Below are 57,671 nucleotides of genomic sequence, written 5' to 3' on the forward strand. Positions count from 1 at the left end.
ACCCAGCGATTGTCGGCCTTAAGTTTACCTTCAAATGGGAGTATGAATTCTTCGAGATAGTATTGCTTTTCCAATTTACGGAACATATTTTACCTCCAGGTGCAAGGTTTTTGCATTATTTGACGCATTTTCCATGCATATTAATTCGACAAATATGCTCCCAAATCCTTGAGATTATTGGATTTTTTTTTCGTTCAGCAAGCCCTAATATAGCTTTTGGAATATATGAAAAATAATAAGCTATTACCTATAAAGAAGTTACAATCTCTGACTCGAGTTAAGCGCAAGGTATTGGAAAGAGGGCGTAAATATTTGATTGCCCTGGCATTGATACTCTCGGATGAAAGATTCCGTCCTTTGAAGGAATTTATGCTGAAGCAAAGGGTATTTTGGGAAAAGAAGAAAACGTAATCATGGTCAGCGTAGTGCCAATGGGAAGTGGTGAAGGGGACGAGGTAAACCCGGAAAAGCTCAGGGGCATTGTCAAAGAAGAGATGGTCAGGCAAAACGCTTCAGGTGTAATTCTGGTTAACCGGGTAAACGATGAAATCATACAAAACGCGCAAAATCTCGGACAGGAACAACAAAATGCCGGGCGCACTACAAACAATGAAATCAAGCATGACCCTACGGTTGAACCGGAACACCGCCAGAATGGCAGCGGCCAGATGATGCCCGCTGGCGAAGCCGGTCATATGAGCCAGGGAAATACACACAGTGAGATTGAATCTGGTGGAGAAATCTATAACATGAATTCACCCGGCATGACCTCCTCACCGGCCCGCATTTATTTTTTCAAAAGGAAATATGGGCTGTTTCATTATATGTAAATATGTAGGTATTGATCGGTCTTATATTTTTTCATTTTACTTTTGAGTGGTAATTGCCTTTTCCATAACCGGCCTGACCCGGTTATCCCCGGCCATGTCCCTGATTGCCGGCTGCATCTGAGGCAAGGCCATCATCTCAACAAAGTATTTTCGCGCCTTGGGATCGGACATAATTTGCGACATGGCCTGCTGCATCCTGGCATCTTGCATCATGTCGATCATGGACTGCCTCATTGCTCGCTGCTGCATCGCGTCTATCATAGTCTGGCGCATTTGCGGCGAGCTCATTATGTTTACCATAGCCTTACGGTTTTCCGGTGAGCCCATGATATCAGCCATATTGTCCCAGTTTGCGGAATTGTGCATATAATCCATCATGTAACCACGCCCCTGCCCGTATCCAGGGTCTGCGTCTTGTCCAGGAACAGGCTTAGCGTAGCCGCCCCCCATCAAATACCTGGGGCCGGCAAAAGAGCCAATAATAAACCCCAGCACGAGTGTACCCAGTGCCGCTGCCCACCACCACTTTTTCATTTCAAGCCCCCATTCACTTTATTGTGCATACCGGTTATACCACACCGGTTATATAATCTATTTTTTCTTCTTTGCTGCTTATCTATGTACGGCTTTTTTAGCTTTGCTGCGGTACATGGTTTCATCGGCCCTGCACAATAGCACGTCCGCGGTCCGGCCATCTTCCGGGTACACTGAAATGCCCGCCGAGACACTCAAAGGATATTCCCTTGCTTGATGCGCAACAGCTTTTTTGATCCGCTGAACCAGGTCGGCGCTTTTAGCTTTGGATAAGCCCGGACACAGAATCACAAACTCGTCCCCGCCAATACGGCCGACCACGTCGGTCGATCGCACATTGGCTTCAATTGTTCTGGTAATAATCTGCAGAGCAAGGTCCCCTTGATCATGCCCGTACCGGTCATTTATTTGCTTGAACTTGTCCACATCAATATATATTATTGACAGAATTGCACCGTTTTTATCGGCGTGCGTTAGGTGCTTGTGCAGCATCTGAATCAGCATTCTGCGATTGGCCGCACCAGTCAAGGAATCAAAACTGGCCAGGTGGTTGATCCGGTCGTAAGTACACCCAATCCACATCCCAATTGGAATATACAGTAAAGATAATACATAAATGGGCCACATTTGCGGTAAAAGGTAACAGTAAGTGATGCATAGAACAGCCGCAGATAATCCGATAACCGTACCGTACAATTTACCTTTATTCTTTCGTTTAACCTTCATCACGAACCCCCACAAGCTTTATCTGCCACGATTTGTTATTTAGCAGTAGCGATTTACTCATTAAGCGTATTCTGCTTAATTAGACAATTTCCTGCAGCCACGAGCCGGCAAAAGGGAAAGGGGATAACTGATTAATTGAACATTAAAGGCTTAAGCGCATATTTAAATCAAAAAGGGGACGCACTTGCTCAAAAGTCGTGGTTATATAATTGGGGAAATGTCTTCAATATTGATGCTTTATGGTAGATTGCGGATACGGATGTCACAATGGCTAATACCGGTGCAATGACAATTAAAGAGATAGATAGGTCTATGGTAGTGCGCGCTAAATTGCACGGCATGGTGTGACTTTATTTGATACGTGGATTAAAAGCCGGTAAAAAGTAAAAAATATCTATAGTTTGAGGAAATGGGACATAGCTACTGTTATAACAGAAAGTGGACACACAACACAGTGGAAAGAGGACACACCTCCTGCGGAGGAATGTCCCAAATGGTATGTTTCCAATAATGGGGCTTTAGGTCAGAGGTATTGTCCCCGGTAAATTCTACAAAAGGAGTTATATTTATGGCTATATCACGTATACGCAGAAAAACACCAACTAAACAGCGCAATGCCAATATAACGGAAAGTTATAATTTGTGGGAAATTATCAAATATAATCTTACCGCACAAGAACGTTTAAGTTTTTTGGAGGACTATATTCAAGACCCGGATTTAAGATTGTTAATTAAGGGATATGACGATTTTTTAGTTAAAAATATAGAAGCTATAGAAAAAGAAATGGCCAGGCGCGGTTTGCAAGGGCCGGACCGCCATGCCGTAGATGCACAATCTCCAATAAACCCTCAAATGTTGAACGACAGACAAATAGCCTGCGAGAGCCTCTTGCTGGTACAAGGGAACGTAGATTTGCTGACACGCACACTGGAGCCGGTAAGCCATGACGAGCAATTGCGTTCCATTTTGATCGAAGACGTAACCCAGGTAATGGATTACAGGGATGAAATAGTAAAGTACCTTAAAATGAACGGGTTGCTGGAAACTCCAACCTTATTCCCGCCGGTGCCTACGGTTAATATTAAGCACCGGGCCGGTGAAAAAAATTCAGCGGGCAGCCCGGCTAATGCAGGGTTACTTCAAAAATTAAAGCAAGATACCCTGGCCATAGGCACACTGGCCGGGATAACCGGAACAGTTGTCATGCATGGTTTCTCTATTCTATGGAATTATTTGGGGTTGACCAAGGTAACAACCTTGCAAGTATCGGGGGCAATACTCGTTGCCCAGGAACAGCTTAATACCCCTTTGGGTCTCATCATCAGCATCATAGTCCACCTAATGGTTGGCTCGGTAGGAGGGGTGCTGCTCGCGTATTATATTAAATATGCGGGGAAGGATTTATACTGGTTAAAAGGGCTGGCCTTATCCGGTTTTATGCTGCTGGCGGGCATGGGTTTTATCGTGCATGTAATGCAAATCATGCCGCAGATGTATAAAGATGCTCTAACAGTTTTTTTTCATATTATAAATTATCTTATCTACGGTCAGGTTGTGGCGTATACAGTTACCAGGTATTGGGAACTGCGCAGGCAGAGTTAAATTAAACAGGCGACCTTTAACATATCCAAAATAATTTTAAGAAAGAGCCGGAACCGCCCAGGTTTCGCTTTTACGCGTTAAGGGAACTAAAAAGATAAAAATCGGGAGGATTATTACCCGTCAATTGTGATAAAAACTTTAACCTTTTGTGACAGAAGCATGATATTTTTTTTATAACATAAAGACAGTCGGACAAATCCGCCGTTAACCTGGGAGAGGTTTTACAAGGTGGATAAATCCAGCGCCAGAACAGGTGGCGGCACCGGTTTGGGACTGGCTATAGCCAAGAATATAATCGAAGTCCCACGGCGGCTTAATAGTGGTAAGCAGCAAGCCGGGGCAGGGAAGTATTTTTTATTTTGTCATCCCCAAGTAATAACTTTATTTTTAATGATAGACTGCCTGTTGTTCACCCTCATTCGGCGCGGCAATGATCAGCTTGACTATTTTGCTGGCGCTCATGTCTTGGACTTCTTTTAATTTAAGACCCGCATTGCTAACGTTTTGCACAGTGCGCCGGTTGATATTGGAGCCCACCATATGCAAGAAAACCGGGTTCAATACGTCCATTATTTTACCCCATACCGGGTTTTCACTGCGGACGTGTTCCAGCAATATCACCTGTCCTCCGGGTTTGCACACCCGCTTGATTTCACGCAGGCCCTGCACGGCATCGGGCACCGAGCAGAACACACAGGTGGCCACTACCGTGTCGAAGGTGTGGTCGGCAAAATCCATGTGCTGGGCGTCCATTTCCAGCAGCATAACCGTTAGGTTCAGCTTTTCCGCCCTTCTTTTGGCCCGCTCCAGCATGGCCGGGCTGAAATCAATCCCTGTGACTGTGCATCCCGGCGGGTAAAAGGGCAGGTTTTTACCGGTCCCCACTCCCACTTCCAACACCTGGCCCCGGGCCATCCCGATTACCTTTTTTCTTAACTTGTCACTGATCATAAAATCCATCCAGTCGTAAAACAGCGCAGTACGGTTATACCTGCGTTTAATAGTTTCAGTTTCAGTAACCTGATCCATCCAGTCACGCTCCGTTTTTTTTAAGATAATGATTCCCTGGCTATAACTAAATTATTAACGTTATAAGTACTGAAATAATAGACCTGAGTGCCAGCACACGCGGTCTTAATAGAAAATCATACCTCTCGACAAAGCTCTTGAGCCCATGTTCTCGCCAGAAAGCGAGAACATGGGCTTTATTAACCTGTGGTGTATTGGACAGTCGCCAGCAACTTTTTCGGGAATTGCTAACGAAAGATGCCGAATCTGGCAGTATATCCCTCTATTTTAATGAGGTAAAAGAATGCTTTAAGTTTCATAATAATTATGATATTGAAAGCATGAAATGCTGGGAGAAAATAAAAGAACTACGGCTTTTAGTTAATGTAATTAAGCATGCTGAAGGTAAATCGGCAGATAGACTAAGAAAGATTCGTCCAGACTATTTTAAGTGGGATAAACGGGGAGTATGGGCGGAAACGCCCATGCTTACTAAAGGAAAGGGATCCAGTTGAATTTCTGCCATAATTATGCACCTTGCTTGGTTTTGGGTGATTTTGTCGAGATTATTACCTATTTCGCCAGGTGAAGGTGCATTTCCTATTTATGCTAGCTAAGTTCTAAACTTTTCGAACAGACTCTATAATCAATAAGTAATAGGTGTTTTGCCAATATTACCTGTAAACCTTAGAGTTCATTGTCTGATATTGCTTTTGTAATACTATCGTCAGTTTCATTCAAGTACCATAAAAGTACTGCAACTCTGCCCTTCACCATTTTATCAACCGGGAGCTTGTCGACGAAGTGCAACACATACAAAAAAGTTATACTCCGAGATGGGCACATCAAGGGTGCCATTTTACAGGTAGATATAACCTGCGCCGGTTTGCTGGCCGCCCTGATCAAAGAAGGAATAGATGTAACAAATTATCAGGAACGGGTTTTCAATCTTACCTACGCAGATTTCTTTGCCCATAAATAAATATGGAACCTATTACTTTGCCTTTTGACATATTAAAAAAAACTTACGCCAAGCAAGACCTTCCGTCATTGCCGGGCGGGCTTGTTTGGCGATTTAAAGGTGACGATCGACTTCGGTCTAATATGCGAGTTTTAAGTTTTAATCCCTCCACTCAGGTTCCCTTTTTTCCAGAAAAGCTCCAATGCCTTCCCGTGCATCCCGGGTAGTGCTGTTCAAGCTGATAACTTCACTGGCATAATTCAACGCCTGAAAATCTTCCATATTAATTTGTTGGTAAAATGCTCTTTTCCCCACGGCAATAGCGCTGGCGCTTAACCCGGCAATCTTCTCCGCCATGCTCAATGTTTCACTGTCCAGGTTTTCCATAGGTACCACCTTGTTTACAAGACCATGTAAAAGCGCCTCGCCGGCGGAAATAAATTCACCGGTTAAAAGCATTTCCATAGCCTTTTTCCTGCCCACGTTCCTGCTTAAAAATACCGCCGGAGTGGTACAAAAAATACCTATTTTAACCCCTGGAGTTCCAAATAAAGCATCTTCTGAAGCTACTGCAAGGTCACAGGCTGCAACTAACTGGCATCCCGCAGCCGTCGCAACACCGTGTACCTGTGCAATAACGGGCTTGGGAATTTCCCGTATGGCTTGCATTGTTTTGTAGCAAGTTTGAAACAATTTTAAAACTTCCTGTGGATCGGACTCATAAATTTCTTTTAGGTCGTGTCCTGCAGAAAAAATTTTTCCCAAACCTTTAATAATTACTACATTAACCTTTTTATTCAGGGCTAATTCATTAAAAAAGCTCGTCAATTCCATAAGTAACCCGGTGGAAAGCGCGTTACGTTTTTCAGGACGATTTAAGCTAATAATGCCTACTTTACCCTTTTGCTCATATAATAGGTTTTCTAATTCCATAACATTTACCGGTATTCTTTTTTGAAATATCAAAATTTACCGACATTTTAACAGATACCGGATACCCACCTCCTTAAAGTTTTAAATTAAACATGCCTTAAAAAAGTCCTGCTCCCAATTATAAATACTATTTTGATGGCACCCCGACAGCTAATGCAGGCTTGATATTGCAGTTATTCCTGGTATAATTATGATAATTTTGGAAATGCTTTCATCAGCCAAGACTGTATACACGGGATTTCTTAAGGAGGATTTTATAATGAGTAAAAAAACCATGGATAATTTAATGGCTTCTTTTGCCGGAGAATCTCAAGCCAACCGAAAATACCTGGCCTTTGCCCAAAAAGCGGAAAAGGAAGGAAATGAAAAAATCGCTCAACTGTTCAGAACCATAGCAGAAGCAGAAACGATCCATGCTTTAAAACATCTTCAAACAGCCGGCAAAGTAGGTACAACAATTGATAATTTAAAGGCAGCCATTGACGGGGAAACCTACGAATTTGATACTATGTACCCGGATTTTATCATTACGGCACAAGAAGAGGGCGAGAAAGCCGCTGCCAAGAGCTTCGAACTTGCCAATGAAGCTGAAAAAGTTCATGCCGAGCTGTACAAAAAGGCGCTGGAAGCGCTGGAGGCAGGCGGTGACCTGCAGGCAGAATCCTTCCACCTGTGCCCCGTGTGCGGCTATGTGGCAATTGATCATGCACCCGAGCGCTGCCCCATATGTAACGCCCCGGCAAGTTCCTTTAAAAAATACTAACTAAACCAAACCTCTTGTCCAACAAGAGGTTTGTGCGTATTTACAATAGTTTTACAGACATTAAATGCGCCGGGAAGGACTTATTCCATGTGGTATCTCATGTATATGAGGACAGACAGCTTATTTTACTTTGTTATTATTGCCGGTGTCAGGAAGGGAATGTCAATATCCAGGCCAGGGACTGCCATGATTATAAGTGGGTAAGCATTGATGAAATTGATACTGGATATGATTTTTCACCTGCAGACATACCTGTGGTTCAAAAGCTTAAATCCCAATTTCAATTTTCTTAAACTTCAATTCTTATTGTAATTGCCACTAAGATTTAGCGCAAAACTTCACATAATTATTAAAAAAAATTTATCTTCATTTCAGCCTGATTTAATGTTTTTTTGCCAAAATATAACCAGGCAATAAAAAATTTCAGGAGGCTGATTAACATGTTCAAGGATAATTCCCGCAGAACTCTGATACTGGCTGTCTTAGCCGCTGTGGTTATTGAGGTTGCACTTCTGGGAGGTATATTTAGTTACTTCAATAACGGCCGGCCGGCAATAGCCGCTGAATCGACAAGCTCATCACAAGCCCAAACCATTTCTTCACCAATTGGCACAAATGTTGTTGCAGATGTGGTAGAACGTACCAGTAAATCCGTAGTAAAGATTGAAACAACTCAACAAGTTCAAAGCCAAAGGATCGACCCTTTTTTTAACGACCCGTTCTTCAGGCAGTTTTTCGGTAACCAGGGTCCCATGTATTCGCAGCCCAATATTCAAAAAGGTATGGGGTCAGGCTTTATTATCAGCGATGACGGTTATATTCTAACTAACGAGCACGTTATAGACGGTGCCAATGACATTAAAGTATATCTTTCGGACAGCAATAAGCCCATCAAGGCCAAAGTAATCGGTTCCGACTTCGAACTGGATCTGGCCGTGTTGAAAATTGATGCCGGCAAAAAATTACCTTATATTTCATTAGGCAACTCTGATGCATCCCGGGTGGGCGAGTGGGTTATCGCAATAGGCAATCCTTACGGCTTGGATCACACAGTAACGACCGGCGTTATCAGTGCAAAGGGCAGGCCGGTACAGGTAGAAGGCAGACAATACAAAAACCTGCTGCAAACAGACGCATCCATTAACCCGGGCAACAGCGGGGGACCACTGTTAAATTTAGCCGGCCAGGTAATTGGAATTAACACAGCGGTTAATGCACAGGCCCAGGGTATTGGTTTTGCCATTCCGTCCAGCACTGTGAAGTCAGTATTAGATACACTTATTCAAAAAGGTAAAATTTCCAGGCCGTATATGGGTGTGTATATACAAACTTTAACCGCCGATTTAGCCAACCAGTTAAATCTAAGCAGCAAGCAGGGAGCTATCATAGCCGGGGTGGTTCCTGATTCACCGGCGGATAAAGCAGGATTAAAGCAAGGTGACGTTATCCTGGAAATCAACAAACAAAATGTCACTGATGCCGCCAATGTTACCGACCTAATTCAAAAAAGCAAAGTTGGAAGCAAAATCACTTTACTGGTTGAATCAAACGGTTCCGACAGGTATGTAACTGTCACCTTGGAGGAAAAATAAATAAGACTTCCCCTTACCCGCTTATAAAGCGGGTGTTTTTTTATTCAAAAAAAATAGTGGGATGATGTTTATAATAAATCAATAGGATTTATTATGTTAAGGAAGAAATATGTCATTAATCTGCAATTTATCAAGGAGTGTTAGGATTGCGCATATTGTTTATAGATGATGACGAAAAAATTTCATCCATGATGCACAGGGTACTTACCTTTGAAGGATATGAGGTTTTTCTGGCCTCGAACGGGCGCAAGGGATTGCAAGTAGCCGAAAGAATTAAACCCGACCTGGTTATTTTAGATATCATGATGCCTGGTATGAGCGGGTGGGAAGTATGTGGAAAACTCAGGCTGATCAGTGATGTACCCATTCTTATGCTTACAGCCAGAGATGAAGTTGCGGATAAAGTACGGGGATTGGACGTTGGGGCTGACGATTACTTAGTAAAACCGTTTGCCCTGGAAGAGCTCTTAGCCAGGGTGAGGGCTTTACTGCGCAGGACGGCAAGAGCTAAAGATAATGATAAACGAATTTTGAGCTTTGGCAATCTGACACTTGATGTTGAAAAAAGAGAAGCCAGGCGCGATAACCATGTGATACCATTAACCACAAAGGAATTTGAACTGCTCAAAATATTTTTAGAACACCCTCGTCAGGTTTTGACCCGTGACTCGTTAATGGAACAAGTTTGGGGTTTGGATTTTTCCGGGGAATCAAATGTATTAGAAGTTTTTATAGGGAACCTGCGCCACAAACTTGAGTACGGCGGCATGAGCAGATTAATTCACACCGTACGTGGGGTTGGTTATACTTTAAAGGAGTGAATAAGAATGTCACTACGGGTAAAGCTGATTTTGCTTTATTCCGGTGTACTAAGCGTGGCACTTTTAATTGTGACCTCAATTATTTTTATTTCTACTTCTCATTTCATTTACAAAGAAATCGACCAGGGAATAGCTGCCAAAGCATCCTCAGTAATTAAATCCATAAAAATTGAGAATTCCACTTTGTTTCTGCGGGAAATTGTCCTTCCTGACATTGACGTATTTGCATCGCCAGATACCTATTTGCAAATAGTGGATGTTAGAGGAAAAGTAATTTCAAAGTCAGGCAACCTGGGGAAGCAATACCTTCCTCTTAGTGAATTCACTCTTCGTTCCGCTTTTAGGGGGGATAGGTTTTACGAAACAGTCCGCTCTGGTAATCAGGATATCAGGGTCTATAATGTGCCATTGATTTTTGCCGGGCAAGTGGTTGGATTATTGCAAGTTGGCAGAACTTTATCAACTATACACTCTCTCTTAATAAAACTACGTTTTTTTGTAACTATTGGATCAATTGCCGCAGTTATTCTTGCAGGTATTATGGGATGGCTTTTGGCCAGAACAGCTTTAAAGCCGGTCGAACGGATTATCAGAACAGCAGCTTCCATTGAAAGCAGCGGTGACCTGAGTAAACGCATTGATTATTACCGGCCAGGAGATGAACTTGGCAGGCTTGCAGATACGCTTAATGCTATGTTTGAACGCCTGGAAAACACCTACCACCGCTTGCATGAAAGTTATGAAATGCAGCGTAGATTTGTATCAGATGCCTCGCATGAGCTTCGTACACCGCTTACCACTATCAGAGGCAATGCAGAATTACTTTCGAAACTTGTCCAGGGGCCAACTCCGGCCCGGGCGGCCATAAATGATATTGTTGACGAAGCTCGCCGGCTTACCCGGCTGCTGGAGGATTTGCTGGCCCTTGCCCGCGCCGATGCCGGCTATGAATTCGAAAAAGAGGATGTTATTTTAGAAGAGCTGATTCAGTCTGTTACCAGGAAGGCTCGTTTTATTACCAGCGATAAATCATTAAACGTTAAAAATGATTGTCCTTCGGAAATTCACATCTGGGGTAATTATGTTTATCTTAGCCAGCTCTTTTTTATTTTGTTAGAAAATGCCTTTAAGTATTCACCCGCCGAGTCAGAAGTAACGCTAACTTTTACCCAAAAGGAAAACCAATTCTTACAAATTGATGTCGCAGACACTGGACCCGGTCTACCACCAGGTGAAGAAGACAGGATTTTCGACAGGTTTTACCGGGGAGAGCACACCAGAGGTAAAGAAGGTTCCGGACTTGGCCTCGCCATTGCCCGCTGGGTGGTGGAGCAGCACAACGGTACAATTACAGCCGCGAACAGACAGGGCGGCGGCTGTATATTTACCGTCCAATTGCCCATACGTCAATAAATCAGCGGGTTACGTACTATCCCTTGGAAATGAGGTTAATTTAATGGCAGATAAATACAATTCGTTTGAAGAATTGAAAAACAATGAAGTTTTAGGCTTAGATTATGAGATTATTTGTGGTCAGGCAGAATCACCAATTTTAGTGTTAGCGCCGCATGGAGGCATGATTGAACCTGGAACCACGGAGCTCGCTGTAGCCATTGCGGGCAGAACCTGGGGCTACTATAGTTTTTGTGGCTTAAAGGATAACGCTTACCAGGATCTGCATATCACCAGCACCAAATTTGATGAACCAATAGCACTAAAATTAGTAACCAATTCAAAGAGAACCATCGCCATACATGGCTGTAAGGATATGATCAGAAAGAAAATATATATTGGCGGCTTGGATTCAGAACTCAAGCAACTCATCGGGACTACTTTAACATCGGCAGGGTTTGACGTTTCTGAGAACCCCAAATTTCCCGGTGTAAGCAGAGCTAATATTTGCAATAAGAACTACCAAGGCAAAGGGGTGCAGCTTGAACTAACCGGCGGGCTCAGGTTAATGTTATTTCCCGATTTTCCATTGAGAAATCGCACAACTCATTGTTTTGAAACTTTTGTGGCAGCTGTGCAAAGTGTCTTACATTCATGCAACACAAGGTAAAAATAGATTTTTTTATTTCTCTTAGAGGAGTCAAATGAAATTGATTGAATTTTTATACAAGAGGGGGAATTTAAATGAAAGCTGTGGCAGTTTACGGTTTTACTACGGGTTCTGGAAAAACCACCACTGCCAAAGAACTGGCAGGTTACCGGCAGCGTCAGGGATATAATACCCTTCTTGTTGATATGGACCTGAGTCAAGGTAAATTAACCGAAATTTTGGGACTCAAAAAAACACCTAATATAGGAGATTGGCTTAACGACATATTTAATAGACTTGAAACGACCCCCTGTTGGAAAAAAATCTACCAACCAGATGAAATAAGTAAATTTTATCAATCCCACTCTTCCGGCTTAAAAGTTATAACAACCAATTTTGACCACAACCATTGTAATTCACCTTTACTGCTAAATGGTATAGATATTATTGTGCGCAGCCTTAAAACAACTGCTTTTGACACTGTGATATTCGATACCAATAATGCTATGAGGGATTATACTTTGGATCTAATGTTTCGTATGGATAAGGTATTAATGATTGCTGATTTTCTCAATTTTAACCGGCAAAATGCTGAGATACTTTTACGTTTGCTAATTGATGAAGGTTTTAGTAAGGACTGTTTCGGATTTGTTTTAAATCGCTTTCCAACCTTTGCTGATGAAAGCCCGGAACAAATTAGCAATGCACTGGGAATACCGCTATATGGTGTATTGCCAAATTGCCCCGACCTGACAGGCAAGAAAAAGCAGGGTAAAATTTTTAGCACTTGCCGCAGCACACGTTTTACTGAAGAGATAGGCCGTATTGCCCAACGGCTGGTATAACTTTTCCAATAACCCGTTCTACGGGGTTTTTTTATTTAAAAATGTAAATCAGGAACATATTATTGTTTTGCCGGCGCAAAATAGTATCAGTTAGATCAAGGAGGCATGGCCATGCAATTAAAAACAGGTGAACGCGCATTATTAGCTTATTTCCCAACTTCTAATGACGCCCAAAAAGCAGCGGCAGAATTAAAAAAAGCTGGTATTGAGGAAGTTCAGGTTGACCGTATTAGCAGGTTTGGAGTTAACAATGACGCCGAGATTAATAATCCAATAGCCGGGCGGGCTGAGACCATAACCGGCCTTGCGCTGTATTCAACAGGCACCGACAGTTTGATCAACGATGATACCAGAGTGCTTAAGGCGGCAGATCCATCGGTGAGCGGTTACGGCAACCACGACTACGGAGTAGCGGGCGGGGCGCCCTTCATGGTTAGCGCAGTTACCAGTGATGATTTGTTTAACAGCGCAGAGGCAATAATTAAAAAATGCGGCGGTAAAATGTAACTCTTTTGAAGGTGGGATTACTTATGGCAGGTAACAATTATAAAAGTAACAATCAAGATGTAAACTTATCCGTACTCTCAAAGCCTGAGATTAACGTATTAAAATCAGATTATGTTAACGCATTTGATGAAGCGCTGGTAATACTTGAGCGAGCCCAACAGATAAATTCTGAAAACATTATTGATAACAGCTAAATAGCTGCCCTTACTTTTGTCATTGCGAGCGCAGCGAAGCATTATTGGGGGACATTCCTCCGACCCTAAGGACCCGACCCTAAAGAGGAGGTGTGTCCCCTTTCCTTGCACTCCTCGTAATGAAAAAATGGACTTACAATTCATATTGCATAGTAATTAATTATCTAACCGGCTCATGGCGTTACCCAGCTTGTATTTTTAGTGTATTTTGGTTACAATGGTAAAGGATTGTTGAGGTTATTTTGAATGGAGGTCTATGTTTTGAAGCGCGTGGTCAGTGTTAGTTTAGGCACATCCCGGCGTGATCACAAGGTAATTGTTGAACTACTGGGTGAGCAATTTGAAATAAGCCGTATTGGAATGGACGGAGACTTTGATCGCGCTCTGGCCAAGCTCCGGGAACTTGATGGACAGGTTGACGCCATTGGTCTTGGTGGTATAGATGTTTATGTTTATGCCGGTAACAAGAGATATGCTTTTGATGACGGCCTAAAAATGATGGAGGCTGTCAAAACCACTCCGGTGGTGGATGGAAGCGGCCTGAAGAACACCCTGGAAAGGGAAACAGTTAAATATTTACTAAAGGAAACTGATTTAATTAAAAAAGGAACCAGGGTACTTATGGTCAGCGCAGTTGATCGATTCGGTATGGCTGAGGCATTTGTTGAAGCTGAATGTGACATAACATTCGGTGATTTAATTTTTGCTGCGGGTATACCATATCCCATTAAAACTTTGGAGGAACTCGAAGAAATTGCCCAAAAGATCTTGCCGGAAATGACCAAGCTTCCCTTTCACATGCTTTATCCCACAGGGAAAAAACAAGAGGCACGTGATGACGAAAAAACCAAAAAATTCGCCAAGTATTATCAGGAAGCCGAAATCATTGCAGGTGATTTTCACTTTATCAAGCGTTATTTGCCCGACGAACTGGACGGTCAAATCATTATAACCAATACAACCACGGCTGACGATATCGAATACCTCAAAGGTAAAGGGATCAGTAAGATCGTTACCACAACCCCGGTATTTGAAGGACGATCCTTCGGCACCAATGTAATAGAAGGGGTATTGGTTGCACTGCTTGGTAAGCGATGGGAGGACATTTCAACAGAAGAATATCTTGATCTTCTAGGTAAGCTTCAATTTAAACCCAGGATAATTGAATTAATGAGCTAAGGCTAAACCCCAGACAGATAAGTGGAGGATATTATGGCGACACATCATGAAATTACAGAAAGCTTAAAAGCATTTCAGGAGGGTTACAACAACAATAAGAAGCTAAAAATTATGAACCGTGATTGGAATAGGATCATCCTGATTGAGGCGACTGATGTGGATTCGAAGCATACCATTATATTGCAGGACGGAGAAATATCTATCACCGAAGGGATATCTAAAACCCCAAATCTGGTTGTTACATCAGACAGCGAAACTCTGGCCGACCTGTTTTATGGGGATATTACGCCAACCGAGCCATACATGAACGGTACTTTGGTTCTAAAAGGTTCTGAAGATGACATAGTTAGATTGGATTTTATATCTTTAATGATTTGGGGTGAGTAGCTTTGGAACTTAAAAAAGTACTCACCTTACGTACCGTAGTAGCCACAAGCGCGGGATTAACCCTTTCCAGCTCTACTTTTGTAGCAGCAGTGCAGGTAGCCGGTTTCCTTGCCGGTGAATCCGCGTGGCTGGCCATACTCACTGGCGGGCTGCTGTGCATTACAGCTGCCTTTTGTTTTAATGAGCTAAACGGGATGATGCCGACGGCGGCAGGTATACGTCTTTATTTTAGCAGAGCCTTCAACGACCGCCTGGCACTTATCGTTTCTTTGCTCTATATGGCCGTAATTATAGGAGTCATTGGCGCAGAAAGCTATGTTTTATCTGAAATTTTACATGAGGCTTTTCCTGTATTACCATCCATGTTTTGGATTATGGCTATGTTTACCCTGGTAACCGGAATGAACCTTATAGGTATTAAAATAGCCGGAGGATTTCAAGATGCAATTACCTATGGATTGATTGTATCCCTGATTGTGCTGGCGCTAGTGGCTTTAAACCAAATTAATTTCCATATTAATGCACCCTTCAATACTGGAGGCGGCTTAAATTTTTTAAACGCGGTAGCGGTAGGTGTATTTCTTTTTGTCGGGTTCGAATGGGTTACACCCCTTGCAGAAGAGGTAACCCACAGCCGTTTGATTTCCCGCGGCATGCTGCTGGCCATTGGTATCCTAAGTGTTACCTACGCATTGTTTACTGTAGCTATGACGGCAACAGTACCCAAAGATGTCCTTGTTAATTCGCCCATTCCGCATCTGATATTTGCCCGAACCATACTTGGTAATTCAGGTGTTGCCATAATGGTACTGATTACATTAGCCGCATCTATCACCACCTTTAATGCCGGCTTAATCAGCGTTTCGCGATTTGTTTATGCTTCAGCCCGGGAAAATGTGTTGCCAGCTATGTTCAGCAAAATAAGCATGCGTTTTTTCACCCCCTGGGTGGCTATTATCAGTGTTTTTATTACCGGTGTTATTGTTTCATCTATTGTTTTAATCACCAAACGATACCTGACCCTGGTCAATATGGCGGCGGCTATGGAAAGCATTATTTATGTGCTGGCGGGAGTATCTGTAATCACCCTGCGTAAAAAGTTGCCCGGTATGCAACGTCCATACCAAATTCCAGGAGGATATTGGATTCCCGGAATTTGTGCCGCTGTATTTTCCCTTTTGACCCTGGCCATATTTTTTTCATTTCCCAGCGTGTTTATCTATCTTTGTATCGGTGCCTTTATTAGCGTAATTTATGTTAACCAGGTCGTTCCGGAGTTAAAACGCCGCAGCCGGGCTAAAAAGTCGGCCAACCGCCGCAGACGCCCCGTTGCGCAGGCAGAAAAAGCCGGGGAATAACCTGAGGGAGCCGGGAACTAAAGGTTAGGTCCCGGCTCTTTGTGTTTTACAGGCCCAGTTCAGTATATACTTTTGAGTCCACCGAGTTATCGAAGGGTAATCCCCGTGCCTTACGGAATTCAATTACTGCTTTTTCCATCCCACCACCCCAAATACCGTCAATTGGCCCGTCATAAAACCCAAGCCTTTTTAGCCTTAACTGAACCTCAAGCACGTCTCCACCCCGCGCATCCCGCCTCATTGTACGATACTCACTTGGTTGATAATGCAAAGGATTACCCAAGATAACCACCCTTGTATTCGGCTTAACCCAGGGATAAATTTCCTCCACATTTATGTTATTCATTCGAATACACCCGTGACTGGCATAGCTCCCTATGGAATAAGGCTTATTAGTGCCATGTATTCCGTATATCCCCCAGGGTACCGTAAGGCCAATCCAGCGAGTGCCAAAACCTGTTCCCCAGTTCATTGCCTTGCGTAACACTTTAAAATTACCGATTGGAGTAGGGGTATCATGTTTACCTACAGCTACTGCATATTGTTTATATGGTTCCCCGTCAGATAGAATTGTCAGCTTGCGCTGGTTGGTGTCAATCAAAATGCTAACCTCTCCCGGTGGTGGAGGAACATCACTTTTGGAATTAGCCAGGCAATAAGCATCATCCAAAGCTTGACGAGTTTTTTCGGTGAAAATACCATCAGGATTTATTCCCCATGCTTCCTGAAAATGATTAACCGCCAGGGCAGTGTCTTTTTCATATTTACCATTGATTGGCCCGTGGTAATAATCCAGTTCCTTTAGCATACGCTGCAATAATTCAATATCCGGCCCCTGCATGCACGGTTGCTGAATTTTAAATACCCGGTTATATTCTTGGATTTGACGGTATAATTCGCATTCCGGCACCGCTTCCGCCAGTTCCGTAAAGAAAAACGCCAGGCAAAAAATAAATACTGCTGTTAAAATACAAGTGTTTTTTATTATATGCATTTACTATCCCCCTGTATTGGCGCCTAAAAATATTTTTCCCGCACTCATGGTATGTATTCAAAAGGACTTAATATCATAAACCGTCACCGCCACTCATAACATTATTGTAAAAACATGGACAACCATAAGGGGGAATTAATGTGAAAGCTGTTGTAAAATTTTTTATCTATATGGGATTAATTATCATTGCCTTATACACATCTGGCTGTTTAGCTAACCCTGAGCCAGATCAAAAACCTATTGATAAAGATGTCACAGTATTACAACAACCTGTTATTCAACCAATGCTTGCAAATGAAGATAAGAGTACAGCTGACACTACCGAAGTAATTCTTTATTTTACTGACGGTAATGGTAAACTGGTGCCAGAGCGGCGAAATATAAGGAAAGTTCCCGGCATTGCCAGAGAAACCATCAATGAATTGTGCCGGGGTCCGCAAATAAATGGTTTGATGCCAACTATTCCACCAAATACAAGACTGTTGGACATTAATATCAAAGATGGTTTATGTACCATCAACCTGAGCGGGGAATTGATAACCAGCCACAGCGGAGGATCCACTGCGGAAAATATGACAGTTTATTCGCTGGTTAACACCTTATCTCAGTTTCAGTCCATTGAAGCTGTTCAAATAATGGTTGACGGCAAAAAAGTACCTACCATTGCAGGGCACCTGGATATCAGCTGCCCGCTGATAAGAGATCAAGAACTTGTCAGTTCCATATAAATAAACCCCCTGTTATGCACAGGGGTTTATTTATATCGCATAAGCACTTGATTAGTGCCAGCCGCTTTGATGAAACTCAAATTGCGCTGCTTCATTCCCGTATTGGTATGAGGGAATATAGTTCTCAGTCATATCAACAGACACGATTTTGTTTTCCCAAATGGACCTTAGCATATCCAGAATAGTTTTAGCATCACCGTATTCCATTTCCGGAGTAACAGATATAGGTTCCTTACCAATCATCGCATTATACAGGTTCAACAACTCATTATAATAGCCTCTCTGTGGCCGGTAAGGTATCTGCTCTCTATTACCATCATTGTGCACCACATTTATTACACCGCAGTCCCTCTCCTCCAGATAAATCATCCCGCCTGTGCAAAAAATTCGCGTTCCAACCAGCGGCCGCTGCATTTCTTTGCCGGCACAGTAAAATGAAAACTGACCAATAATCCCGCTCTTGAACTGCATGTTAACGGTAATTACAGCATAAGGTGCAAAATCATCATTTTGTGGTACTCCAAACGCTTGCAATTTATCAATAGCACCGAAAATATGCCTTATTCCGGCAACGTCATGCACACCTGTATCCATAATTGCTCCGCCATAAAAAGCCGGATGCTGGCGCCATTCGGTTCTGGCAAATTTGTTTTTTAACATGTCATGTGGAAAGTCAACCACCTTGTTGTGAATAAAATAAACGACATTGCCGACTTTTTTCTGCCTTACCAAGTCCCTGATAATATTGATTTCATCATTATAACGATAATTTTCCGCAATCATGATTGGTATACCGTATCTACGGGGCAATTCAGCATGGGCCCGGGCCTGCTCGTAATTTGACGCCAGTGGTTTTTCACAGACTATAGCTTTACCTGGCTGATGCACCAATGCTCTGGCAATATCCTCGGTAACACGAAAATTGTGTTCAATAGGAACCATAATATCGAAGATATTAATGTCATTTCGCCATAACATCGGCCTGTAATCGGAATAAATACTGTCACCCCTGATGCCAAGCCGGTCAGCCCACTGCCTTGTTTTATCAGGCTCAGGATCGCAAAGCGCTACGATCTCAAATTTATCCGACAATTCCTGATAAGCAGGATAATGAAGCCGCTCAAATGCCAAACCTGTTCCAATGATACCAACTTTTAGCTTTTCCAAGACCCATCCCTCCAAATGTTGAATAATGGTTACTAATCAGGTACTCAGAATCAGTAGTCGGAATTCAGAATATTCCGAGACGATAAACCCTTCTCTAATTCTGACTCCTGACTCAAGAGTAGTTTCTAATAATGTTTTATTATGTAACTAAAAAAGACATTGTATCCATTAAAGTGACTATTGGGGTACATTTATATTGTTGGGACACATACCATGATAAGATGAATCCCCTTTCCTTTTGTGGGAACTTTATGCTGCCCTAATACGTCACAAATATAGATTATAAAGTTTTATATTAGCATTTTTTAGCAATTAAGAAATATAGCAGGCTTTTAAGTTAAAATGTCGAATTATTTCCAGAAATAATATCAAGAATGAAAGGAAATAAGAGGAATGGAAAGAAATGAGGGAATAGGCCCATGACCCCCTGTTGGAAAAAAAGCATCAAAAAGGCAATAGCGGGTTTTGCATTGTTTACGGCAACTTGTTTAGTTTTACCTGGAAATGTATTAGCGGCAACACGTTTAACCGTTACCGGCAGCGATGTAAACGTACGAAGCGGACCTGACACTGGGTCCGCCATCGTTACGAAAGTTCATCAGAATGAACAATACAACGTAGTGGACAAGCGTGGGGATTGGTTTAAAATCAATGCCAACGGAGTAAATGGCTGGATTGCCGGCTGGCTGGTCAAAACTGAATCCATACCGGATAAGTCAGTAAGTTATGCTGTTGTTAAAAACGATACGCTAAATGTTAGAAATGGACCTGGTACAACATATAATATTGTCAAACAGGTAAAAGCAGGTGACAAGCTGGAAGTAGTCTCAAACTCCAACAACTGGTACAAAGTTAAACTGCCGGACGGTAATACGGGATGGGTGGCAGGTTGGCTGGTAACCATTAATAATACGGTAACTCAAGCACCAGCGCAGCAACCAGCTCAACAAACGGTGCAGCAAAACCCAAAGCAGCAGCCAACAATAATCAAGCAGGCCACTTTGACTGCTTCTAACGTAAATGTCCGGGAAGGACCCGGCACCAGCTATAAAGCTATTGCCAAGCTTAATAACGGAGGAAAATATAATGTATTAGGTATAAATGGACAATGGCTAAAAATAAGCTTACCAGGAGGAAAGTCCGGGTGGATTGCCGGCTGGCTGGCCAGCGTCACCGTTATACCGGCGAACCCGCCTGCAACAACTCAACAACCACAGCAACCACAAAAGCCGCAGCAAAAGTCTATGTTGGCTGTGGTTAACGGCAACATGGTAAACGTGCGTGGCGGGCCTGGCACAGCGCACGACGTGGTGAGTCAGGTAAGCCGGGGCCAGAGGCTTGGCGTATTAGAAAGATCCGGCGACTGGTATAAAGTAAAACTTGACGGAGGCATCGTTGGTTGGATAGCCGGCTGGTTGGTTAATGTGGAAAATGCCGAAGCATCACCAGCGCCGGGCGATCCCCCCGTCGTTACAGATGATACGGATCAAAGCAATAATACAGATAGTTCAAAACGGGATAACAACGGGCAGCCAGCAGAGGCTTCCAAACTGGAGAAAATTGAAGCTAATGAAGATGATGGCCATACCATTGTATCAATAAGCGCAAAAGGGCCATTAAATTATGATATGTTTTTAATTAAAAACCCCGACCGCCTGGTGTTGGATTTAAAAAACATAGAGCCGGGTGACCTGCCGGGAAAAATAACAGTTGGCACTGAGGTAGTTTCTCAAATAAGAACAGGCTGGTTCAGTAATGGGTCGCCGGTGTTCCGGGTGGTATTTGATTTAAGCGGCGACGTAGTATGCCTGGACAAGCTGTCGGAAAACCGTAAACAATTACATCTCGATATTTTTATCCCTAAAGCAGGCAATTACCTGCAGGGAAGAGTTATTGCCATTGACCCCGGGCACGGAGGAAAAGAACCCGGTGCCAAAGGGCCGACAGGCTTACTGGAAAAAGACGTTAATCTTGATATAGGATTAAAGCTTGCCAATATATTGAAAGAAAAAGGCGCTAATGTTGTGCTGACAAGATCTGACGACTCATATGTGGATTTGTACGAAAGAACAGCAATTGCACAACGTAACGGCGCAGAAGTATTTTTAAGCATTCATTGCAACGCTAACGAAAATCACAGTGTAAACGGAACAAGTACCTATTATCGCAGGGATACGGGAGATTTAGCGCCCGGCGTTAATCAAGCCGATAACCGGCGGCTGGCGGGAGCAATCCAGTCTGAGCTGCTCAGATCACTGGAAAGACGCAGTCTCGGTGTTCTTCAGGCCAATTTCGTGGTTTTGCGCACGTCTCCGGTGCCGGCGGCGCTGGCGGAGGTAGCATTCATTTCAAACAATCAGGAAGAACAAATGCTACAGCAGGAATCAACTAGACAAAAAATTGCTGAAGCACTGGCAAACGCATTAAATAATTACTTTTCTCCAACAACGCAATAAAAAAATTTGAGTTGAGCATTTTTATCATTGCAAGTTGAATTTTGTCATTGCGAGCGTTGCGAAGCATTATTTGGGGACATTCCTTGAAGAGGTATGTCCCCTTTTCTTTAAAATTAACATTTTAAATGATACAATATTCCAAGATTAAAACGGTTTGAAAGGATTAACAGCACATGAAAATTGGCATAACAACAACTGTCCCTGTTGAAATAATACTTGCCGCCGGTCATATTCCTGTAGATCTCAATAATGTTTTTATTACCGGAAACAATCCAGGTCATCTGGTGGAGGAAGCCGAAATTGCCGGTTACCCGCGCAATGTCTGCTCTTGGATCAAAGGGCTTTACAGCACAGTGCTAAAGAATAAAGACATCCGCACCGTGATAGCCGTTACCCAAGGTGATTGCAGTAACACCCACGCACTCATGGAAACTCTTGAACTGGCCGGCATAGAGGTTATTCCTTTTGCTTTTCCTTTTGACCGTGATCCCGATTTACTTCGCCTGCAGATGGAAAAACTGATGCAGCATTTAGGTACTGATTATGAAACAGTGCAAGCTACTAAAACAAAGCTTGATCAAATTCGCCGGCGGGTATGGCATATTGATTTAATGACCTGGCGTGAAAACGTGGTGCACGGGGTGGAGAACCACCTGTTTCAGGTAAATTGCAGTGACTTTAAGGGTGACCCCGATACCTTTGCCGGGGAGGTGGATGAATTTATTGCCGAAGCAAAAACAAGAGAGCCTGACCGAAAAAACCTTCGTATAGGCTATATCGGTGTTCCGCCTATTATGGGCGATCTATATGACTACCTGGAATCAAGAGGGGGACGGGTCGTCTTTAATGAAACGCAGCGTCAATTTTCAATGCCTTATCACACTGAAGACATGGTGGAACAATACAGGCTTTACACATACCCTTACGGCATTTTTTTTCGCCTCAATGATATTAACAAAGAAATAGATCGCCGAAAAATTGATGGCATCATCCATTACGCCCAAAGTTTTTGCTACCGGCAGATAGAAGACCTGATCATCAGACAAAAAATTAAAATACCTGTATTAACTATCGAGGGAGATAAGCCCAATAAACTTGATGCCAGAACAAAAATGAGAATTGATTCGTTTCTTGAAATGCTGAGGTGATTTAATTGTGGTGTGGGATAGATTTGGGCAGCCGTAACGTAAAGGTTGCCCTCATGGATGAAGAAGGTGTAATCAATTATTATATTTTTGATACCATAATATTTTACCGGGAACACGGTAAGCTTACGCAAGGCAAATTGCAGGTCCACCTGGATAAACTATTAAAAGTAAGTCATATTAATAATGTTGTTGCCACCGGGTACGGCAGGCAAACCATAAATCTAGCCAATGCTTTGATCATACCGGAAATAAAGGCTCATGTTACTGGAGCCATATATTCCACAGGCCTGCAGGATTTTACCTTACTGGACCTTGGAGGCCAGGACAGCAAGGTGGCGCTGGTTCGGGGCGGCCGGATGGTTGATTTCCAGACCAATGATAAATGTGCAGCCAGCACCGGTCGTTACCTGGAAAATATGGCCGGGGTGCTCGACATGACGTTGTCCGAACTATCAAAACACCACGCAGACCCCGTTGATCTCACCTCAACCTGTGCCATTTTCGGGGAGACCGAACTCATAGGCCGTATCGTAGAAGGTTATGACCCCAAAAATCTTGCCGCCGGGGTCAACCATTCAATTTTCAAGCGAATAAGGCCTATGCTGCAGCAGCTATTAAGCCCGGTAATAGTATTTACAGGCGGTGTTGCCGCCAGCCCTGCTTTAACAGAAATCATCGGTAATGAACTCGGGGTTAAAGTGCTTGTCCCATCAATGCACCAGTATGCCGGCGCAATTGGTTGTAGTGTAATTGCCCGCGCTAATTTTTTGAAAAACGGGGAATGATTCGTGAAATTAACGGTTTTAGGATGCTGGGCGCCTTATCCGCGCCCCGGGGAAGCCTGCTCAGGATATTTGCTTCAAAGTAATACCACCAATTTGATGCTGGAAGCAGGCAACGGCAGTTTTGCCGAGCTTACCCGGCACATACATTATACTTCTTTGTCAGGCCAGATTATTACGCACTTTCATCCAGATCATTACGCCGACATTTACTGCCTGCGGCATGCGGTAGAAGGAGCAAGGCGCGAGGGAAGGATAAACGCAAAAATAAGCTTGTTTATCCCGCGCGACCCCGTAGAAATTTCATCAAAAATAGCAGATTATACAGAGGCATTTAACATAAATATCATCGATGATATACCTGTTGGGGAAGAAATCAACGGCCTTAAACTAAGAACAGCTTCCGCCGGTGATTTAAAGCTGTATTTTATACCAACTATGCACTCTTTACCAGGTTATGCGGTGTTGGTTAAAAGCCAGGGCAAAAGCTTTTTCTTTTCCGGCGATACCGGCGCTTCAGAGATGATTAAAAAAACAGCCCGGGATGCTGATCTCTTTCTTTGCGAGGCCAGTGGTCTGGATCAAGATGCTGATTACCTAAAAAATTTTCATTTAACGGCCCGGCAGGCCGGTGAACTGGCTAAAGCAGCAAATGCCAGAAGGTTATTAATCACTCATTTTTGGCCTGAATATGAACCACATGAACTTGTTAATCAAGCCCGGTCGGGCTTTGGCGGAGGAGTGGAAGCCGCCGTTCAGGGAAACATATATACTATCTAAAAATCCAAGTAACGACCAGGAGGAAAACATGACCAGAGTTGATGGCAGAAATAATCACGAGATGAGGCCGGTTAAAATCACACGGGGAATAAATAAGCATGCTGAGGGCTCGGTGCTAATCGAAGTTGGCGATACCAAAGTAATTTGTACAGCTACCGTAGAAGACAGACTACCGAATTGGCGTAAAATTGAAGGCGGAGGCGGCTGGGTTACTGCAGAATACGGCATGCTGCCCAGGAGCACAGGTACCAGAATGATCAGGGATTCCGTCAGGGGCAAGCCCAACGGGCGCAACCTGGAAATTCAAAGACTAATCGGCCGCGCGCTGCGGTCTGTAACAGACCTTGCAGCACTGGGCGAAAGGTCAATAACCCTGGATTGTGATGTCATCCAGGCGGATGGAGGCACCCGTACGGCATCAATAACAGGCGCATTTGTTGCACTTGTTGATGCTTTGCAATGGCTGGTCGAGAATAAACGACTTGACCATATACCGCTCCAGGACTTTGTTGCTGCCACAAGCGTTGGCAGGGTAAACGGTGAAATTGTGCTTGACCTAAACTATACAGAAGATTCCCAGGCGGAAGTCGACATGAATATAGTAATGACCGGCAACGGCAAATTCGTGGAAATACAGGGCACCGGGGAGGAAGCATCTTTCTCCAGGGATGAAACCAACAGTATGCTGGACCTGGCGCAGAAAGGCATTTTAGATTTAATTGAATATCAAAAGCAAGTGCTGGGACAAATAGCCCAAAATGTTGGGAGGTAGGCAAATGAAAATTGTACTGGCCACCCACAATGAGGGAAAAGTACGGGAACTGCGCCAATTGCTGTCCGGATCAGGTTTTGAAGTAGTTTCCCTTGCCAATTATCCGGACGTTCCAGAAGTTGTTGAAGACGGGGGTACTTTCGAAGCCAATGCGATTAAAAAAGCAGTAGAAACTGCCGCTGCTGTAGGCGAAATTTCCCTGGCTGATGACTCGGGACTGGAAGTCGACTATCTCGATAAAGCACCCGGGGTTCATTCCGCCCGTTTCGCCGGCCCGGAACGAGATGACAATGCCAACAATCAAAAATTATTGCAGTTATTGAAGGGCGTACCCCGGGAAAAGAGAACAGCGAGATTTAGGTGCGTTATTGCGGTTGCCACCCCAGGTGGCAAAGTCGCCACAGTTGAAGGTTCATGCGAAGGTATAATTGAAACGCAACCCAGCGGCAACGGAGGCTTTGGCTACGACCCTTTGTTCTTGGTACCGGAATACGGAAAAACATTTGCAGAATTGGATGCTGAAACAAAAAACGCTATCAGCCACCGCGGCCGTGCATTAAAAAAAGTACACTCTATTCTTAAGGATTTAAAAGAAGCTGGGGGAATTTTTTTTGAAAATTGGAGTGCTTAGTGACACACATGGCTTAACCAGTGCAGCAGTTCAGGCTGTAAACCAACTGGGCGCAATTGATGCACTGGTTCACACTGGAGATCATTATAGCGACGCCTTACTATTAGGATCATTATTTAAAATACCGGTTTACGCCGTACGAGGCAATTGCGATCCTCACAGCAACGGGCAAGAGGATTTAACAATAACCATTGGCGGATATAAAATTTTTATCACCCACGGCCATTTATACCAGGTCAAGAGCACACTGCAGCCTTTGTTTTACCGCGCCCAGGAGCTTGGAGCAAATATAGTTATTTTTGGCCATACTCATATCCCTTTGGTAACCAGTGAAAACAATATTTTATTGTTTAACCCCGGCAGTACAACCAGACCCCAACCAGGTTATAAAGCAACTTTTGGTCTGATTAACATAACCCCCCAGGGCGTAACAGGAGAAACCTTTGGGTTGTAGTTAATGCTAAATTCGTTTCTCCTATTTCTCTTTTATCCCACTGATGGTGCGGTTATAATTAATTTAGCCACTTAGGGGGGAGTTATCGGTGCTAAAAGGACTTGCTGCCCAGTTTGACTGCATATACAATTAATTGTACAAGTAGTAACCTTAATTCAAGTTTGTCATTCTTTAAACGTAAAATGTCTAATCTTATTAATTATTCAATTACATCTCCGGTGATAACAATGAGGCCAATCAATAATGAGTGAACTTGAAAAAATGCTACGAAAAGTTCTGACTGAAGAACTTCAGCCAATTAATGACATACTTGACCGCATAGAAAACAATGTCCAGAGGATAGAAAGTATGTTCAACGCTTAGAAAGCAATGTCCAACATTTAGAAAGTAATGTTCAACTCATAGAAAACAATGTCCCAAAGCTACAAAAGGATGTTACCACGATTAAAACTGAAGTCCGTGCAGCCTGGTCTGATATACTCAAACTGGATGAACGATTAACAAAACAAGAAGAAAAAATTATTGCAAGATAAAAGGTGAATTTTTGTAAAATGAGTGGCAAATAAAAGACCTTCCTAATAAATCGGAAGGTCTTTTTACATATGGTGCGGGCGAGAGGATTTGAACCTCCACGGGTGTGCCCCACTGGATCCTAAGTCCAGCGCGTCTGCCGTTCCGCCACGCCCGCATTTATATTTATGGTTTTATTATGTTTTACATTTTAGCATGCCTTATTTGAGCTGGTCAAGAAAAAAAACCCGCAAATACTTGGGGTTACTGGCCTCCCGGGAGGGATTCGAACCCCCGACCCACGGATTAGAAGTCCGTTGCTCTGTCCAGCTGAGCTACCGGGAGATAAATATGGAGCGGGTGATGGGAATCGAACCCACGCGACTGGCTTGGAAGGCCAGGGCTCTACCATTGAGCTACACCCGCCCGGCAACTGAACAATATTAATTTGGAGCGAACGATATTATTATACAAGAAAAATTCGCTTGAGTCAAAAAAAATTTTTTGATATTGCGCGTTATTGATGTTTCTAAGACAAAAGCGGTTATTAGTATAACATTTTATGATAAAAATCAATCCTTTGTAAGCTTAACAATAAATTAACAAAACCCTGAAAGCATTTAATTACGCTAAAAAGCCTGCTAATTAGCCTATTTGAATATCATTTATTGATTTTGTAGGAATATTTTTGCTTTATTTTTTGGGTTTTATCCGCTATAATGAACTTATTACGCTATTGATAATTATACTAACTAAGAATTGTAGCGTAACTAACATTTAGTATTTGCGAAATCAGTTGGTCTTTTTTAACCTTTACAAAATCTATAAAGTGCATTATCTTTATTATCATATGTATTGTTTTATAAAGATATTATGAAATATTGTCAATTATATTTTACGCTTATGCTATATTTTTTACAAGGGAGGGTAAACGGGTGCAATTTATTGATTCCGAAAAGAAAAACTTTTTCAATGAAGTTAGAGAAAAAAGCGGCCAGCCCATTGAACTGTGTTACCAGTGCCAAAAATGCGCTTCCGGTTGTATAGCGACGGAATACGCCGATTATTTTCCCAACGAAATATTACGTCTGGTGCAATTTGGCCAAAAGGACAGGGTTTTAGGTTGCTCCAGCATTTGGATATGCTCCAGTTGTGAGACCTGTGGCGCGCGGTGCCCGAACGGCATCAACATTGCAGAAGTGATGGATGCTTTAAAGGAAATGTCAATCCGCGAAGGCAAAGTCAAAGAAAAGAATATCAATTTATTTCACAATGTTTTTTTGGGCTCGGTTAAGACTTTCGGACGTGTGCACGAAAGCAGTATGATGGCAATTTACAAGCTGAAAAGCGGTGACCTGATGTCAGATCTTGATGTAGGCTTGGAGATGTTTAAAAAAGGTAAAATGCCTTTACTGCCTCACAGAATTAAAGCCAAAGGTAAACTTAAACATATATTTTTCAGCACCAATGGCCACGGGCCCCTCAACAAAAATGAAAAACATTGATTTAACTGATTACTTATAATTAACCAAAATGGAAAGGAGTACTCAAATTGAAACTTTCCTATTTTCCCGGATGCTCCTTAAGCTCCACCGCCAAGGAATACGATATGTCCGCAAAGGCGGTCTGCAATGCTCTTGGCGTTGAGCTGGTGGAACTTAAAGATTGGGTGTGCTGCGGGGCCACTTCGGCCCACAGCACCAACCATAAGCTTTCTATAGCCCTACCTTCACGCAATCTGGCGCTGGCCCAGGAATCCGGAATGGATTTGGCAGTTCCCTGTTCAGCCTGTTACAGCCGGGTAAAAAAGGCTGATTATACAATGCGTAATAATGAAAAAATGCGCGGTGAAATTGAGCGCATTGTGGAATTTAAATATAACGGCAGCATTAATGTTTATTCTCTAATTGAAGCCATGGTCAGTAAAATTGGTGTGGATGCCATAGCCAAAAGCGTAAATAAGCCCTTAAAAGGTTTAAAACTTGTATGTTACTATGGTTGCCTTTTAGTAAGGCCACCCGAGGTCACCTGCTTTGACGATACGGAAAACCCGGTCTCCCTTGATAACGTAATGAAAGCAGTTGGTGCCGAGGTAATACCATGGTCTTATAAGACTGACTGCTGCGGCGCAAACCTGGGCTTAACTTCCAGCAGTGTTGTTCAAGGAATGGTCGGACGTTTACTGGATGCTGCCAAAGAAGCAGGCGCAATGGCTATTGTAACAGCATGCCCGCTTTGCCAATCCAACCTGGAAATGCGGAGAAAAGAGCGCAATACTGAATTACCTGCGTTTTATTTCACAGAGCTGGTAGGTATGGCCCTGGATTTGCCGGATTGCAACAAATGGTTTAATCTGCATCTGGTAAACCCAAAGCCGTTGCTGCAGTCACTGTCACTGGCGGGCTAATTTAGGAAGATGGAGGTCTGGCGTACATTGAAAAATAACAATTCCAATAAAAACATCGTTGGTTCCGTATTAATTGTTGGAGCTGGTATAAGCGGTATGCAGTCCGCCCTGGACCTTGCCGAAGTGGGGTACAAGGTTTATATTGTCGAAAAGTCGCCGGCAATAGGCGGGCGTATGCCCATGCTGGACAAAACTTTCCCCACCAATGACTGTTCCATGTGTATTCTCTCCCCCAAATTAGTTGAATGCGGCCGCCACCGTAATATTGAGATTCTAACGTGTTCTCAAATTACGGGCCTTGACGGTAAGGCGGGCAATTATACTGTAACAGTCAACAAGAAGCCACGTTATGTTGACCCGGAGAAATGTTTGGGTTGCGGTTCTTGCGCAGAAGCATGCCCGGTTAAAGTTCCCAATGAATTCAACCAGCTATTAAGTAAACGTAAAGCTATCTATAAACTATACCCGCAAGCCTACCCCAATGCTTACATCATTGACGTTAGAAACTGCTTAAGGCACAAGAACCCCAAGGCCTGTGGTAAATGTATCAAAGCCTGCCCGGTGGATGCCATTGATCACAACATGCAGCCGGAAACAACAACTTTAAACGTGGGCGCCATCATTCTTTGCCCCGGTTATGAATTGTTTGACGCCGAGTTGCGTGGTGAATACGGCTACGGCGTTTATGACAACGTGATTACCAGTTTGCAGTTTGAGCGGATGCTCAGCGCATCAGGCCCCTATGAGGGACATGTGCAGAAAGCTGATGGCACTGAACCTAAAAAAATAGCCTTCATCCAGTGCGTCGGCTCACGTGACGTTTCGCTTTGCCGCGGTTATTGTTCTTCGGTATGCTGCATGTATGCCACCAAGGAAGCAGTTATTGCGAAGGAACATGTCCATGGTTTGGAAACCACCATTTTCAATATGGATATCCGGGCCTTCGGCAAAGACTATGAGAAATATTACAACCGTGCCAAAGACGAGTACGGAGTGCGTTATGTTAAATGCATGATTTCCTCCGTGAAGGAATTACAGCAAACCAAGGAACTTCGCGTCAGGTATCGCACCCCCGACGGAAAGGTTACTGAAGAAGATTTTGACATGGTTGTGTTGTCCGTGGGTTTAAAACCCACCGATGAAACTTTGGAACTGGCCGGCATTTTGGGAATAGAATTGAATCAATATAATTTTTGCCAGTTGAAAGACTTAACCGGGGTTCAGACATCCCGTGAAGGAATCTATGTGGCCGGCGTTTTCAGCGGCCCCAAAGACATCCCGGAAACCGTCATGCAGGCCAGTGCCGCCGCAGGGGACACTGCTGCGTTTTTAGCGCCTGCCCGTAACACACTGGTAACAGAAAGAGAATTTCCGGAAGAAAAAGATGTCAGCGAAGAGGAACCCAGGCTGGGGGTTTTTGTATGCCATTGCGGCATCAACATAGCCAGCGTTGTGGATGTCCCCTCGACCGTCGAATATGTTAAAACCTTGCCCAATGTCGTATACGCGACTAACAACCTGTATGCCTGCTCCCAAGACAGCCAGGCGGCCATGAAGGAGTTAATTGAAAAGCATAAACTTAACCGCATTGTCGTAGCTTCATGCAGTCCACGCACTCACAAGCCTTTATTCCAGGAAACCATGCGCGAAGCCGGTCTTAATCCAAGCCTGTTTGAAATGGCCAATATCAGGGATCAATGCTCCTGGGTGCATATGAAAGAGCCGGAAAAAGCCACACAAAAGGCAAAAGACCTGATTAGCGCGGCTGTGGCCAAGTCTGCAACTTTAAAACCCGTGCACAGCGTTAAAGTTGGGGTTACCAACAACGCACTGGTAATTGGCGGCGGCATCTCCGGCATGGTTGCAGCAACCAGTCTTTCCAAACAAGGTTACAAAGTTAGCTTATTGGAGAAAAGCGACCAACTCGGGGGCACAGCCCTTCGAATTAAAGAAGGCTTTAACGGAGAAGACATTCAAGGTTACGTTAAAGCATTGATCAGCGAGGTCAATAATGACCCGTCAATTGATATATATATGGGAAGTGAAATTGAAGAAGTATCCGGGTATATCGGTAATTTTAAGACCAAGCTGGCTTCCGGTTTGGAAATCAAGCACGGCGTCACCATTATCGCTACCGGGGCTGAAGAGGCCAAGCCCGATGAATATCTTTACGGACAGGACCCGCGGGTTTTAACCCAGTTGGAACTTGATGAAGCTATTGCCAACCTGGATGCCAGAATAAAAAAGGCCAACAATATCGTCATGATTCAATGTGTTGGCTCAAGGGAGGAAGGCAGGCCTTATTGCAGCCGTATTTGTTGCACCAAAACGATGAAGCTTGCGACAAAAGTTAAAGAAATCAACCCCGACGCCTCTCTCGTAGTTTTATACCGGGATATTAGAACCTATAGCTTCAACGAGGATTACTATCGTGAAGCCAGGGCCAACGGGGTAATTTTTGTCCGCTACGAAGTAGAGAACAAGCCGCAGGTGCAACTGGCGGGCGGCAACGGCAACAGCACCTTGCAAGTATCCTTTAAGGATCATATTTTAGGTGAAAATATTACTTTGGATACAGATCTGTTAATCTTGGCTGCTCCAATTAATCCTGCCGTATCCAACCCGCGTATTTCACAGTTATTTAAAGTCCCGCTTAATCCGGACAAGTTTTTCCAGGAAGCACACATGAAACTGCGTCCTGTTGATTTTGCTTCCGAAGGCGTGTATATGTGCGGTTTGGCCCACGGTCCCAAAAATATAGAAGAAAGCATCGCCCAGGCCAAGGCGGCTGCAGGTCGCGCAACCAGCATCTTAAGTCACGCAACGCTGGAATCCAAAGGTGTGGTGGCGGTTGTTGATCCTGATAAATGCGCGGCATGCCTTACCTGTGTACGGCTTTGCCCCTTTAAAGCCCCAAGAATTAACGATAAGCATGTGGCCGAGATAGAAGCAGTAATTTGCCAGGGCTGCGGCACCTGCGCCGGTGAATGTCCCAATAAGGCAATTACCTTGCAAAGTTATAGCGATAAGCAATTGTCTGCCGCAGTGGACGGGCTGTTTCAGGTGGCTCAGAACGATTAAAAAGAACCGGGGTTAATAACCCGGTTCTTTTTTGCACTTTACCAGGAAAGTATAACTGGCCATATTTATGGCCGGAGCTAAGGATAAAAGGTAACGTTTGATTTATATGTTTGATCGAAGATTTTGTTCCCAGGTTTTCTGGTAAATTCGCAGGTCTCTGTCATTAAACAAAACAAATCTTATCTCTTCAGGTATTCTTTTCTCAACTACAAAATCCAACACCGTTTTTACCGCTATTTGAGCAGCCTCAACAATTGGAAACCTATAGGCTCCCGTACTAATGGAAGGGAAAGCTATGCTGCGAATACCTTTTTCATTGGCCAGATTAAGGCTATTCCAATAAGCATTTCGCAGCAACCTGGCTTCATCATTACTCCCTCCGCGCCATACCGGCCCAACAGTGTGGATTACATATTTGGCAGCTAAATTTCCGCCTGAGGTAATAACAGCTTCTCCCGTAGGGCACCCTCCTTGTTTGGCCCTGATTTGCTTGCACTCTGCAAGTATTTGAGGACCGCCGGTCCTGTGGATGGCCCCGTCCACGCCCCCTCCACCCAGCAGACTGGAATTTGCGGCATTTACAATGGCCTCAGTATCCTGTTTAGTGATATCTCCCTGCAAAACCACAATGCAGGTTCCATTAATCGTAAATTCCAACCAAAACACCTCCAAATCATGGGTATATAATCTAAAAACTTGTCATTGCGAGGATTGAAACAACATGGAAGGGATGCCTCCTATAATGGGTACTTGACTTAAGCAGATACTCAGTTGTATTAATAAAGAAAATAACGCAAAAGCAGGTGTTTAAATATGGCAGAAATTAAAGGAGTATTATATCATCCAGATACCGGTGAAGTTCACGTTTCGAGCCACTTTAATATTCCCATTTTGGTGAAGGAGTGGGCCTGAATCTGCAACACCAAGAAGGCCCAGGGTTGGGCTTTTTATCCTGTAGCAGATGTCAATAAAGACCTGAGAAAAGTGAACGGCAAGTGGTATGTGCCGGGCGAAGTCCTGGAAAAGAACAATCAACGCTAGTTTTGGTTGCTGTCATTATGTTTCCTGTCTGAAATTCTTTTCAATATGCCGCTGCATAATATGGCCACTAAAACTCCGGCGGCCATGCTCTTATTTTCAGACAAGCTTGTCCAAGTTGACAGGAGATAATAAGTAAATACAGATAAAAATACGGTAATAGACATGGGCAAAAGAGTTTGACTTCTCATATTGGGCACACCCCTTAGAGAGGTTTTTACGGCAAACACTAGCCGGTGGGAAAAACTACCGGCTTTGACCCACCGGCAATAATAAACTTTTCAATGTCTTTTTATTTACTTTTTTATAAATGATAGGACTGCCTGCTTCATATTATTCTTTTCTACAACCTCACTATGAAGCACTGGCCGCAGGTCAAGATCTTTAAGTCCGGCGGGAACCGGCATTTGACTAAATTCGGACAGCATCTCCAGTAAATCGAACTCGCTTTTACCGTGAGTCTTTTCTTCATCAAGCAGCGCACGGGCAACACTGGCATTAAACTTAAACGGGCTGGCGGTGGATACAATTACCGTATAACTGGGATCGCTACTTTCAGCCAGATATTTTTCGTAAACATTAAGTCCCACAGCTGTATGAGTATCCATAACGTAATTATAGCATTGATAGGCACCACGTATGGTTTGCATCGTTTCTTTATCCGTGGCAAAACTTGACCAGAAAATGCCCAGTATCTTTTCCCTAATTTCTTCCTCGACTTGATAACTTCCGGATTGCTTTAATTGTGACATCCATTTGCGCACAGGTTCTGGATTATGGCCTGTTAATTCAAACAATAGCCGCTCCAGGTTACTGGATATTAATATGTCCATGGAAGGAGAGAGGGTTTTCTTAAATTCACGCATCCGGTTATATACACCTGTTTTAATGAATTCATCCAGCACATCATTGGCATTGGAGGCACAAATCAACTTATTAACCGGCAACCCCATCTCCCGCGCGTAAAATCCCGCCAGGATATTGCCAAAGTTTCCAGTGGGAACAACGTAGTTAACTTTTTCTCCCAATTGTATCCTGCCTTGTTTAATTAATTCTGCATAAGCTGAAAAATAGTACGCTATCTGCGGAACTAATCTTCCCCAATTGATGGAGTTGGCAGATGAAAACTTGTAATTATATTTCGAAATAATCTGAGCTGTTGCTGTATCGCCAAATATCTCTTTGACCCCGCTTTGCGCGTCATCAAAGTTGCCCCGCACCGCAAAAACTCCAACGTTATTACCCTCCTGGGTAATCATCTGTAACTTTTGAACCTCACTTACCCCTTGTTCTGGATAAAACACTACAATAGCGGTATGCGGTACATCCTTAAACCCTTCAAGCGCCGCTTTACCCGTATCTCCGGAAGTAGCCACCAGGATTAAGATATTTCCTGCTTCACCGGTTTTCTCCATGGACTTAACCAACAGGCGTGGTAAAATCTGCAACGCCATATCCTTAAAAGCGCAAGTAGGGCCGTGCCACAATTCAAGGACACTCAATCCCCGGTCCAGGTTTGCAACTGGTGCTATGTCCGGGTGATCAAAGTTACTGTTATTATATGCATCATTAACACATTGAGTAATTTCATCGCTGGTGAAATCCGATAAGTAAGGTTTTAGTATCTCTGCACATCTTTCGCCATAGGATTTTTGTACCAGTGAAAATATTTCATCCAGCTTAATTATTGGTTTCGATTCGGGAATAAATAGTCCGCCGTCAGGGGATATGCCCTGTTGAATAGCTTCAGCCGAGGTAATTAACTTACCGTCACCCCTGGTGCTTTCGTAAAACATTTTAATTCCTCCCAATATATATGCTTATTACATTAAACAACAGCTTCTTTATGCAGTCAATAAACTAAAAAAAAACACAGCCTTGCAGCTTAATTTATAAATATAACTCCCACTTTCCAAAAACGGCTCCGCACTTGCAGCCATAAGTCACAAAATGTTTCTTGGGGAACTCTTCTATGCCCAGTATGCGAACAGTACTTTTAAAGGTATATATACTGATCCCACACCCGGGGCAATCCTGGCCCTCAATTGTTTTCTTAGCCCTGATCATCGACCATTTAGGCTCGTATGTGGCATACACATAATAATCGGCAAAGCCAAATTTTGTAATTCTATAACGGTCAAGAACCGCCCTGATTGTTTTTAGCATTAATTCCCTGGTTCTTCCGGTTTGAGTTAATAGAAATGTTTGTACTGCAGCCTGAATAACTTGTTGGTCCTCCGCTGAAGGGAAGTCTAGGACGATTGCCGTCTGCATAGTGATTGCCCCCGTATAAATTATTAGGTTCTATTATAATTGACATTTTATTAAATTTTGATACCAAAAGTATTTTTTTGAAAGGCAATGCTATAATTAATTCATACAGATTTTTAGAAAACAGATCTTAACGGAGGTTGCTATGGAAAACAATAAGCTGCGCACAATGGACCAGGTAATTTTATATGATTTGATTCGCACTGCGAGAGGTGAAATAAACTGTGACACTTATATTCAAGGTGGAACAATTATTAACGTATATTCAGGTGAATACATCAAAGCCAACATTGCGATAAAAGGTATGCATATTGCCTATGTTGGAGATTCAGATGCCATGGTAGGTGCAAAGACAAAAACAATACAGGCAGATGATTTCTACCTTTGCCCTGGTTATATTGAGCCTCATGCGCATCCTTTTCAAACCTATAACCCGGTAACCCTTGTCGAAAAAGTAATGACGCTGGGTACAACCACTTTGATTTGTGATAATTTATTTTTCTTCATGAGCATGAAAGTTGAAGACCTTTTGGAACTATGGAAGGAATTATTTAAGCTGCCGGTTAAACTCCTCTGGAGCGTACGGCTGGACCCCCAAACCCAGTCTGAAAAACGGGCTGCCCTCTTTGCGCCGGATCAAATAAAAGCGTTATTGAACACTCCACTGGCCAGGCAAGTAGGTGAACTTACTGACTGGCCCTCCCTGATAGCAGGTAAAGAGCAAATGCTGGAAAATATATTGCTGGCTCTCAGATTGGGCAAAAGAATAGAAGGTCATGCGCCCGGGGCCTCTTTACAAACTTTAAACGCCCTTGCCGCCGGTGGAGTTTCGGACTGCCATGAAAGCATCACCGGAGAGGAAGCGTTAAACCGGCTGAGGCTGGGCATGTATGCAACGCTAAGACATAGCTCATTACGCCCGGACCTGCCCACTTTACTAAAAGAGTTAATTAATTTAAATATTGATCTGCGCCGGTGCATGATTACTACAGATGGTGTTACTCCTCCAAGCATGAAGAACGGTTTTACCGATTATATTTTACGCCTGGCAATTGAATCAGGCGTTCCTGCCATCGAAGCATATAGAATGGCTACCATAACCCCGGCGACATATTATGGTTTAGATCATGAATTAGGCGGAATCGCTCCCTGCAGGCTGGCCGATATTTTATTCCTGGAGCAGCCATCGAATCCTACACCGGTAAAAGTAATGGCCGAGGGACAAATTGTGGCTGAAAATAACAGGCCGCTGGTGAATCTGCCTGAACCAAGCTGGCCCAGATACGGAATTTTAGCAATGAACTCGCTAACTCCGGCAATGAAACCGGAATATATGGTCCCACTGGCAACGGATAGTAAATACCCGGTCATATCGCTGGTTAATCCTGTCATAACCAGGAGAAGGGACTGTAAGCTACCCGCTCAAAACGGATTTATAGATATTTCGCAGGAAAAAGGTTTGATTTACGCCACCTTATTGAACAAAGATGGAAACTGGGCCTGTAATGGTATATTACAGGGATTTGCCGATAATTTAGCCGGAATGGCCTGTTCTAATACCATTACGGGAGATATCATTGTACTTGGCCGTCAGCCCTTGGAGATGCTCCATGCAGTCAAACGAATGTTTGAGATAGGGGGCGGGGTAGTCTTAACGGAAAACAACAGCGTTATATATGAACTGCCCCTTCCGTTAAGCGGTATAATGAGCAGCAGGCCGGTTGACGAATTAATAGTCCAGTGTTCAAAATTATATGAATTGTTGGCGGAACGCGGCCACCCGCACTACGACCTGTTATACACAATTTTATTCCTGTCGGCAACCCATTTACCTGAACTCCGGCTATCACCCGGCGGAATACTCTCAGTAAAAGATAGAAAGATTATCATTCCGGTCCGGCAAATTTAATTTTGAAATATTTTAAAATACTGTTATACTACCGGGTAACGTATTGGATAAATCCTTCAGGAGGATTCGCAGTTGTTTGCAGAAGAAGACAAATGTTTTTATAGTAATTATGAAACTAATATAGAGGTTGGGAATCCGGTTAATTTTCCGGGCGGTTCCCTTATACCTATCATTTCTGTAACCAGTGTCTATGGCGGGACAACCAAACATTCCTGTGTCGGAGGCGGTGGTATCATTCTGGACCCGCTGGCGATAGTTGTTGTTAACAAGAATAAACTGGAAATATGTTTAATAAAGCCAAAAAAACTATACTGCTAACTTATCTTATCTAATCAGCCTGACATCATTACCAATTGGCGGTGGAATAATATAAACATAAACAAAGGAGAGTGCAAATTATGTCAAGTATTATGGAACCAGAGGAACTGTACCTGGAGAAAATTTTACGTGAACTTTACCATGCCCAAAAGTGTACATTTTTTCTAGAAGATGCAATGGGTAAGGTTATTGACAACCTGGGGTTATCGGAGCAACAAGCTATTGATATTACAAAGCTACTAATAGAAAAAAGGCTAATTACTACCAATTCTTTTTTACCTAATACTTTTCTCAGACCTAAGTATATTCGTATGTTTCCAGTGGTTCTTAGCACTAAAGCTATTAACATGATCAAGGATAACGACAATAAAAACCAAGGTGAGTGCTATAATTAACGGCAACTCACCTTGCAATTAACAATTTATATTCCATTACATTACTTTTTCTTTGGCTCACAAGCATTCAAATCATTATTTACATACACTTCGGCAGGTTTGATTTTATACGGTTTGGAATACTTTTTATGTTTTTTACCAGCCATGTTTTGTTTTACTCCTTTCTTATTTGCTTCGGGACAGGTGAAAATGATTATGCTGGATTTTAACTGAGTGTTTCACCCCACATTCCGGGCATACTTTGTTCTGGCCATCTTCAAATCTAATTTCTCCAATATGTTTACCGCAGCAAGTTATCTCAACGCTAAGAATTTTGCCGTTCTCGCGAAAGTTTACCCTGTAATCAGCTACTTTATGATCGCTCATTATATCACCTCAATTTACCGTATTTTACCTCATAAGAAAAATTTTAAACCAAATAACGTTTGTTAAATTATTCCACCCCCGCCTCAACAATTTGCATAGATACCACTCCATCGTAAGCCATATCAATTAAGTGAACGCAGCCACTACCCAAACCCATTAATTTGGCAATTTGTTTTTTACTAAGTTTGGCAATGAATTGTCCTGCCAGATTCTTAATCAATTGTGTCGTCTCAAAACAAATAGGGTCCGGAGCCCTTAGAATAGACCCTGTCGTTTTAACTATCTTATACTGCAAGTCCAACTCCAGATCAAGATTCATTTCATGAAATGAATCACTTAACTTTACATTAACCTCATAACCTTTACCGTTTATAAAGTCAACTGACTGTTGTTTAAATCGATTAAATAGATTTGTGGAGCGAGAATATGACACATACTCATCCCATTTTTGAGTAATTTTATCAAGGTTGCTATAGTAGCGGCAGGAACCTAAATAAAACTTTTCCCAAAAATCATTGTAAGCTGATGTTGAAGAATACCCTCGTTTTTCCCAAATAAAAGTTTCTGCTTGAATAATTCCACGCACTGTTTCAGCAAGCAGCGACAGTGGAAATGCTCCCAAGCTGCCGGCTGCTTTTTTTAATACAGGACCACAGTTGAAATATGCCTCTTCCCCTAACAAGCCATCTATTCTGGACACTTTAACAGGAGGAGAATAACTTTCAAGTATGGCATCTATAATCTTAAAGCTTTGTGCCTCAACTTTTAAAATAACACCGGCTTCACAATCGGTCCCGCAATAAACGGTTTGCGCTTCCAGCACGTCACCGGTCAATTGCCTGACGCTGGTATGCCAGTGACGCTGTAGGATGTTTGACATGTCTTTCCCCCCTTTGACCTATTATACTTGAAAAAGTCTTATTTTTTGTGAAAAATATTCATAAATATAATCTAGTGCGAAGGGTTTTAGATAATTTCGCTGAATTAATTACTTTTAAGCGGAGGTGATTTAAATGTCATTTATTCAAAAAATTGCCGAAAGTGCCAAACAATTTGGAAGCAAAGCCAAGGATTTAAGCGGTAAAGCAGGAGACAGGGCCAGGGATTTAACTAAAAAATCATCTGAGTTGATAGAAGTAACTAAAATGAAACACGAGTTGAGAAAAATGGAAAAAGAAATGGAAAATAACCTTGCGGGTATTGGGGCATTGTATTACCAACAGCAAACCGGACGGGATAGTGTAGAAGAAGAACTTAAACGCTTAATTGATTCTACCAAAGAACTTGAAATCGAAATGAAAGATCTGGAAGATCAGATTAAATCTATGCAACCGGCACCGCCAATGTGTTCCGATTGCGGTAAAGAACTCCCTGAGGGTGGAAAATATTGTAGTTACTGCGGCAAAAAGATCATAGAATAAAGAAACCTATCAAAGCGATAATTTTTCTGGAAAGGAAAACCTATGAGCCAAGACAGAGAATTTGAACTTAATTTTTCTGAAAATGTTATGAATATGATCGAGCAATTTTCAGCCAAAACCGGCTGGAGCGAAGAACAGGTTGTAGAACATATAATTCATGAGTATCTTATGAACCAGATCAGGATAATTGAAAAAAGAGCAGCTGAAACAAAATCAGATGTAAATGAATTAGTAAATTTGCAATTTGAAAGATTATTGGAATTTCTGCTTAGTAAATATAGGTAAAGAGGTCCGGTCTAACCGGACCTCTTGTTTTCAGATTTGCAACTCCGGTATATTTTTATATAGTTCAAGTGCCTCGGGATTGGCCAGGGCATCTCTATTCTCAACAGGTTCATTGTGGATAATATTACGTACAGCAAGTTCCACTTTTTTACCGCTAATGGTGTATGGAATATCATCAATAGGGATGATTTTTGCGGGAACATGTCTGGGTGTCGCGTTTTCCCGAATTACCCTCTTAATTTTGGCAACGAGGTCATTGTTAAATTCCACGCCATCGCTTAGTTTAATAAATAGCACCACCCTGACGTCATTATCCCAGTTTTGGCCTACTACCAGGCTGTCTTTTATCTCTTCGAGCGATTCCACCTGCCGGTAGATTTCCGCAGTGCCTATACGCACACCGCCAGGATTTAAAGTGGCGTCAGATCGGCCATAAATGATAACCCCACCTGTATCAGTTATCTCAATATAATCTCCGTGGTGCCAGACATTTTCAAAAACGCTGAAATACGCTTTTTTATATTTTTTGTCTCCCTCATCATTCCAGAAATATATAGGCATGGAAGGAAAAGCCGCTTTACAAACAAGTTCACCCTTTTTATTGAGTAATGAATTGCCTTGATGATCAAAAGCATCAACAGCCATTCCCAAGCCCCGGCACTGAAGTTCTCCCGCGTAAACAGGGCCAATGGGGTTGCCCAGGGCAAAGCAGGATATAATGTCGGTTCCTCCGGAAATCGATGAAAGACAGACGTCTTGCTTAATATCACGATAGACATACTTAAAACTTTCTACCGAAAGTGGTGATCCTGTTGATAAAATTGCTTTTAATGCAGACAAATCAAATAACTGCGCTGGTTTTACTCCTTCCTTTTCAATAGCCGCCAGGAATTTGGCACTTGTACCAAACACACTGACTTTTTCATCTTGAGCCATTTTAAACAGCGTTTCCGGACCGGGATAAAAAGGGGACCCGTCATAAAGCAGCACCGTTGCTCCTACAGCCAACGAACTGACCAGCCAATTCCACATCATCCAACCGCAGGTAGTAAAGTAGAATATCGTGTCTTCACGTTTTAGGTCCGTATGCAAAATAAGTTCCTTTAAATGTTGGATCAGCGTCCCACCGGCGCCGTGAACGATACATTTTGGAACACCTGTGGTGCCGGAGGAATACATGATATACAGGGGGTGATCAAAGGGAAGCTGCTCAAATTCAATTTCCAGGTTATCCAGTGGTGATAGAAAATCAGAAAAAATTACAGCACCAGGCAGGCCGGAAAGGTCCGGGGCAGTCTCTGTGTAGGGAACTACAACAACTTTTTCAATAGAAGGAATTTCTTTAACAATGCTGGCAACTCTGCCTAAGGAATCAATTTTTTTACCGTTGTAAAAATATCCATTTGCGGTAAACAAAATTTTGGGCTGGATCTGACCAAAACGGTCCAAAACTCCCTTGATTCCAAAGTCCGGGGAACATGAAGACCATATGGCCCCTATGCTGGTTGCAGCAAGCATGGCCATAACCGTTTCAATCATGTTGGGCATAAACCCAGCTACGCGATCGCCAGCTACAATACCCGTTTCGCGCATTGCCGCTGCCAACCGGGCCACTTGGTCATAAAGCCCGGCGTAAGTAATCCGCCTCGGTTCTTGTCCCTCGCCTTGAAAAACCAGGGCAATCTTATCATCACGATAGCGTAATAAATTTTGGGCAAAATTGAGCCTCGCCCCCTGGAACCAGCGAGACCCCATCATATCATCCTGGTTGATAACAACACTTTCCCATTTACTTGAAGATATTATTCCACAGAATTCCCAAACGGCTGACCAAAAATCGGCCAGGTTATCGATTGACCACTTGTACAATTGATTATAATCCAAGATATTATTTCCTAATGAACTGTTTACAAAAGCAATAAATTTTGTCATATTCGCATTGTTAACTCTTTCCTGCGAAGGAACCCATAATGGCTGCTTCATTTCTTTATTTCCACCTCCGGCATTGATAAATTCAATAGCGTAAAAAACTAATATCTTTATAAATGCAATATATATGCCAATATGCGCAAACTTTATAAAATGTTTTAATTTTCAAACAAAAAACCCAATCCGGTTTGATCATAAAATAGTAAATGTAATAATAATTTACACTTTTATATCCCCCATGATAAGCATGGCGACATATTAACACAACCGTAATTGACATAAAAAAACTATTTAAGATAATATAATTAAAATTACAATATTATTGGAGGTAGCCAGTGCAATATAGTGAGAAGATCAGTTTAATTGCGCGGCTGATAAAAGAATCTACAAAAACAATCGCACTTACAGGCGCCGGCATTAGTACGGAAAGCGGCATTCCCGATTATCGCAGCCCGGGCACAGGCCTCTGGGAAAAACACGACCCTGCAAAAACCGCCAGCCTATCTGCTTTACGCAGAGACCCGGCCGGTTTTTATTCAACTAACTTAAAACGGTGGATCGAATTTAACAGCGCTAAACCCAATATAGCACACTATGCGCTGGCACATCTAGAGAAAATTAATTTGTTGCTCGGTGTAATCACCCAAAATATTGACAGCCTGCATGTACGCGCCGGATCAACCAGGGTATGGGAAGTTCATGGCCATTTGCGCACGTGTCAGTGTTCAGAGTGCAGAGAACGGTACCCGTTCGAAGAGCTTACAAAGCGTTTTAATGAAGGTGAAAACCCACCATTATGCTCATTGTGTTCCGGGGTTTTACGACCGGATGTGGTGCTTTTTGAGGATAAAATGAGTGAAGCGTTTTACCAGGCGTCACAAGTAATCTCCGGATGTCAGCTAATGCTCGTCGTAGGCAGCAGCCTAACAGTTTACCCTGTTGCCGGGCTTCCGGGCGTGGCAAGACAATTGGTTATTATTAACCGGACACCGACCCAGTGGGATGAAGAAGCAACTGTGTTGGTTAATGAAAGCGCCGGAAAAGTCATGCGAGACGTTTTGGCTGAACTTGGTGCAGAAATACCCGAGTTGAATAAATTTTAATAGTTTAGTTCAAATTCAGCCCCCAAGGGCAAATGATCAGAAGCCTGGCTATTAATTAACAATGGCTTAATCAACTTCCAGTGAGCAGAATAAAATATATAATCTATTTTATGCTCCGGCTTGTTGGCGGGAAAAGTAGGCCAAAGTCCTTCCGGGTCCACCGGTTGGAACAAGGTCTTTATTTTTTTAATTTCATCGGACTCAGGTTTGGCATTAAAATCTCCGGCTAAAATTAAGGGTCCGGTTTCATTGCCGATATATTCTATTATCTTTTTTACTTGTTTTATCCTTTCTAACTGGTTAAGGCCAAGATGAACGCAAAAAAAGGATATATCCCTGATATCCGTTTTAATTTTAACTTTTAATAAACATCTTTTTTCCCACTTGCTGGGCAGCGGGTAATTAACGCATTCACTAATAGGAAATATAGAAAGAACCGCATTTCCAAATCGCGGTAAACCGAGGCATGTTATTGTCGGGCCGAAAGCGGATTGCATACTCAGCATTTGACCAAGTTTGCGGTATTGTATTTTAAACCCGCTTCTTGGACGCAAATAATCAACCTCTTGCAATCCGGCAATAACAGCTCCTGTACTTGCAATGGTAGAAGCTATAGCTGGTAGTGAAACCTCGCCGTTAATACCCATACCGTTTTTAATATTATAGGTAACAACAGTTAACTTCATAATTGCTCCTCCATAAACAATAATCATTATTAGACCTTCATGCCACTAGCGTGGCACCAGCAGATAATGAAAAAGTATGACAGAGGGCTGGTAGCTCCCCGCAAGCGATATACGAAAGCGACGGTAACAGCACCCGGCGAAGCCTCGTTAGCGAAACCGGACGAGCGGGCGTGATGCCCGCGAAAGCCAGAACTGAGCTAGGACGGCGAATTGAGGGCGGTCCGGTTTCGCAAGGGGCGAGCCGTTGGTGCTGTCGGCGCTGGAGTTCTGAGCGCAGCGGGGTACACCGGCCCTCAGGTAAAAGTTTTTTCTGGATAGTTTTATGCCAAGTTTTGGGGTTATAATAAATATAATAAAAGCCCAGATATCAATTGAGGAGCCTTGACTAATGTGCATTACCATTTTAGGAATTGAAACTTCCTGCGATGAAACATCAGTTGCCGTGGTGGAAAATGGAACTATAGTTAAATCTAATATTATTTCATCACAAATCGAAGTACATCAAAAATTCGGTGGGGTAGTACCTGAAATTGCTTCCCGAAAACACCTTGAATTAATCAACGTTGTTGTTAAACAAGCTTTGGATAAAGCAGCTACCGGTTTTGGCCAGATCAACGCTGTAGCCGTAACTTACGGGCCAGGGCTGGTTGGTGCGCTCCTGGTTGGTGTGGCGGCCGCAAAAGCAATCGCCTTTGGCCTGGATATACCCCTCATAGGGATAAACCATATGGAAGGTCATGTTTATGCCAATATGCTGGCCCATCCCGATCCCGAATTTCCAATTATTTGCCTGGTGGTTTCCGGAGGACATACTGATTTAGTTTTAATACAAAGCCATGGTAGTTACCAATTAGTCGGCAGCACCAGAGACGATGCAGCGGGTGAAGCCTTTGACAAAGTGGCCAGGGTGCTTGGTTTAGGTTATCCGGGCGGGCCGCAAATTGACACGCTGGCAGCTATGGGTGACGATAAAGCAATTGCTTTTCCCCGCGCATATCTGGAAGAAAACAGCCTGGATTTCAGTTTCAGCGGCGTTAAAACAGCAGTTATCAATTACCTTAACCAGTGCAAGCAAAAAGGGATTCCGGTAAACAAACCTGACGTCGCGGCAAGTTTTCGCCGGGCTGTAGTTGATGTATTAGTAGATAAAACTATACAAGCTGCTAAATCATTTGATACCAAAACCATTATGCTGGCAGGCGGGGTAGCTGCAAATAAACTGTTAAGAGATGAATTAAGTAACCGTACCGCTAGCATGGGGCTGGATTTACTAGCCCCTCCGCCGATTCTTTGTACAGATAATGCCGCAATGATTGCTTGTGCCGCTTACTTCAAGTATTTACGTCATGATTTTGCTCCGCTGACATTAAACGCAGTACCCGGTCTTAAACTTGGAGAGGATAGATATTAAATCAATGGATTTTTCCACAAAATAAACAGCAGTTTACACTACATTTTATGAAATTATGATTTACACATATCACAAGCTGATCAAAATCCCCGTCATTCAACGTTTATTATTTTATCCTAATATAGGTATTTTGCTAAGCAAAGTAATATTTTCACATAAAATAGCCTGCTGCTGCTGTGGATAATGTGGATAAGTCTGTTAATAACTTGATAAATCAGTGGTTAACTTGTGGGTGATCTATTGAAAAATAACTTGCCGAATAATGTCGAAAGGCTTATTTACTGGGCTGCCGGTCATAGCAATATTCTGCCGTTAACTTCTCAGTGTAATGTGAAATGTGTATTTTGCAGCAACTTGCAAAATCCACCCGGTGTTGAAGCATTCAATCTCAAACCGCTAAAAACTGAACAATTATCCAACATCATAACGCTTCTGGACCCCCGAAAACCAGTCGTAATTGGAGAGTCGGCAACAAGAATTAATGAAGGTGAACCTTTTACCCACCCTAAAATCAAAGAATTTTTATCCACAATACGCCAAGCCCTGCCACATACTACCATCCAGATAACCACCAACGGTTCACTGCTGGATGCCGGGCAGTTGGAGTTTTTACATTCTATCTCACCGGTAACCATTTATCTTTCGCTCAATAGCCTCAACCTGCGCCGGCAGATAATGGGCGATTTGCGTTCTGAAAACGCGGTCGCGGCAGCGGCCTTGCTCGGCCAATACGGATTAAACTGGCACGGCAGTGTTGTGGCCATGCCGCACCTGACAGGTTGGGAAGATTTAAAGGAAACTATATCTTATCTTGATAGCTGCGGGGCACAAACCATTCGGATATTCATACCTGGTTTTACCCGCCTGGCGCAAGCACAATTGCGATATCCCGGCACTATGCCTGAACAACTTAGACAAACAGTTGCCGAACTCGCCTCAAAAACCAAAGCACCGCTAACTGTAGAGCCACCTTTGATAACCGATTTGCAACCGGAGGTAGCCGGTGTTATACCAAATTCACCTGCTTTTACAGCAGGAATCAGGCGGGGGAATATAATCCAAACTGTTAATGGGAAAGAGGCTTTTTCCCGGGTTCATGCTTTTTACATGGTAAAAAAGACGGCAAATCCAATTCTGCTGGCAAGAAACGGAGCCAAGGCCAATAAAGTTGTTATCAATAAGGCCGCCGGGGAAAGCTCCGGCCTGGTAATGGAGTACGATATAGATTTATCCTTGATTGAGGATATCACCCAAATCTCGTTAAGGAGGTCGGCAGCCAATACCGTGTTGCTTGCCTCGGAAATGGCAGCAAAAGTTTTAACCATGGCCCTTAATAAATATAATAATGATCAGTTATTTACGGTTATTCCTGTTCCCAATCTTTTTTTCGGAGGTTCTATAAAAACGGCGGGATTATTGGTGATGGACGATATAATCAATACTTTGGGGGATTATTTAAAAAATAAATACTCCACCCCGGATCTTGTTATTTTACCGCAGATTGCCTTTGATCCCGGCGGACGGGACCTTTTAGGCAGGCACTGGTCCGAAATAGAGTCAATTTTTTCCATACCGGTAGAAGTTTTGTAGAGTTAAATTGTCCCTCAAAAAATATTAATACTCTTTTTTTTGGTTTAAAGTTATGCTATCTTTTTAATAATCGGTGAAGGGAGGTTTAAAGTTGTACTGGCAAAAGGAATATGAAACCATGCCGCGGGAACAGTTAAAGGATCTACAAGTTGAACGGTTGAAGCAGACAGTTCAGCGTGTCTATGATTATGTTCCTTTTTATCGCAATAGTTTCGATAATGCAGGCATAAAACCAGGTGATATTAATTCTTTAGATGACCTACAGAAATTACCTTTTACAACAAAGCAAGATTTAAGGGATAATTATCCTTTTGGATTGTTTGCCGTACCCATGGACAAGGTAGTCAGAATCCATGCTTCCTCAGGCACCACCGGCAAACCTACTGTGGTGGGCTACACTCAGGAAGATATTACCAACTGGTCTGATTTAATGGCGCGGGCACTGGTTATGGCTGGCGGTACTACCAGCGACGTAGTGCAAAACGCTTACGGCTATGGTTTGTTTACGGGTGGTATGGGAGTCCATTACGGTGCGGAGCGACTTGGAGCCACGGTGGTTCCTATTTCAGGCGGCAATACTTCCAGACAGATCATGTTAATGCGGGACTTCGGTACCACAATTCTTACCTGCACACCATCTTACGCCTTGTTCCTGGGCGAGGAAATTATCAACGCAGGGATAGATCCGAGGGACCTGAAGTTAAAAGCCGGCATCTTTGGCGCTGAACCATGGAGCGAACGCATGCGGGCCCAGCTGGAAGCAAAGCTTAACATAATGGCGCTGGATATATACGGGTTAAGCGAGGTCATGGGTCCCGGCGTTTCAATGGAATGCCCCGAAAAAAATGGCATGCATATATTTGAAGATCATTTTATTGCTGAAATTATCGACCCGGAAACAGCTAAACCACTACCATACGGAGAACCGGGCGAACTTGTGCTAACATCCTTAACCAAGCAAGCGCTGCCCATCATTCGCTACCGCACCAGGGATATAACAGTTCTCCGGGAGGATAAATGCGGCTGTGGGCGAACCTTTGTACGCATGCAGCGCGTTACCGGGCGCACTGATGATATGCTGATTATCAGGGGAGTTAACGTTTTTCCGTCTCAGATTGAAAGCGTATTGCTTGAGTTTGGCGACACAGAGCCACATTACCTGCTTGTGGTCGACCGTAAGGGTACGTTGGATGACCTTGAAATTTGGGTGGAAATAAGTGACAAGTTCTTCTCAGATAAAGTAAGGGCATTAGAGGACCTGGAAAAAAGGCTTAAAGCCCGGATTCTTAGCGTGCTGGGCATTTCCGCCCGCATAAAATTAGTCGAGCCGCGGACGATCCCGCGTAGTGAAGGAAAAGCCAAAAGAGTTATGGATAAGCGGGAAATATAAAGGAAATGGGACACACCTCCTTTCGAAGGAATGTCCCAAATAAATAGATAGGGGGATGTGCAGGTGAAAGTAAAGCAGATATCAGTCTTTTTAGAAAATAAATCGGGCCGCTTGGCACAGGTAACCAGGGTTCTTGGGGACAATAACATCAATATTAGAGCCCTTTCCATTGCCGACACCACCGATTTCGGTATTTTGCGCCTAATCGTAAATAACCCTGACTCAGCTTACCGGGTCTTGAAGGAAGCCGGTTTCACCGTTAGCACTACCGATGTCATAGCAGTGGAAGTCAAAGACGACCCGGGTGGATTGGCTAAAGTTCTGGAAATATTGCAAAACGTTCACATTAACATAGAATACCTTTACGCCTTTTTACAAAAAGCAACCAATGCAGCCCTGGTGGTTTTCCGAGTTGAGCAACTTGACGAGGCAATTAAGGTTTTACAGGAAAACAACGTCAGCATTCTTGAAGGCAGTAAAGTTTACTCATTATAAACTTCCATAACGCTACCGCGTTGCCGCCTTAACCACAATTTTGATGAGCAATGATTTATTATTGCTTATTTATCCTTCCATACAATTTAGGAAGGATTTATTTTTTTACGAAAGAATAATATCAAAAACTGAAAAATTTCTGTTGAAAAGTATTTATGGAGGAATTACCGTGTCTAAAAACGAATTAAGAAATAATGTAATTGCCAAGCGAAACACCCTGTCAACTCAGGAAATAGAACAAAAAAGCCAAGCAATTATCAAAAAATTATTTACTCTTCCGGAATATCAAAATGCCAACACGATCATGGCTTATATAGATTTCCGCAATGAAGTGCAAACTTCCGGCATAATCAAAGACGCGCTGACAAACGGCAAAAAAATAGCCGTACCGGTAACCGATATTAAAAACAAAAAGCTCACTCCTTCATTGCTGCATGATTTCCCGGGCGATCTGGCACCTGGGGCATGGGGGATTCTGGAACCGAGGCCGGAATGTGTCAGACCCGTCGATCCCGAACAGATCGACCTGGTGCTGATTCCCGGGGTAGCTTTTGATAATGTTGGAAATAGGCTTGGCTATGGTGGTGGTTTTTATGACCGTTTTTTGTTGCGTACCCGCAAGGACGTAATTCTTTTAGCACTGGCATTTGAATTGCAAATTCAACCTAATGTTTATCATGAAAAACATGATATTCCAATACAGTTGCTTGTAACTGAAGAAAGGATAATGGATTTTCGCTAATTTAATATCGATTTCTTTATAGCTCGGGCTAAATATCCTGGGCTAATGTATTGTTTTTGAAACAATGAGAGGAGGGAAATGGTTTGTCGGCATGCAAGTGTGAGCAAAACCTGGAAGCTAATTATCAAAAATTGCAAAAAGTGTTTGACAAATACCGGAATGTAAAGGGAGCATTAATTCCTTTGCTGCAGGAAGCACAGGAAATTTTCGGTTACCTGCCCGGTGATGTCATGAAAAAAATCTCCCGGGAAATTGGCGTACCTTTCAGTAAAACTTTCGGTGTGGCTACTTTTTATTCCCAATTCCACCTGAAGCCCCGTGGGCGCAATATTATTAGGATGTGCCAGGGTACTGCCTGCCACGTGCGTGGTGCTGCCAAAGTATTTGATGCAGTTTCCACAGATCTTGGGGTGGGCAGAAATGAGACAACCGCAGATCATCGCTATACGCTTGAAACCGTGGCCTGCCTGGGCGCATGCGGCTTGGCGCCGGTTATGATGGTTAACGATGATACTCATGGCCGCTTAACCCCTGACAAGGCCGTTTCTGTAATTAAAGAGTACGAATAGGAAGGAGGCCTGGCAATTGAATAACTTATTGGATAAATGTTGTGACAAGTGCACCCATGAGCCGCAAAATCCGTGCCGGGACTTCATCAAGTGCCGCAAAGAAGGTCCTATTTGCCACCAGGACGAATCCTGCCGGAAAAAAAGAGCGGATATTCTTGCCGGAATTCACCTGCCTGAAGGATCAGAAAAGAAAAATATTTTGATCTGCGCCGGTACAGGCTGCACTTCATCAGGCTCGAGGAAACTTGTCGATGTGCTAAAAGAAGAACTGCAAAAACATAATCTTGCTGATAAAGTTAAGGTAACTATTACCGGCTGTCACGGCTTTTGTGAACAGGGCCCGCTGATGATTGTGGAACCCGATAAAACTTTTTATGTGCGGGTTCAGGATAAAGATGTGCCGGAAATTGTTGAGCAAAACCTGTTAAACGGCCAAATAGTTGAAAGATTGCTTTACAAGGATCCAACCACCGGAGAATTGGCAAAAACTTATGAGACTGTGCCTTTTTATGCCAAACAACAAAGGCTGGTACTGCATAATTGCGGGCATATCAATCCCGAAGATGTTGCTGAATACGTGGCCAACGACGGTTATGCAGGCTTTGCTAAAGCTCTGTTTGAGTTGAAACCTGAAGAAGTGGTGGAAGAAGTTAAAAAATCCGGTTTACGCGGGCGCGGTGGAGCCGGCTTCCCCACGGGTATGAAGTGGGGTTTCGTCAGACAAGCGCAAGGTGATAAAAAATACGTGGTCTGCAATGCGGACGAAGGCGACCCGGGCGCTTTCATGGATCGCAGTGTTTTGGAAGGCGACCCCCATGCAGTGATTGAAGGTATGTTGACCTGCGGTTACGCAGTTGGTGCGGATGAAGGTTATATTTACGTCCGGGCCGAATATCCCCTGGCTATTGAACGTTTAAAAATAGCCATATCCCAGGCCGAAAAATATGGCATCCTCGGCGACAACATTTTTAATTCGGGCTTTAACTTCCACCTCAAAATCAAGGCTGGTGCGGGCGCTTTCGTCTGCGGCGAGGAAACCGCACTATTGACTTCCATAGAAGGAAACCGGGGCATGCCCAGGGTCAGGCCGCCGTTTCCCGCTCAAAGCGGTTTGTGGGGTAAACCAACCAACTTGAATAACGTTGAAACTTATGCCAACGTGCCTTACATTCTGCGCAACGGCGGAGAGGTGTACGCCAAGCTGGGCACAGAGAAAAGTAAAGGCACCAAAATATTTGCCCTTACCGGTAAAGTAAACAACACCGGTCTTGTTGAAGTGCCTATGGGCATGACCCTGCGTGATATTATTTTCACCATCGGCGGCGGCATTCAAGGCGGTAAGAGATTTAAAGCCGTGCAGATCGGCGGCCCGTCGGGCGGCTGCATCCCTGAAGAAAATTTAGACCTGCCGGTTGATTATGATTCCCTGACCGCTGCAGGAGCCATGATGGGGTCCGGCGGACTGGTAGTCATGGACGAAACCACCTGTATGGTTGACGTTGCCCGTTTCTTCCTGACTTTCACTCAGGCTGAGTCCTGCGGTAAGTGTACACCTTGCCGCGAGGGCACCAAGCGGATGCTGGAAATCCTCACCCGCATTTGTGACGGTAAAGGCGAGATGGAAGACCTGGATACTTTAGAGCGCCTGGGCCGGGTAGTTAAGAATACCGCCCTGTGTGGTTTGGGACAAACATGCCCGAATCCGATTCTCTCAACCCTGCGTTATTTTAAAGACGAATACCTTGCCCATATTCAAGATAAGCGTTGCCCGGCTGGAGCCTGCACCAGTCTGCTGGTGTACGTGATTGATCCGGAAAAATGCAAAGGCTGCGGCAAGTGCGCCAAAAACTGTCCGGCCGGCGCCATTACCGGCGAAAAGAAAGAACCGCATACTATTGACACCACAAAATGTATCAAGTGCGGCGCTTGTATCCAAGGTTGTAAGTTTGAAGCTATTTACAAGGCTTAACACCAACTCTCTGCAAAGGAGGGAAATTAGTTGTCATATGTATCCCTAACCATCAACGGGATTAAAATATCAGTTCCCAAAGGCACCACTGTGCTGGACGCCGCCAGGCAGGCCAGGGTATTCATACCCACTTTCTGCCACGATCCCGATATCCCGCGCTTCGGTGCTTGCCGCATCTGCGTGGTGGAAATTCCGGGGATGCGCAATCTGCCGGCATCCTGCGTAACCGAGGCCACCGAGGGGATGGAAGTATTCACCGAGTCCCCCGCAGTGGTGGAAGCGCGCAAAACCATCCTTGAACTGTTGCTGGCAAATCACCCCCAGGATTGCCTGACCTGCGAAAAGAACGGCGATTGCAGGCTGCAGGATTATGCGTTTCGCTACGGCGTCAAAGAGTCCGGTTTTAAGGGAGAGCGGAAGGATTATCCCCTTGACGATTCCAACCCGTATATAATTCGCGATGCTTCCAAGTGCATTCTCTGCGGGCGTTGTGTGCGCACCTGTAACGCCATCCCGGAAAGAAGCATCATTGATTTTGGTTACCGCGGCTTTGCCACCAAAATCGTCACCGCTATGGATACTCCGCTGGGAGAATCAGATTGCGTTTACTGCGGCCGATGTGTAACGGTTTGCCCGGTGGGAGCGCTGACCTGGAAGCCTCTAGCCGGCAAAGGCCGCATTTGGGAAATGCAAAAGCAGGAAGTAACGTGCACTTTTTGTGACAGTGGCTGTACATTTTATGTGCTAAGTAAAAATGGTAAAAATATTGGTGTGGTACCCAAGGCGCCCGGCAATGGCAGGCCTCTTTGCCTCAAAGGCCGGCTGGGACTTGAACTAAAGTACCTGGATGCGCCGCCGGCACCTCACTTGAAAAAAGACGGCGAATTTGTTGAAGTGTCCTGGGGCGAGGCGCTGGGACTCCAAGATATCATCTCCAAGCTCAACAAAGACTAGTAAAGGAAGGAGGGATAACTTCCGGTGGCAGAAGTAACTTTAACCATTGACGGTCTTCAAGTGACCGTAGCCAAAGGGACAACCGTGCTGGAAGCCGCCAGACAGGCCGGGGTTTTCATCCCCACTTTTTGCCACGACCCGGAACTGACAAGGTTTGGCGCCTGCCGCATGTGCATAGTGGAAATTCCAGGCATGCGCAATCTGCCTGCTTCCTGTGTTACAGAGGCTGCAGAAGGTATGGTGGTTTACACCGAATCAGAGGCAGTAATTGAAGCCAGAAAGACCATTCTGGAACTCATGCTGGCCAATCACCCAATGGACTGCTTAACTTGTGGAAAAAACGGCGAATGCAGCCTGCAGGATTATGCGTACCTGTACGGTGTTAAAACAGAATCGTTTGGTGGCGAAAAACACGCTTATCCCCTTGAAAATGACAACCCATTTATCGTCAGGGATATGAACAAGTGTATTTTATGCGGCAAATGTGTCCGTGCTTGTGCCGAAATTCAGGGCAAAAATATAGTAGATTTCGCGTATCGCGGCTTTGATGCCAAGATAACTCCTGCAATGGATGTTCCCCTTTCAGCATCGGAATGTGTTTTTTGCGGCAACTGCGTTGCCGTTTGCCCGGTAGGAGCGTTGCAGGAAAAAGGCCTGCGCTCGGCTGCCAGAACCTGGGAAGTGAAAAAAGTAAAAACCACTTGCCCCTATTGCGGAACCGGATGTAGTTTTGAATTGAACGTTAAAGACAATAAGGTTGTTGGGGTGACCTCCTGTGACGGTGACGTAAACGGCAGGGCCCTGTGCGTAAAGGGGCGTTTCGGTTACGGGTTCATCCATCACCCCGACCGCTTGACCAACCCGTTAATCAAGAAAAACGGAAAGTTTGTTGAGTCTTCCTGGGAAGAAGCAATCGGCCTGGTAGCTGCAAAATTAAGCGCAATAAAGGCTAATTATGGCCCGGACTCGCTGGCTGTACTGAGTTCAGCCCGCTGCACCAATGAAGAAAACTACCTGATGCAAAAATTTACACGCGCAGTACTCGGTACCAACAGTATCGACCACTGCGCCCGTCTCTGACACGCTCCGACAGTCGCCGGTCTGGCGGCTTCATTCGGAAGCGGAGCAATGACCAACAGTATCAAAGAAATTGCCGGAGCTGATTTTATCCTGGCCATCGGCACCAACACCACGGAATCGCACCCCATCATCAGCTTGCAAGTTAAGAAAGCCAAGCGCAACGGGGCAACTCTGGTAGTGGCTGATCCCAGGCGCACTGAAATCGCAGAGCTGTCTGATATTCACATGCAGTTGAAATCAGGCTCCGACATCGCCCTGTTAAATGCCATGGCCAATGTTATTATTGCAGAGGAAATCTGGAATAAAGAATTTGTCTCCACCAGAACAGAGGACTTTGAAGCCCTGAAAGCGACAGTGGCCAAATATACACCGGAATATGCCGAAGGCCTTACCGGAATTCCAGCTGATGTAATACGTGAAGTAGCCAGGGGCTACGCCAAGGCTAATAATGCCACAATCCTTTATACAATGGGCATTACCCAGCATATTTGCGGTACCCATAATGTATTTGCTGTTGCCAACCTGGCGATGTTGTGCGGCCAAATAGGCAAACCAAGCAGTGGGGTTAACCCCCTGCGCGGGCAAAACAATGTCCAGGGCGCCTGCGATATGGGAGCCCTGCCCAATGTTTACACCGGCTACCAGGCTGTAACCGTCGAAGATAACCGCGGCAAGTTTGCCAAAGCGTGGAACGTGGGAGAACTGCCGGCCAAGCCTGGCTTAACCGTCGGTGAAATGATGGAGGCTGCAGCCGAAGGCAAAGTCAAAGGCATGTATATCATGGGTGAAAACCCGGTACTGTCCGACCCTGATGCCCACCATGTGGTCCACTCCCTGGAAAAACTGGACTTTTTAGTGGTTCAGGACATTTTCCTAACTGAAACTGCAGCACTGGCGGATGTGGTTTTACCGGCAGCCAGCTTCGCAGAAAAGGACGGCACCTTCAGCAACACCGAGCGCAGGGTCCAACGTGTGCGTAAGGCCATTGACCCTGTAGGCAATGCCCGGGCTGACTGGCAAATCATCTGTGACGTGGCCACGGCCATGGGCTATACAATGAGCTATGCTTCGGCCTCAGAAATATTTGATGAAATAGCATCATTAACTCCTTCATATGCCGGTATCTCTTATGAGCGCCTAGAGCAGGGCGGCATCCAGTGGCCCTGCCCCAACTCCGGGCACGCCGGCACAATGTACCTTCATAAAGATAAATTCGTGCGTGGTCTCGGTAAATTTAACCCGGTGGAATACATTCCTCCCGCGGAGCAACCGGACAACGAATTCCCATTCGTTCTCAGCACCGGGCGGCGGCATTTCCACTACCATACCGGCACCATGACCCAGCGAACAGGAACACTGGAAGTACATTACGGCACTGAGTTCTTGGAAATCAACCCGGCCGATGCAGCTGCGATCAACGTAACGGAAGGTGAAATGATCAAGGTCAAATCCCGTCGCGGAGAAGTTGCGGTTCAGGCCCGCCTAACTGACATAGTGCCGCAAGGAATGGTGTTTACATCGTTCCATTTCCCGGAAGTGGCTATTAACAAGCTGACAAACTCTGCCAGGGACCCGGTTGCCAAAATACCTGAGTTAAAAGTCTGCGCAGTTAAAATTGAAAAAGCAAGTTAACCATCAAAAAGCCTAGGGACAGGCAGGGACAAGGGGACAGGCACCTTGTCCCGACCTTGTCCCTATTTTATTTATAAAGGTATTTAATAATTTTACAAATTTATTTGTTTTAGAATTATGTAATTTTTTTAAAAAATATAAAAAGTCTAAAGGAATTATTCCCAAGCTTGTCGAAATGTAAATAAGCAAAAATTGTGAATGAATATTCATACATAGTGGAGGTGTACATTTTGACAGAAAACAATAAGATCTGGTTAAAAAGTTACCCAGCTAAAGTCCCTGCTCACATTGACTATCCCGATTTAACAATGCCCCAATTTCTTGACAAGGTAGCTGGTGAATTCCCGGAACGCGATGCAGTAGTTTTCTCAGGTATAAAGCTAAGCTTTCAAACACTCCAGGGTATGGTTAATAAATGCGCTAACGCCCTTGCTGATCTAGGTGTAAAAAAAGGTGACCGGGTAGCTATTATGTCTCCTAACAGTCCTCAATACGTTATGGCCTTTTTGGCCACCTTAAAGATCGGAGGCATTGTGGTTCAAGTTAACCCTATGTATGTGGAACGCGAATTGGAACACGTTTTAAACGATTCCGGCGCGGAAACAATTATTGCCTATGACGCATTTTACCCGTTAATTAATAAGGTGCGTAATGTCACTCCGCTGCAAAAGATCATTCTTTTTTCACTCGGGCAGCCTGCAGAAATAGATGATGGCGCCATTAAAGCAGAGGAGCTGTTGTTAAAATATCCTCCTGCTTTTGATCAGGTACCTGTGGCAATGGATGATGTGGCTGTATTCCAATACACCGGCGGCACAACCGGAGTTTCCAAAGGAGCCATGTTAACACATCGCAATATAACCGCAAACGCTCTGCAAGTATCACACTGGTTTGAAAACATGGAATACGGCCAGGAAAAAGTTTTGTGCGCATTGCCTTTCTTCCATTCCTATGCCATGACCACCTGCATGAATTTCAGTATCATCAATGCTGCGACTATGATTATTATGCCACGTTTTGAAATCAAACAATGCTTGGAATTAATCAAACAATACCAGCCAACTTTCTTTCCCGGAGCCCCAACCATGTATATAGCCATCAACAACTACCCCAATGTCCAAGAGTACGGGATTGATTCAATTAAAGGCTGCATCAGCGGGTCAGCCCCGCTACCGATAGAGGTGGCAGAGAAGTTCGAAGAATTAACCGGGGGCAACCTTGTAGAGGGCTTTGGGTTATCTGAAACTTCACCGGTCACGCACTGCAATCCTGTATCTGGAATCCGTAAAGCCGGTTCGATTGGAATACCTATGCCCGATACAGACTGTAAAATTGTCGATCTTGAAACAGGTGAAAAAGAATTACCTCCAAACGAAATCGGTGAATTATGTATCAAAGGTCCCCAAGCTATGAAGGGGTACTGGAATATGCCCGAAGAAACAGCTAAAACTTTAAGAGATGGCTGGATTTATACCGGAGACATTGCCAAAATGGATGAAGACGGCTATTTCTATATTGTTGACAGGAAGAAAGATATGATTATTGCGGGCGGTTTCAACATTTACCCCAGAGATATAGAAGAAGTTTTATTTGAACATCCCAAAATCTTGGAAGCTGTTGTTGCAGGTGTTCCCGATCCTTATCGCGGAGAAACCGTTAAAGCATTTATTGTATTGAAAGAAGGCCAGCAAGCAACAGAGGAAGAAATTATCGATTACTGCAAAAATAACCTGGCTAAATACAAAGTCCCCAAATTAATTGAATTTCGCACAGAACTTCCCAAAACAATTGTTGGTAAAGTATTAAGGCGCACTTTACGCGAAGAAGAGATTAAAAAGCTGCAAAGTTAACGGCCCCAAACAACAAACCCAACCTTTAAGGGTTGGGGTTTGTTATTTATCGCATATATTACCTGGGCTAGACTGT

The 57,671-nt window shown here is 43.8% G+C and carries 57 protein-coding genes and 3 tRNA genes; 43 read left to right on the plus strand and 17 right to left on the minus strand.

The features are described 5' to 3' along the window. Both H569_RS22860 and H569_RS0105085 read left to right on the plus strand, forming a co-directional pair. A partial coding sequence (locus H569_RS22860) for a hypothetical protein (protein ID WP_207637525.1) occupies positions 1–236 on the plus strand: 236 nt, incomplete at its 5' end. A gap of 153 nt (positions 237–389) precedes the next feature. Beyond that, a complete protein-coding gene (locus H569_RS0105085) occupies positions 390–830 on the plus strand; it encodes a hypothetical protein (protein WP_027364119.1) in 441 nt (146 codons plus the stop codon). Positions 831–866: 36 nt separating this feature from the next. Here H569_RS0105085 and H569_RS0105090 read toward each other — a convergent pair whose 3' ends face one another. Both H569_RS0105090 and H569_RS19265 read right to left on the minus strand, forming a co-directional pair. Continuing rightward, positions 867–1,364 (minus strand): hypothetical protein, encoded by a 498-nt coding sequence (locus H569_RS0105090; protein WP_027364120.1) that lies wholly within the window; start codon positions 1,362–1,364, stop codon positions 867–869. A gap of 78 nt (positions 1,365–1,442) precedes the next feature. Then, the gene (locus H569_RS19265) at positions 1,443–2,090 is read right to left on the minus strand and encodes a GGDEF domain-containing protein (protein WP_051273291.1); all 648 of its coding nucleotides are present in this window, start codon (positions 2,088–2,090) and stop codon (positions 1,443–1,445) included. Between the two features lie 568 nt (positions 2,091–2,658). Here H569_RS19265 and H569_RS0105100 point away from each other — a divergent pair. Further along, positions 2,659–3,693, plus strand: a complete 1,035-nt coding sequence (locus H569_RS0105100) for a DUF6789 family protein (protein ID WP_027364121.1) — start codon at positions 2,659–2,661, stop codon at positions 3,691–3,693. 387 nt (positions 3,694–4,080) lie between these two features. Here the strand turns inward: H569_RS0105100 and H569_RS0105105 are convergent, their stop codons facing one another. Then, the gene (locus H569_RS0105105; RefSeq protein ID WP_027364122.1) at positions 4,081–4,722 is read right to left on the minus strand and encodes a class I SAM-dependent methyltransferase; all 642 of its coding nucleotides are present in this window, start codon (positions 4,720–4,722) and stop codon (positions 4,081–4,083) included. 194 nt (positions 4,723–4,916) lie between these two features. Between H569_RS0105105 and H569_RS0105110 the strand changes: the two genes are divergently transcribed. Further along, entirely contained in the window at positions 4,917–5,216 is a 300-nt protein-coding gene (locus tag H569_RS0105110; protein ID WP_027364123.1) for a hypothetical protein, read from the plus strand. Between the two features lie 278 nt (positions 5,217–5,494). Then, on the plus strand, positions 5,495–5,683 hold the full coding sequence (locus tag H569_RS0105115; RefSeq protein WP_157833461.1) for a hypothetical protein: 189 nt from the start codon (positions 5,495–5,497) through the stop codon (positions 5,681–5,683). Positions 5,684–5,821: 138 nt separating this feature from the next. On the opposite strand, the gene H569_RS0105120 is transcribed toward H569_RS0105115, so the two are convergent. Then, positions 5,822–6,595, minus strand: coding sequence for an enoyl-CoA hydratase (locus H569_RS0105120; protein ID WP_034629673.1), 774 nt, complete (start codon positions 6,593–6,595; stop codon positions 5,822–5,824). Between the two features lie 259 nt (positions 6,596–6,854). On the opposite strand from H569_RS0105120, the gene H569_RS0105125 reads away from it, so the two are divergent. The 11 genes from H569_RS0105125 (at position 6,855) to H569_RS0105190 (ending at position 16,282) form a co-directional block, all read left to right on the plus strand. Next, complete coding sequence (locus H569_RS0105125; RefSeq protein ID WP_027364126.1) at positions 6,855–7,358, plus strand: rubrerythrin family protein; 504 nt, start codon at positions 6,855–6,857, stop codon at positions 7,356–7,358. A 440-nt stretch (positions 7,359–7,798) separates the two neighbouring features. Then, positions 7,799–8,950, plus strand: a complete 1,152-nt coding sequence (locus H569_RS0105140) for a trypsin-like peptidase domain-containing protein (protein WP_027364127.1) — start codon at positions 7,799–7,801, stop codon at positions 8,948–8,950. A 146-nt stretch (positions 8,951–9,096) separates the two neighbouring features. Continuing rightward, the gene (locus H569_RS0105145; protein ID WP_027364128.1) at positions 9,097–9,771 is read left to right on the plus strand and encodes a response regulator transcription factor; all 675 of its coding nucleotides are present in this window, start codon (positions 9,097–9,099) and stop codon (positions 9,769–9,771) included. 6 nt (positions 9,772–9,777) lie between these two features. Next, the gene (locus tag H569_RS0105150; RefSeq protein ID WP_027364129.1) at positions 9,778–11,184 is read left to right on the plus strand and encodes a HAMP domain-containing sensor histidine kinase; all 1,407 of its coding nucleotides are present in this window, start codon (positions 9,778–9,780) and stop codon (positions 11,182–11,184) included. A gap of 43 nt (positions 11,185–11,227) precedes the next feature. Further along, on the plus strand, positions 11,228–11,833 hold the full coding sequence (locus H569_RS19275) for a poly-gamma-glutamate hydrolase family protein (protein WP_034629622.1): 606 nt from the start codon (positions 11,228–11,230) through the stop codon (positions 11,831–11,833). A 74-nt stretch (positions 11,834–11,907) separates the two neighbouring features. After that, entirely contained in the window at positions 11,908–12,657 is a 750-nt protein-coding gene (locus tag H569_RS0105160) for an AAA family ATPase (RefSeq protein WP_027364130.1), read from the plus strand. 111 nt (positions 12,658–12,768) lie between these two features. Beyond that, positions 12,769–13,164, plus strand: a complete 396-nt coding sequence (locus tag H569_RS0105170; protein ID WP_027364131.1) for a hypothetical protein — start codon at positions 12,769–12,771, stop codon at positions 13,162–13,164. A gap of 23 nt (positions 13,165–13,187) precedes the next feature. After that, positions 13,188–13,358, plus strand: a complete 171-nt coding sequence (locus H569_RS22425; RefSeq protein WP_157833462.1) for a hypothetical protein — start codon at positions 13,188–13,190, stop codon at positions 13,356–13,358. Positions 13,359–13,619: 261 nt separating this feature from the next. Continuing rightward, positions 13,620–14,537, plus strand: coding sequence for a hypothetical protein (locus H569_RS0105180; protein ID WP_027364132.1), 918 nt, complete (start codon positions 13,620–13,622; stop codon positions 14,535–14,537). 33 nt (positions 14,538–14,570) lie between these two features. After that, the gene (locus tag H569_RS0105185; RefSeq protein ID WP_027364133.1) at positions 14,571–14,924 is read left to right on the plus strand and encodes an SCP2 sterol-binding domain-containing protein; all 354 of its coding nucleotides are present in this window, start codon (positions 14,571–14,573) and stop codon (positions 14,922–14,924) included. Between the two features lie 2 nt (positions 14,925–14,926). After that, complete coding sequence (locus tag H569_RS0105190) at positions 14,927–16,282, plus strand: APC family permease (protein WP_027364134.1); 1,356 nt, start codon at positions 14,927–14,929, stop codon at positions 16,280–16,282. A gap of 46 nt (positions 16,283–16,328) precedes the next feature. Here H569_RS0105190 and H569_RS0105195 read toward each other — a convergent pair whose 3' ends face one another. Next, positions 16,329–17,276, minus strand: a complete 948-nt coding sequence (locus tag H569_RS0105195; RefSeq protein WP_027364135.1) for a L,D-transpeptidase family protein — start codon at positions 17,274–17,276, stop codon at positions 16,329–16,331. A gap of 140 nt (positions 17,277–17,416) precedes the next feature. On the opposite strand from H569_RS0105195, the gene H569_RS19280 reads away from it, so the two are divergent. Continuing rightward, positions 17,417–18,004, plus strand: a complete 588-nt coding sequence (locus tag H569_RS19280; RefSeq protein ID WP_051273296.1) for a GerMN domain-containing protein — start codon at positions 17,417–17,419, stop codon at positions 18,002–18,004. A 51-nt stretch (positions 18,005–18,055) separates the two neighbouring features. Here the strand turns inward: H569_RS19280 and H569_RS0105205 are convergent, their stop codons facing one another. Beyond that, positions 18,056–19,171 (minus strand): Gfo/Idh/MocA family protein, encoded by a 1,116-nt coding sequence (locus H569_RS0105205; protein ID WP_027364136.1) that lies wholly within the window; start codon positions 19,169–19,171, stop codon positions 18,056–18,058. Between the two features lie 470 nt (positions 19,172–19,641). Here H569_RS0105205 and H569_RS0105210 point away from each other — a divergent pair, with 470 nt between their 5' ends. From H569_RS0105210 to H569_RS0105240, 7 genes are all read left to right on the plus strand, one after another. Continuing rightward, a complete protein-coding gene (locus tag H569_RS0105210; RefSeq protein ID WP_169726449.1) occupies positions 19,642–21,627 on the plus strand; it encodes an SH3 domain-containing protein in 1,986 nt (661 codons plus the stop codon). A gap of 173 nt (positions 21,628–21,800) precedes the next feature. After that, positions 21,801–22,775, plus strand: coding sequence for a 2-hydroxyacyl-CoA dehydratase family protein (locus H569_RS0105215; RefSeq protein ID WP_034629626.1), 975 nt, complete (start codon positions 21,801–21,803; stop codon positions 22,773–22,775). 23 nt (positions 22,776–22,798) lie between these two features. Further along, a complete protein-coding gene (locus tag H569_RS0105220; RefSeq protein ID WP_407638027.1) occupies positions 22,799–23,560 on the plus strand; it encodes an acyl-CoA dehydratase activase in 762 nt (253 codons plus the stop codon). A gap of 3 nt (positions 23,561–23,563) precedes the next feature. After that, positions 23,564–24,337: an MBL fold metallo-hydrolase gene (locus H569_RS0105225; RefSeq protein ID WP_027364140.1), complete on the plus strand. Its 774-nt coding sequence runs from the start codon at positions 23,564–23,566 to the stop codon at positions 24,335–24,337. Positions 24,338–24,365: 28 nt separating this feature from the next. Then, on the plus strand, positions 24,366–25,109 hold the full coding sequence (gene rph / locus H569_RS0105230; RefSeq protein WP_027364141.1) for a ribonuclease PH: 744 nt from the start codon (positions 24,366–24,368) through the stop codon (positions 25,107–25,109). A gap of 4 nt (positions 25,110–25,113) precedes the next feature. Beyond that, positions 25,114–25,740, plus strand: coding sequence for an XTP/dITP diphosphatase (locus tag H569_RS19285; protein ID WP_034629629.1), 627 nt, complete (start codon positions 25,114–25,116; stop codon positions 25,738–25,740). Next, positions 25,721–26,194 (plus strand): metallophosphoesterase, encoded by a 474-nt coding sequence (locus H569_RS0105240; RefSeq protein ID WP_027364142.1) that lies wholly within the window; start codon positions 25,721–25,723, stop codon positions 26,192–26,194. The genes H569_RS19285 and H569_RS0105240 overlap by 20 nt, the downstream gene beginning before the upstream one ends. A gap of 603 nt (positions 26,195–26,797) precedes the next feature. Here the strand turns inward: H569_RS0105240 and H569_RS0105250 are convergent. The 3 genes from H569_RS0105250 to H569_RS0105260 all read right to left on the minus strand — a co-directional run bounded on the left by H569_RS0105250 (position 26,798) and on the right by H569_RS0105260 (position 27,130). Then, positions 26,798–26,882: transfer RNA gene (locus H569_RS0105250), tRNA-Leu, on the minus strand. 90 nt (positions 26,883–26,972) lie between these two features. Beyond that, positions 26,973–27,049 (minus strand) — tRNA-Arg (locus H569_RS0105255). A gap of 7 nt (positions 27,050–27,056) precedes the next feature. Then, positions 27,057–27,130 (minus strand) — tRNA-Gly (locus H569_RS0105260). A 509-nt stretch (positions 27,131–27,639) separates the two neighbouring features. Between H569_RS0105260 and H569_RS19290 the strand changes: the two genes are divergently transcribed. The 3 genes from H569_RS19290 to H569_RS0105275 are packed head-to-tail and all read left to right on the plus strand — an operon-like array spanning position 27,640 to position 32,192. After that, entirely contained in the window at positions 27,640–28,209 is a 570-nt protein-coding gene (locus tag H569_RS19290; protein WP_034629632.1) for a 4Fe-4S dicluster domain-containing protein, read from the plus strand. Between the two features lie 47 nt (positions 28,210–28,256). After that, positions 28,257–29,111 carry a CoB--CoM heterodisulfide reductase iron-sulfur subunit B family protein gene (locus H569_RS0105270; RefSeq protein WP_027364143.1) on the plus strand — a complete coding sequence of 285 codons (855 nt, stop codon included), beginning with the start codon at positions 28,257–28,259 and terminating at the stop codon, positions 29,109–29,111. 27 nt (positions 29,112–29,138) lie between these two features. Beyond that, a complete protein-coding gene (locus H569_RS0105275) occupies positions 29,139–32,192 on the plus strand; it encodes an FAD-dependent oxidoreductase (protein WP_027364144.1) in 3,054 nt (1,017 codons plus the stop codon). A 102-nt stretch (positions 32,193–32,294) separates the two neighbouring features. Here the strand turns inward: H569_RS0105275 and H569_RS0105280 are convergent, their stop codons facing one another. The 4 genes from H569_RS0105280 to H569_RS0105300 form a co-directional block, all read right to left on the minus strand. Next, complete coding sequence (locus tag H569_RS0105280; RefSeq protein ID WP_027364145.1) at positions 32,295–32,849, minus strand: O-acetyl-ADP-ribose deacetylase; 555 nt, start codon at positions 32,847–32,849, stop codon at positions 32,295–32,297. 380 nt (positions 32,850–33,229) lie between these two features. Then, the gene (locus H569_RS0105290; RefSeq protein ID WP_027364146.1) at positions 33,230–33,421 is read right to left on the minus strand and encodes a hypothetical protein; all 192 of its coding nucleotides are present in this window, start codon (positions 33,419–33,421) and stop codon (positions 33,230–33,232) included. A 105-nt stretch (positions 33,422–33,526) separates the two neighbouring features. Then, positions 33,527–35,026: a threonine synthase gene (gene thrC / locus H569_RS0105295; RefSeq protein ID WP_027364147.1), complete on the minus strand. Its 1,500-nt coding sequence runs from the start codon at positions 35,024–35,026 to the stop codon at positions 33,527–33,529. 94 nt (positions 35,027–35,120) lie between these two features. Next, entirely contained in the window at positions 35,121–35,504 is a 384-nt protein-coding gene (locus H569_RS0105300; RefSeq protein ID WP_027364148.1) for a hypothetical protein, read from the minus strand. A gap of 142 nt (positions 35,505–35,646) precedes the next feature. Here H569_RS0105300 and H569_RS0105310 point away from each other — a divergent pair, with 142 nt between their 5' ends. The 3 genes from H569_RS0105310 (at position 35,647) to H569_RS0105320 (ending at position 38,123) form a co-directional block, all read left to right on the plus strand. Continuing rightward, positions 35,647–37,410, plus strand: coding sequence for an adenine deaminase C-terminal domain-containing protein (locus H569_RS0105310; RefSeq protein WP_027364149.1), 1,764 nt, complete (start codon positions 35,647–35,649; stop codon positions 37,408–37,410). 72 nt (positions 37,411–37,482) lie between these two features. Beyond that, positions 37,483–37,728 (plus strand): hypothetical protein, encoded by a 246-nt coding sequence (locus tag H569_RS0105315; RefSeq protein ID WP_027364150.1) that lies wholly within the window; start codon positions 37,483–37,485, stop codon positions 37,726–37,728. A gap of 80 nt (positions 37,729–37,808) precedes the next feature. After that, positions 37,809–38,123 carry a hypothetical protein gene (locus tag H569_RS0105320; RefSeq protein ID WP_027364151.1) on the plus strand — a complete coding sequence of 105 codons (315 nt, stop codon included), beginning with the start codon at positions 37,809–37,811 and terminating at the stop codon, positions 38,121–38,123. A gap of 165 nt (positions 38,124–38,288) precedes the next feature. Here H569_RS0105320 and H569_RS0105330 read toward each other — a convergent pair whose 3' ends face one another. Next, on the minus strand, positions 38,289–38,489 hold the full coding sequence (locus H569_RS0105330; protein WP_027364152.1) for a hypothetical protein: 201 nt from the start codon (positions 38,487–38,489) through the stop codon (positions 38,289–38,291). A 67-nt stretch (positions 38,490–38,556) separates the two neighbouring features. Continuing rightward, complete coding sequence (locus H569_RS0105335; RefSeq protein WP_157833463.1) at positions 38,557–39,324, minus strand: DUF2889 domain-containing protein; 768 nt, start codon at positions 39,322–39,324, stop codon at positions 38,557–38,559. Between the two features lie 178 nt (positions 39,325–39,502). Here H569_RS0105335 and H569_RS0105340 point away from each other — a divergent pair, with 178 nt between their 5' ends. After that, the gene (locus H569_RS0105340) at positions 39,503–39,910 is read left to right on the plus strand and encodes a zinc-ribbon domain-containing protein (protein ID WP_027364154.1); all 408 of its coding nucleotides are present in this window, start codon (positions 39,503–39,505) and stop codon (positions 39,908–39,910) included. A gap of 42 nt (positions 39,911–39,952) precedes the next feature. Further along, positions 39,953–40,195: a hypothetical protein gene (locus tag H569_RS0105345; protein ID WP_027364155.1), complete on the plus strand. Its 243-nt coding sequence runs from the start codon at positions 39,953–39,955 to the stop codon at positions 40,193–40,195. A 30-nt stretch (positions 40,196–40,225) separates the two neighbouring features. Here the strand turns inward: H569_RS0105345 and H569_RS0105350 are convergent, their stop codons facing one another. Continuing rightward, entirely contained in the window at positions 40,226–42,178 is a 1,953-nt protein-coding gene (locus H569_RS0105350) for an acetoacetate--CoA ligase (RefSeq protein ID WP_027364156.1), read from the minus strand. 281 nt (positions 42,179–42,459) lie between these two features. On the opposite strand from H569_RS0105350, the gene H569_RS0105355 reads away from it, so the two are divergent. Then, positions 42,460–43,227: an SIR2 family NAD-dependent protein deacylase gene (locus H569_RS0105355; RefSeq protein ID WP_027364157.1), complete on the plus strand. Its 768-nt coding sequence runs from the start codon at positions 42,460–42,462 to the stop codon at positions 43,225–43,227. Here H569_RS0105355 and H569_RS0105360 read toward each other — a convergent pair. Further along, on the minus strand, positions 43,224–43,913 hold the full coding sequence (locus tag H569_RS0105360; RefSeq protein ID WP_027364158.1) for an endonuclease/exonuclease/phosphatase family protein: 690 nt from the start codon (positions 43,911–43,913) through the stop codon (positions 43,224–43,226). The genes H569_RS0105355 and H569_RS0105360 overlap by 4 nt on opposite strands. A gap of 388 nt (positions 43,914–44,301) precedes the next feature. On the opposite strand from H569_RS0105360, the gene tsaD reads away from it, so the two are divergent. From tsaD to H569_RS0105415, 10 genes are all read left to right on the plus strand, one after another. Continuing rightward, positions 44,302–45,324 carry a tRNA (adenosine(37)-N6)-threonylcarbamoyltransferase complex transferase subunit TsaD gene (gene tsaD, locus H569_RS0105365; protein WP_027364159.1) on the plus strand — a complete coding sequence of 341 codons (1,023 nt, stop codon included), beginning with the start codon at positions 44,302–44,304 and terminating at the stop codon, positions 45,322–45,324. Positions 45,325–45,552: 228 nt separating this feature from the next. After that, positions 45,553–46,914 (plus strand): radical SAM protein, encoded by a 1,362-nt coding sequence (locus tag H569_RS0105370; RefSeq protein ID WP_027364160.1) that lies wholly within the window; start codon positions 45,553–45,555, stop codon positions 46,912–46,914. 91 nt (positions 46,915–47,005) lie between these two features. After that, the gene (locus H569_RS0105375; RefSeq protein WP_027364161.1) at positions 47,006–48,304 is read left to right on the plus strand and encodes a phenylacetate--CoA ligase family protein; all 1,299 of its coding nucleotides are present in this window, start codon (positions 47,006–47,008) and stop codon (positions 48,302–48,304) included. A gap of 63 nt (positions 48,305–48,367) precedes the next feature. Continuing rightward, on the plus strand, positions 48,368–48,799 hold the full coding sequence (locus H569_RS0105380; RefSeq protein ID WP_027364162.1) for an ACT domain-containing protein: 432 nt from the start codon (positions 48,368–48,370) through the stop codon (positions 48,797–48,799). Between the two features lie 169 nt (positions 48,800–48,968). Beyond that, positions 48,969–49,541, plus strand: a complete 573-nt coding sequence (locus tag H569_RS0105385; RefSeq protein WP_027364163.1) for a 5-formyltetrahydrofolate cyclo-ligase — start codon at positions 48,969–48,971, stop codon at positions 49,539–49,541. Positions 49,542–49,624: 83 nt separating this feature from the next. Next, positions 49,625–50,110, plus strand: coding sequence for an NADH-quinone oxidoreductase subunit NuoE (nuoE, locus tag H569_RS0105390; RefSeq protein ID WP_027364164.1), 486 nt, complete (start codon positions 49,625–49,627; stop codon positions 50,108–50,110). 16 nt (positions 50,111–50,126) lie between these two features. Next, positions 50,127–52,079 (plus strand): NADH-quinone oxidoreductase subunit NuoF, encoded by a 1,953-nt coding sequence (gene nuoF, locus H569_RS0105395; RefSeq protein WP_027364165.1) that lies wholly within the window; start codon positions 50,127–50,129, stop codon positions 52,077–52,079. Between the two features lie 30 nt (positions 52,080–52,109). Beyond that, a complete protein-coding gene (locus H569_RS0105400) occupies positions 52,110–53,033 on the plus strand; it encodes a 2Fe-2S iron-sulfur cluster-binding protein (RefSeq protein ID WP_027364166.1) in 924 nt (307 codons plus the stop codon). 24 nt (positions 53,034–53,057) lie between these two features. After that, positions 53,058–55,745: a formate dehydrogenase subunit alpha gene (gene fdhF / locus H569_RS21655; protein WP_081410886.1), complete on the plus strand. Its 2,688-nt coding sequence runs from the start codon at positions 53,058–53,060 to the stop codon at positions 55,743–55,745. 230 nt (positions 55,746–55,975) lie between these two features. After that, positions 55,976–57,595 (plus strand): long-chain-fatty-acid--CoA ligase, encoded by a 1,620-nt coding sequence (locus H569_RS0105415; protein WP_027364169.1) that lies wholly within the window; start codon positions 55,976–55,978, stop codon positions 57,593–57,595. Positions 57,596–57,671: the final 76 nt, after the last annotated feature.

This window comes from Desulfotruncus alcoholivorax DSM 16058, assembly GCF_000430885.1.
GTDB classification, from domain to species: domain Bacteria; phylum Bacillota; class Desulfotomaculia; order Desulfotomaculales; family Desulfallaceae; genus Desulfotruncus; species Desulfotruncus alcoholivorax.

Bases quoted from the DNA above. Each gene is read 5' to 3' on its own strand.
- H569_RS0105090 (WP_027364120.1), bottom strand. From the start codon at position 1,364: ATGAAAAAGTGGTGGTGGGCAGCGGCACTGGGTACACTCGTGCTGGGG.
- H569_RS19265 (WP_051273291.1), bottom strand. From the start codon at position 2,090: ATGAAGGTTAAACGAAAGAATAAAGGTAAATTGTACGGTACGGTTATC.
- H569_RS0105100 (WP_027364121.1), top strand. From the start codon at position 2,659: ATGGCTATATCACGTATACGCAGAAAAACACCAACTAAACAGCGCAAT.
- H569_RS0105105 (WP_027364122.1), bottom strand. From the start codon at position 4,722: ATGGATCAGGTTACTGAAACTGAAACTATTAAACGCAGGTATAACCGT.
- H569_RS0105120 (WP_034629673.1), bottom strand. From the start codon at position 6,595: ATGGAATTAGAAAACCTATTATATGAGCAAAAGGGTAAAGTAGGCATT.
- H569_RS0105125 (WP_027364126.1), top strand. From the start codon at position 6,855: ATGAGTAAAAAAACCATGGATAATTTAATGGCTTCTTTTGCCGGAGAA.
- H569_RS0105140 (WP_027364127.1), top strand. From the start codon at position 7,799: ATGTTCAAGGATAATTCCCGCAGAACTCTGATACTGGCTGTCTTAGCC.
- H569_RS0105150 (WP_027364129.1), top strand. From the start codon at position 9,778: ATGTCACTACGGGTAAAGCTGATTTTGCTTTATTCCGGTGTACTAAGC.
- H569_RS19275 (WP_034629622.1), top strand. From the start codon at position 11,228: ATGGCAGATAAATACAATTCGTTTGAAGAATTGAAAAACAATGAAGTT.
- H569_RS0105160 (WP_027364130.1), top strand. From the start codon at position 11,908: ATGAAAGCTGTGGCAGTTTACGGTTTTACTACGGGTTCTGGAAAAACC.
- H569_RS0105170 (WP_027364131.1), top strand. From the start codon at position 12,769: ATGCAATTAAAAACAGGTGAACGCGCATTATTAGCTTATTTCCCAACT.
- H569_RS22425 (WP_157833462.1), top strand. From the start codon at position 13,188: ATGGCAGGTAACAATTATAAAAGTAACAATCAAGATGTAAACTTATCC.
- H569_RS0105185 (WP_027364133.1), top strand. From the start codon at position 14,571: ATGGCGACACATCATGAAATTACAGAAAGCTTAAAAGCATTTCAGGAG.
- H569_RS0105195 (WP_027364135.1), bottom strand. From the start codon at position 17,276: ATGCATATAATAAAAAACACTTGTATTTTAACAGCAGTATTTATTTTT.
- H569_RS0105215 (WP_034629626.1), top strand. From the start codon at position 21,801: ATGAAAATTGGCATAACAACAACTGTCCCTGTTGAAATAATACTTGCC.
- rph (WP_027364141.1), top strand. From the start codon at position 24,366: ATGACCAGAGTTGATGGCAGAAATAATCACGAGATGAGGCCGGTTAAA.
- H569_RS19285 (WP_034629629.1), top strand. From the start codon at position 25,114: ATGAAAATTGTACTGGCCACCCACAATGAGGGAAAAGTACGGGAACTG.
- H569_RS0105290 (WP_027364146.1), bottom strand. From the start codon at position 33,421: ATGAGAAGTCAAACTCTTTTGCCCATGTCTATTACCGTATTTTTATCT.
- thrC (WP_027364147.1), bottom strand. From the start codon at position 35,026: ATGTTTTACGAAAGCACCAGGGGTGACGGTAAGTTAATTACCTCGGCT.
- H569_RS0105300 (WP_027364148.1), bottom strand. From the start codon at position 35,504: ATGCAGACGGCAATCGTCCTAGACTTCCCTTCAGCGGAGGACCAACAA.
- H569_RS0105310 (WP_027364149.1), top strand. From the start codon at position 35,647: ATGGAAAACAATAAGCTGCGCACAATGGACCAGGTAATTTTATATGAT.
- H569_RS0105320 (WP_027364151.1), top strand. From the start codon at position 37,809: ATGTCAAGTATTATGGAACCAGAGGAACTGTACCTGGAGAAAATTTTA.
- H569_RS0105330 (WP_027364152.1), bottom strand. From the start codon at position 38,489: ATGAGCGATCATAAAGTAGCTGATTACAGGGTAAACTTTCGCGAGAAC.
- H569_RS0105340 (WP_027364154.1), top strand. From the start codon at position 39,503: ATGTCATTTATTCAAAAAATTGCCGAAAGTGCCAAACAATTTGGAAGC.
- H569_RS0105345 (WP_027364155.1), top strand. From the start codon at position 39,953: ATGAGCCAAGACAGAGAATTTGAACTTAATTTTTCTGAAAATGTTATG.
- H569_RS0105350 (WP_027364156.1), bottom strand. From the start codon at position 42,178: ATGAAGCAGCCATTATGGGTTCCTTCGCAGGAAAGAGTTAACAATGCG.
- H569_RS0105360 (WP_027364158.1), bottom strand. From the start codon at position 43,913: ATGAAGTTAACTGTTGTTACCTATAATATTAAAAACGGTATGGGTATT.
- tsaD (WP_027364159.1), top strand. From the start codon at position 44,302: ATGTGCATTACCATTTTAGGAATTGAAACTTCCTGCGATGAAACATCA.